Origin of the sequence: Mesorhizobium sp. B2-2-3, assembly GCF_006442405.1 — a bacterium.
Lineage (GTDB): Bacteria > Pseudomonadota > Alphaproteobacteria > Rhizobiales > Rhizobiaceae > Mesorhizobium.
Window position 1 is genome coordinate 280,589 of record NZ_VFWC01000002.1, and the last position, 55,773, is coordinate 336,361.

The window sequence follows — 55,773 nt, forward strand, 5'->3', positions numbered from 1 at the left end:
CAGGAGTTCGAGATTGGCAATCAGCGCCTTCATCGCCGGATCGAGCCTGTCGCGCACGGCAAGTTGCAGCGACAGGCATTCGGCAAGGTCGCGGGCGAACAGGCCGGACGGCTCGAAGGTCTGGCACACCGACAGCACCTTGGCCACGGCGTCGGCGCCGCTACCAAGGCGCGAGGCTATCTCAGCCATATCGGCGCGCATATAGCCGGTCTCGTCGAGGCCGTCCGCGAGTTCGCCGGCGATCAGGCGCGCCGCCGGATCGGCGAAAGCGAGCGCGATCTGCTCGCTGACATGATCGCGCAGCGTGATCGCGGTCGCCGCCATGTCGCCGGCATCGAAGCCTTCGGACGAGGACGTGCCGCCATTGCCGGTCGCCGATTTCCACTGTGCCGTGAGGTCTGGTCCGAGCCGCTCGCTGGTGCCCGGGTCGTCCGGGAACAGGTTCTCCAGCGATGTGTCGAGCTTTTCCGAGATCGCCTCGGCGCTCCATCCCGCTTCGGTCTCGAACCAGTCGCCGTCGTCGGCCGTTTCCGGTGCCGCCTCGGTCCTCGGCGCCTGGTCGCTGGCGGCGTCGTCCTGCGGCTCGGCGCGCTCCAGCAACGGGTTGCGCTCGATCTCCTCGTCGATGAAGTGCTCGAGTTCGGCATGGGTGAACTGCAGCAGCCGGATCGACTGCATCAGCTGTGGCGTCATCACCAGCGACTGCGACTGTCGTAGCTGTAGTTTCGCCGCCAACGCCATGGTTCGGTTTCAAACGCCTCGTCTGCATCCGGACTGCCGGAAGGAATTTTCGCGAACCGATAGAAACTGGCCCGGCTTTTGCTTGTCAAGGCAAACGCTAGCAAAACCCGCTTACCGGAGCGTTATCCCGGAGCAAAATCACGAAAAAGCGGCCCCTGACAGGCAAAAAATCGCGTCAGGAAACAAATTTCACGCTCAAAGCGTGAATCCCTCGCCCAGATAGAGCCGCCGCACGTCGGGATTTGCGACCACTTCATCGGCCCGGCCATGAGTGAGCACCTGGCCGGCATGGATGATGTAGGCGCGGTCGATCAGGCCGAGCGTCTCGCGCACATTGTGATCGGTGATGAGCACGCCGATGCCGCGCGCCGTCAAATGACGCACCAGTTGCTGGATGTCGGCGACGGCAATCGGGTCGATGCCGGCGAAAGGCTCGTCGAGCAGCATGTAGGCCGGGCGCGTGGCCAGCGCACGCGCGATCTCCAGGCGCCGACGTTCGCCGCCGGAAAGCGACATCGATGGCGCCTTGCGCAGATGGCTGATGTGGAACTCCTCGAGCAGTTCGTCGAGGCTGCGCTCGCGCTCCTTGCGGCTCTTTTCGACCACTTCCAGCACGGCGCGAATGTTCTGCTCGACGCTGAGGCCGCGGAAGATCGAGGCCTCCTGCGGCAGATATCCGATGCCCAGACGAGCACGCCGGTACATCGGCATGGAGGTGACATCGAAGCCGTCGATCTCGATCGTGCCCTCGTCCACCGGCACCAGGCCGGTGACCATGTAGAAACAGGTGGTCTTGCCGGCACCGTTCGGACCGAGCAGCCCGACGGCCTCGCCGGCACGCACCCCGAGCGTGACGCCGCTGACCACCTTGCGACCCTTGTAGCTCTTGGTCAGGCCCTTGGCGATCAAGGTTCCCTTGAACTTCGCCTTATCGGCGGTGACCGTGGCCGGAGCCGAAACCTTGCCGGCGGCCCGCCCCGGAAGACGCGCCGTCAGCGACGACAGGCTGGCCATCAGGGGTTCGTCGCTCCCGATTTCGGCGGTGGCGTCATCGACATGATGACACGTCCGCCGCAGCCGTCGACATTGGCGAGGCCAGTCTTCATCTGCACGGTGAGCTTGCAGCCCTTGAGGACATTGGGGCCTTGCGACAGCACCACTTCCTTGCCGGACAGGACCAGCACCTGCGTCCTCATGTCGAAGGTGCCATTGTCACCGGTCGCGATCTGGTCATTCGACTTGATGTAAACTTTTCCGCTGACTTCAAGGTGGTCGATGTTGGCGGAGCCGGTCATCGCCGCTCCCGCTGCTTCCGTCCCCTTTGCGGCCGCGTTCGGGTCCTTGACGTAGTAGACCATCATCTTGCCGGACTTGAGCAGGGTCGGTCCCTGCACGACCGTGACGTTGCCGGTGAACACGGCGACGTTGTCTGCCTGCCGGACCTCCAGCTTGTCGCTCTCGATCTGGATGGGCTTGTCGCCCGACAGTTTGAGCCCGGACGCGCTCTCGGCGGTGGATTGCGCCAGCGCCGGCGCAAGCCCCAGCAAAAGCAGCGCCGAAGCTGCGGCGGCAAGCCGTGTCGAACTAATGAGCCACATTCGCTTCTTCGCCCTTTGCCTCTGCCGCCTTCAGATTGGCGGGATCGATATTGACGCGCACCTTGTTCTCGAACACCAGAACCTTGCCATTATCCTGCACCGACAAGGAATTCGCGGTGATCTGCGACCCGTCACGGCTGACGTCCACGGGGTCATCCGTCTTCATAGTGCCTTTGCCCATGTCGAGGAAGACCGATTTGAACTTGGCCTGAAGGCCGTCGGTCGTGGCGATCGTGACGTCGCTGGTCAGGTGCATCGTATTGCCTTCGCGATCGTAGGTACCATGCGTGGCTTTGATCGCAGCGACATTGTCGGCCGCGATCGGCACCTTGGCGTCGATGCCGTCGAGTTCGATGATGCCTTGCGTGCTGACGTCCTGTATGGCGCGCAATGCCGTCATGGAATAGGGCAATTTCTGCTTGGTGAAGCCGTTGAGCTTAGGGTTGGCCATCACCAGCTTGCCGTTGGAAAAGGCGGTGCCTTCCGCCTGGACCGCGACGGACACCGGTGCGGCGAGGTAGGAATAGACCGGGAAGGCAATGGCGATCAACGCCGCCAGCACCGGCACGGCGAATTTGAGCACGCGCACCCGGCGCGAATGCCGCCGTGCGCGATCGAACGCGTCCCCCCTCGCCGGGCCGTCCGCCGGGGGAGCCAACTCCGTCTCGGTGCTGCTCGCTTCACTCGTTCGCGCTAACATAACTGCTTTCTTCTAAAACCCCTGCCCCGCCGGGCAACACCGCCTATAGGTGGGACGTCGGCGCTTTCAAGCAAGCACAAGCCGACGAAAACCGCGAAAATGTGACAGTTGCGGTCGTGCAGATCAGAACGGATCAACACCGACAGCCCTGCTTCATAGCAGAAATAGACGTCTGGCGTACATTTTTCGTTACCATCGGCTCCCCCCTTACCTGCCGTTCGTTTCACGGACCAATCACGAAACCGACGTCTTGGCGGACGCTGACGCGCACTTGCCTCGCGTGCGCCGCGCGCGGATTGCCGCGTCATGCGCAGACGGAACTGCTTCCAGACCGGGACGTCATGGTCTAAAAGCATCTCTTTCCATCGACCGTGAGGCTGACCATGGCATTGAGAGCCGACGACCTGATCGACCGCCGCCGCTTGCGGCGTAAGCTGACCTTCTGGCGCGCTGCGGCCATCGCCATCGTTGCGCTCGGCGTCATTGCGATCTCGGCCTGGTTCTATCGCGACGATTTCGGCGGCTCGGCCGTCGATCATATCGCCAAGGTCAGGATCGAAGGCACCATAACCGAGGACGACGAACTGATCGAGCGGCTGGAAGCCATCCGCAAGTCGCCGAGGGTGAAAGGCGTGATCCTCGCCATCGATTCCCCCGGCGGCACCACCGTCGGCGGTGAATCGATCTATGAGGAGGTGCGCAAGCTCGCCGCCGACAAGCCTGTCGCGGCCGAGGTCGGCACGCTCGCCGCGTCGGCCGGCTACATGATCGCGAGCGCCACCGATCACATCGTCGCCCGCAAGACCTCGATCGTCGGATCGATCGGCGTGCTGATCCAGTATCCTGATGTCAGCGGCCTGATGGACAAGCTCGGCGTCAAGCTGGAGGAAGTGAAATCCTCGCCGCTCAAGGCCTCGCCCTCGCCTTTCAAGCCGACCAACGACGACGAGCGCGCCATGGTCCGCAAGCTCATCCTCGACAGCTACGACTGGTTCGTCGGCATCGTCGCCGAACGCCGCAAGATGACCCGCGAGCAAGCGCTGGCGCTCGCCGACGGATCGATCTTCACCGGTCGCCAAGGGGTCGCCAACGGCCTGATCGACGCCGTCGGCGGCGAGACCGAGGCGATCGACTGGCTGGCGACCAAGGGCGTCGACTCGAAACTCAAGGTGGTCGAATGGAAGGACACGGAGCGGCGCGGCGGCTTCCTGTTGTCCAAAGCGATGGTGAGAACGATCGCCGGCGCGCTCGGCCTGCCGGACTACAGCGGCGATATCATCCATGAACTTGGCGCCGACCGCTTGTTTCTTGACGGTCTCGTTTCCGTCTGGCACCCTTGAGACGCCGTTTGGGGTGGATGAAAAAGCAAACAAAATCATCCTCATAATTTCGACCGCACCGATTTCAGGGGACCCGTCCGATGATCAAGTCCGAACTTGTGCAGATTATTGCCACGCGCAATCCGCATCTTTTCCTGCGCGACGTTGAAAACATCGTCGGCGCGATTTTCGACGAGATCACCGACGCGCTCGCCGAAGGCAACCGGGTCGAATTGCGTGGCTTCGGCGCCTTTTCGGTGAAAAACCGCCCGGCCCGCACCGGCCGCAACCCGCGCACTGGTGAATCCGTCGAGGTCGAGGAGAAGTGGGTGCCTTTCTTCAAGACCGGCAAGGAACTGCGCGAAAGGCTGAATGGCGGAAAGTAGGCGCGACGCCAGACCGGCCCTTCCCGGGAGGTCGGTTTCCGACGGAAAACATCATGCTCAATCGCTTCATGCTCATCGTGGTCTTCGTGCCCCTGGCGATCATCCTGATCGCGCTGGCCGTCGCCAATCGCGAACTCGTCGCCTTCACGCTGGATCCATTCAATCCCGGCAATCCGGCGCTGACGCTCACTTTGCCGCTGTTCATCTTCCTGTTCCTGGCCCTCGCCGTCGGCATGGTCGTCGGCAGCCTGGCGACCTGGGTCAAGCAGGGACGCTACCGCAAGCTGGCGCGCCAGCGCGGCGTCGAGGCCGAGAACCTGCGCCAGGCGATCGGCCGCACCCCGTCGACACCGCAGGGACCGGTGCTGCCGAAGCCGACCAACTGACCGCCGCACGGGCTGTGGGTTCTCGGGCCCGCGATTTTCTTCACGGAGTTTCCCATGCTGACCATTTCGGCCGCAGAGGTCGACCAGTCGTTGACCTTCCCGGGCCTAGTGGAGACGCTGCGCGTGGCTTTCCGTGACGGCGCGGTGCAACCTGTCCGGCACCATCACACGGTCGAACGGCCGGACGGTGCGGCCTCGACCTTGCTGCTGATGCCGGCCTGGACCGACTTCAACGCAGCCGGCATCTCGGCCGGGGGACACATCGGCGTCAAGATCGTTACCGTCTCGCCCGACAACAATGCCATCGGCAAACCGGCGGTGATGGGGGTCTATCTCCTGCTCAACGGCGCCACCGGCGAACCGGAGGCCCTGATCGACGGCCAGCGGCTGACGCAATGGCGCACGGCCTGCGCCTCGGCGCTCGCCGCATCCTATCTGGCGCGCGAAGACGCTTCCCGGCTGCTGGTGATCGGGGCCGGTGCGCTGTCGCCATTCCTCGCCAAGGCGCATTGCGCCGTGCGGCCGATCAGGACCATCCGCATCTGGAATCGCACCTTGGACAACGCCGAGAAGGTCGCCGCCGGACTGCGCGCCGAGGGCTTCGCGGCGAGCGCAGCGACCGATCTCGACGCCGAGCTCGGCCAGGCCGATATCGTCTCGTCGGCGACGATCGCCACCGATCCGCTGATCAAGGGCGCCCGCCTGAAGCCGGGTAGCCATGTCGACATGGTCGGCGGCTTCACCCCGACAATGCGCGAAAGCGACGACGAGGCGATAAGGCGCGCCCGCGTCTATGTCGACACCCGCGCCGGCGCCACGAAGGAGGCGGGCGACATCGTCATACCGCTCGCTTCGGGCGTGCTGAAACCGGAAGCCATCATAGCCGACCTGTACGAGCTGGCGCGCGGTCAGAAGCAAGGGCGCCGGAGCGCCGACGAGATCACGCTGTTCAAGTCGGTCGGCGCCGCGCTCGAGGACCTTGCCGCCGGCATTGCCGTCTACAAGGCGCTCAGGACCTAGCTTACTGTCCCGGCTGGTTAGCGCCATAGCTTCGGCGATTACGGCGAAATCGGCCGCGCTTATCGAGAACAGGCCGAAGCGCAGTTGATACCCCCAATTCGGCTTGCCGGCCGTGAAGTCCAGCCTGTCGAGCAATGGCTTGATCGGCGCTTCCCCGGCCGCCGCCCAGTCGACGTCGCGGCGAAAGGGCGTGAAGCCGCCGCCCATGTCGCCTTGATAGGGTTCTCCCTCCCGTACCGTGCCGATCGCCGTGAACGCCCGCAGCCCGTCTTTCTCGCCCAAAATCGTTGTCGGCGAATAATAAACAATGCCGTCCCCGGGCTGCATCCGCCGCAGCGGCGCCGCCTTGCCGTGGTTGACCTGCATAAAGCCGCCCTCGCGGCCGCGCCGGACGTGCTGCGCCGACGCCACCGCGATCCAATACGCGCTCATTCCTGCTCCCCGTCGGCCTGCTGCCCGTCCGACAGCCAGTAGACCCGCAGGCGATGGTTGTCGGGATCGAGCGCAACGAAGGTGCGGCCGAAATCCATGTCGGTCGGCGCCTGCAGGATTTTCAGCCCACGTCCGGACCAGTCGGCATGGGCGGCATCGACTGCCTCGGGCGTATCCAGGGCAAAGACGATCTCGGCGCCGCCACCGGTCGCTGCCGCCGCCGGTTCCACCGTATGCCTCGACCAGAGACCGAGTTTGAAACCGTTGTCGAGCACGAACAGCACGAATGTCGGCGCGCTTTCGACCGGCTCGCGGCCGAGCAGCGCGCTGTAGAAGGCGCCGCTACGCTGCGGCTGGTCGACGTAGAGGATGACGAAATTGGGGGTGACCATGTCTGTTCTCCAGGGGTTTCGACCGGGACAGATATAAAGCGCATCACTGTCAGATTCTGGCAGTATCCGTCACGAAAGGCGCCCTGGACAGCTTACACACCGCTAACGCCGTGGGGTGTCGAGCGTTGCCCGCCATTCCTTCAGCAGCGCCTGACGGCGGCGCGGATAGCGCAGATCCGTCGTCTTGAGCTCGGCTATGCGGTCGGTGCGGAAATGCCGGAAATCCTGCCGTATTTCGCACCACGCCACCACGACCCGCACCTTGTCGAAGAAACCAAGCGCGAACGGCCACACGATGCGCCGCGAGCCCGCGCCACCGGCATCACGATAGAAGAAGTCCAGCTTGCGCTCGTTGCGGATCGCCTGCCGCACCAGGCCGAGATCGATGCCTTCGACAGTCCCGCTGGGCGGCCCGACCAGCAGTGCGGTGGCGTCGAGATCCTCGCGCAGATCATCCGGCAGCACCGACGCGATCTTGGCAAGCGCGTTGACGGCCGCTACCGAAAGCCGCGAATCCGGCTGCTTGGCGACCCAGCGCGAACCGAGCACAATTGCCTCGATCTCCTCGTCGCTGAACATCAACGGCGGCAGCATGAATCCGGGCTTCAGCACATAGCCGAGCCCCGCCTCGCCATCGATCGGCGCCCCCTGGCCCTGCAGCGTTGCGATGTCGCGGTAAAGCGTGCGAATTGAAATCCCGAGTTCGTCGGCGAGCGACTGCCCGCTCACCGGCATGCGATGCCGTCGTAATGTCTGGATCAGGTCGAGCAGGCGTTCGGAGCGGGACATATCGAAGATTTGCCTGTTTCTTTGACATTGGTCCATCGCAAGCCGACATGATCAGGCGACGCTTGCGCGGCGGACTTGGTTGCGAAGCCGGTTGCCCTATGTCAAAAGCGGCCACGCCTCGGAGATGCTCCTGCTTGAAATCTTTTCGCGACAAACGCCGCGACAGCCGTCCGCCCGCAAAAAGCGGTGCGCAACGGGTGCGTCCGCATGAAGGTCGTGGAACGGCCCGGCCGCAGGAGCGGCCCGACGCCAGGGCCGACGAGCGCCCCGAACCGAAGTCGGCGCCCCGCATTCTGGCCCGTCGCGACGGCGCTCTTCCGGCCGAACAGCTTCCGCTGATCCTCGAAGTGGCGCCGAATGGCGACTATGCGCTGCTCGACAGCGGCGCCGGCCAGAAGCTCGAACAATACGGTCCTTATCGGATCGTCCGCCCAGAGGGCCAGGCGATCTGGCAGAAGGCGCTGCCGGCAAGGGAATGGGACCGCGCCGACGCTGTCTTCACCGGCGATACCGACGAGGAAGGCATTGGCCGCTGGCGCTTCCCCGGGACGCCGCTCGGCGAGACCTGGCCGATGAAGCACGACGGCATCGATTATCTCGGCCGCTTCACCTCGTTTCGCCATGTCGGCGTGTTTCCCGAGCAGGCCTCGCACTGGGATCACATGGCCGGACTGATCGCGGCGGCCAGGCGGCCGGTCAAGGTGCTCAATCTGTTCGGCTATACCGGCCTTGCCTCGCTGGTGGCGGCGCGTGCCGGCGCCGAGGTCACCCATGTCGATGCCTCGAAAAAGGCGATCGGCTGGGCCCGCGAAAACCAGGAGATGGCCGGGCTTGGCAACAAGCCGATCCGCTGGATCGTCGAAGACGCAGTGAAATTCGCCGAGCGAGAGGAGCGCCGCGGCAGCCGCTATGACATTGTTCTGTTCGACCCGCCCGCCTATGGCCGCGGCCCCAAGGGCGAGGTCTGGCAGTTGTTCGAGGACCTGCCGGCATTGACCGATCTCTGCCGATCGATCCTGACGCCGAAACCGCTTGCCGTGGTGCTGACCGCTTATTCGATCCGCGCCTCCTTCTTCGCCATCCATGCCCTCATGCGCGACACCTTTGCCGGCATGGGCGGCAAGGTTGAATCGGGCGAATTGATCATCCGCGAAAAATCGGCGGGCCGCGCGCTGTCGACCTCGCTGTTCTCGCGCTGGGTGGCCTGATGAGTGGATATGACGGCGCCCGTCCGGTCGGGCAGGTGAAAGAGGTCACCAGCCTCGCCAATCCGCTGGTCAAGGACATCAAGGCGCTGGCCTTGAAAAAATTCCGCGACCAGCAGAACGCCTTCATGGCCGAGGGACTGAAGCTGGTCATCGATGCGCTCGACCTCGGCTGGCAGATCAGGACCCTGGTCTTCGCCAAGGACGGACGCGGCAACGCGGCGGTTGAGAAGGTCGCTGCGCGTACGGTTGCCGCCGGCGGCACCGTGCTCGAAGTCTCGGAAAAAGTGCTTGTCGCCATAACCCGTCGCGACAATCCGCAAATGGTGATCGGCGTTTTCTCGCAGAAATTCCTGGCCCTGAAGGATATCCGCGCCGACAATGGCGATGTCTGGGTGGCGCTCGACCGGGTGCGCGATCCCGGCAACCTCGGCACCGTCATCCGCACGGTGGACGCCGTCGGCGCCAAGGGCGTGATCCTGGTCGGAGACACCACCGATCCCTTTTCGGTGGAGACGGTGCGCGCCACCATGGGCTCGATCTTCGCCGTTCCGGTGGCCAAGGCGACGACCGACGCATTCCTCGCCTGGCGCGGCGGGTTTTCTGGCCTCGTCGCCGGCACGCACCTCAAAGGCGCGGTCGACTACCGCTCGGTCGATTTTTCCCGGGGGCCGGTGCTGCTGATGATGGGCAATGAACAGCAAGGCCTGCCCGAAAGCCTGGCGGCGAGTTGCGACAGGCTGCTCAGGATTCCGCAGGCAGGGCGTGCCGATTCGCTCAATCTTGCCGTCGCCACCGGCGTCATGCTGTTCGAGATCCGCCGCGGCGCGCTGAAACTGGACCCTATGGTGGATTCGCAATGAGGGTTGCCCAATCGTGAAATCATGGTCTCCCTATGCGCTGCTGGTCGTCGCGGCCATCGCGCTCGACCAGTGGATAAAACATTTGGTCGAGATCGGCCTTCCCTTTCAGGAAAAGCTCGATCTCCTGCCCTTCCTGGCGCTGTTTCGCACCTATAATACCGGCATCGCCTTCTCGATGTTCTCATCCTTCGGCGATACCGGGCTGGTGATCATCGCCGTTCTCGTCGTCGCCTTCGTGCTCTATCTGGCCACGCACACGCCAGCGGGCCATGTTATTGCCCGCACCGGCTTTGCCCTGATCATCGGTGGCGCGCTCGGCAATCTGATCGACCGCGCCGTCTACGGCCACGTCATCGACTACATCCTGTTCCACACTCCGGTCTGGTCCTTCGCCGTGTTCAATCTCGCCGATGCCTTCATTTCGGTCGGCGCCGCGCTGGTCGTGCTTGACGAAGTTTTGGGCTGGCGGCGCCAGCCCAAGCCCCAGGGTCCCGACGCCTGACCGATTGACCCGGCGCGGCCGCCGCAGCAGAGTCCAAACGTCGATAGATCGAGGAGAGAAAAATGCCCGAAACCTTCAAAGCCATCCTCGTTTCGCGCGACGCCGAAAAGAAACAGTCGGTGGCGGTGACCGACCTCACCGAAGCCGATCTCATGGACGGTGACGTCACCGTCGCAGTCGAAGCGACGACGGTGAACTACAAGGATGGGCTCGCAATATCAGGCAAGGCGCCGGTCATTCGCCGCTGGCCCTTGGTGCCAGGCATCGATTTCGCCGGAACGGTCTTATCCTCTTCCCATCCCGACTGGCGCAAGGGAGACAAGGTCATCCTGAACGGCTGGGGCGTCGGCGAGACGCATTTTGGCGCCTATGCCGGGCGCGCCCGCGTCAACGGCGACTGGCTGGTGCCGCTCCCCGACGGCATCAGCGCGCATGACGCGATGGCGGTCGGCACCGCCGGCTATACCGCAATGCTGTGCGTCATGGCACTGGAGCGGCACGGCATCGTGCCCGATCGCGGGCCCGTGGTGGTGACGGGCGCGGCCGGCGGCGTCGGTTCGGTCGCGGTCTCCATCCTGTCCAGCCTGGGCTATCACGTCATTGCCTCGACCGGGCGCAATGCCGAAAGCCCGTATCTCATCGATCTTGGCGCCGCGGAGGTGATATCGCGCGACGAACTCAGCCAGCCGACCAAGCCGCTCGCCAAGGAGCGTTGGGCGGGCGGCATCGATTCCGTCGGCAGCCACACACTGGCCAATGTGCTCTCTATGACCTCCTATGGCGGTGCCGTCGCGGCCTGCGGCCTGGCCGGCGGCATGGACCTGCCGTCGAGCGTGGCACCTTTCATCCTGCGCGGCGTTTCGCTGCTCGGCATCGATTCGGTGATGGCGCCGAAACCGGTGCGGCTCGAGGCCTGGCGCCGCATCGGCGCCGACCTGGATCTGCGCAAGCTCGCCAGCCTGTCCACGACCATCGGCTTCGACGACATCATCGACGCCGCGCGCGACATCGTCGACGGCAAGATCCGCGGCCGCGTCGTCGTAGACATGCAGTGAGTTCGCCGGGGTAAAACAACCTATCCGCTAAAATTCGAACGATCCCCCGCAGGCTTCCATAATTTCTGTCCGGTAGGATTTTCGCATGGTCGCGGAATCCGGCATCCAGGAAGCGGAGACTGGCGAAGACGTCGATGCGGTACCCCCGCCGGCGTCGGCGCGGCGGTTCGTCGCCGCACCGCCGCTGGCGCCTGAGCCGCAACAGGCCAGGAATCAGCCGCGATTGGCCGGCCGCGAAGGCTTGCCGCTGCTGACCTTCGTCGCCATCATCATACCGGCGGGGTTGACCCACCTGACCGGCGCGCCGATCTTCATCAGCCTCGCTTTGCTGGCGACCGGCCTTGCCGGCTTCGGCCTGCACCTGCGCGCCAGAAGGAACGAATCCCGCACCGCCGCGCTGCTTGATGAAACCACGGCTCGCAGCCGTGCCGAGATCGAGACGCTGGCCGATCGCATGTGGGAGATGCAGGAGAGCGAAGAGCGCTTTCGCGGCCTGATCGACGCGCTTGGCGATCTCGTCATTCATCGCGACCGCGACGGCTATATCGTCTATGCCAACAAGGTGTTCGCCGATCTCGTCGAGGTCGACCAGCGCGACCTCGCCGGCAAGACCCTGGCGGAACTTGGCATCGAAGTCGGTATCGTTCCCGACGCCGCCTTTTCCGACCATGAATGCCTGAGTTCCACCGACGTCGCCATCCGCACCCCTGGCGGTTCGCGCTGGTTCTCGTGGATCGAACTGTCGGTGCGCGACAAGGACAGCGGTTCTGTCTCGCATCGCGCCATCGCCCGCGACATCACCGCCCGCAAGCGTGCTGAATCCTCGCTGATCACCGCGCGCGAGCGGGCCGAATACGCAAGCCAGGCCAAATCGCGCTTCCTCGCCACCGTCAGCCATGAAATCCGCACGCCGATGAACGGCATCATGGGCATGGCCAGGCTGTTGGCCGATACCAGCCTGTCGCCGGAGCAGCAGACCTATGTCGGCGCCATTTCGACCTCGGCCAGCGCGCTGCTGGCCCTCATCGAGGACCTGCTCGACTATTCCAAGATCGAGGCGGGACGCTTCGATCCCGAACCGCAGCCAATGTCGGTGCGCGAGATCGCCGACAACGTTGTCGAGCTCCTCGCCGCGCGCGCCTTCTCCAAGGATATCGGCCTCGGCTGCCATGTCGAGCCCGACGTGCCGCAATTGATCACCGCAGATCCGGGCCGGGTCAGGCAGGTGCTGCTCAACCTGATCGGCAACGCCATCAAGTTCACCGACAGCGGCGGGGTGCTGGTGAGTATAGCGCGCGCCCGCACTGAAACCACCGACCGCATATGCTTCACCATCGCGGATACCGGGCCAGGCCTGCATGAAGACGACATGGAGCGCATTTTCGAGGAGTTCGAGCAGGCCGACGGCACCTCGACGCGCGCGCATGGCGGAGCCGGTCTCGGTCTTGCCATCTCCAAGCGCCTGGTGACCGCCATGGGCGGCACGATTTCCGTCTCCAGCCGGTTGGGTCAGGGTTCGGAATTCGTCTTCGATATCCCGGCCATCTCCGCGAGCGAGCCACCACCGGGCCGGATGGACGCGCTTCAGGGCAGGCACGCGGTAATCCTGTCGAGAAATATCGTCGAGGCCGACGCCATCGCCCGCAGCATCCGCGCCAACGGCGGCGCGGTCGATATCGCCACCACCGTGGCGCAGGCGGCATCGTTCTCCGGCGATTGCGACGTGCTGCTGGTCGACGCGGCCATGGAAGAGGGCGACGGAAGACTGCTCAAGCGGCTGCGCCAAAGCGGTTTTTCCGATTGCGAAGCCATCACGCTGATCGCCCCGACCGATCGCGGCATGCTCGGCGAGTTCCGCGCCAGCGGCTACGCGACCTTCCTCGCCAGACCGGTGCGAGGCGGAACACTTTTGCGTGTGCTTCTGAGCAGTCATGCGCCGGCGCTTGCCCCGACACGGCCGGAAAAGCCCCACCCGCCGGCGCTTCGCGCCGCCAGTGATCGCCAGCGTGGCCTGTCGGTGCTGATCGCCGAGGACAATGACATCAACGCCATGCTCGCTCGCGCCACGCTGCTGAAGGCCGGTCATCGCGTCAAGGTTGTCGGCAACGGCAAGGCGGCGGTCGAGGCCGTTACCGGTGCCGGACACAAACACCGCTTCGACGTGGTGCTGATGGACCTGCACATGCCGGTGATGGATGGGATGGACGCCATCGCCGCCATCCGCCGCCATGAGGAGGAGACGGCCGTGCCGCCAGTGCCCATCATGGTGCTGTCGGCCGACAGCCAGGAAAAGACCCGCCATGCGGTGCTCGCCCACGGCGCCAGCGGCTTTGTCACCAAGCCGCTCGACCCCGATGCACTGGTCGACGCCATCGAGGGGCAGGTCGCCGCCTGAGACTTTTTTTCTTCAATCTCCTGCCGAGCGGCGCCACCTTGCTTTTGCATAACGTAGCCGGTTGACCGTATTCGCCAGCCGACGAAGTATTGCCCGCGACGCCGTATCACGGTACTGTCACAATCCTGTTGCACCTACACCGTATCCCCGTGCCAAGAGGGATGGCTCGAAGGAGAATCACTCGTGCATACAGTTATGCCGGAATGTGACACTCGGCCGAACGCCGGCGGCGCCTTGCTTGCCGGGCGCAATGTCGATTCCGTCACAAAGGGCGCAGCGCTCGGCCGTATCGGCAACCTCGAAGTGCGGCTGGCCCGCAACGAGGCCGAGATCGCGGCCGCGCAGGAAGTGCGCTACCGGGTATTCTACGACGAGCTTGGCGCCAGGAAGAACCTGTTTCAGGTGCAGGACCGCCGTGATGCCGACCGCTTCGATCCGCACTGCGATCACCTGCTCGTCTTCGATACCTCGCTTTCCGGCCCCGAACATCGCCGCATCGTCGGGACCTACCGGCTGCTGCGGCAAGAAATCGCTGCGGCCGCCGGCGGCTTCTATTCCGAAGGCGAGTTCGAGCTGACCAAGCTCATCGCCCGTCACCCCGGCCAGCGCTTTCTCGAGCTCGGCCGCTCCTGCGTCCTGCCGGAATACCGTTCGAAGCGCACCATCGAGGCGTTGTGGCAAGGCATCTGGGCCTACATCAACCACTACGGCATTGGCGTGATGACCGGCTGTGCGTCTTTCCAGGGCACGGTGCCGGCGGCCCATGCCGAGGCGCTCACCTATCTGGCGCATCACTGCCGCACGAATTCGGCTTGGGACGTGCGCGCCGTCGCCGGGCGCTATTGTTCCATGGACCTGATGCCGATCGAGGCGGTCAATGCCAAGGCAGCGATCGCTGCGATGCCGCCCTTGGTCAAGGGCTATCTCAGGGTCGGCGCCCGCATCGGCGACGGCTGCGTCATCGATCGTGAATTCTCGACGGTCGATGTGTTCGTGGTGATGCCGGTCAAGGAGATCGGCGCCCGCTACGTCAATTATTACGGCGGGGAAGCGCAGCGTTTTGCGGCGTGAGCAGTAGGCAGTAGGCAGTAGGCAGTAGGCAGTAGTGAAGACATCATGATTCATCCACTGACTAATCCCTAATCCCTTCTCTCACGAAATATCCTCCGGCCGCCTGCCGGGCCGGCTCTTGTAGGACGCAAACGACCAGCCGAATTTGAGCGCGCCGCCGCGCACGGCGAATGCCGCGGCGAAACCGGCCAAGCCTGACACGATCTGCGGCAGTCCGGCGACATCGCCCAATGTGAAGATCGACGCGCCAACCAGGGCGGCCGTAACATAGATTTCCGGCCTCAGCAGCACCGAAGGCTCCCCTGCCAGCACGTCGCGCAGGATGCCGCCGAATGTGGCGGTCAGCACGCCGGTGATGACGGAAACGACCGGCGAACCGGTGATGGCCAACCCTTTGGCCGCACCCATCACCGAAAAAGCGGCTAGCCCGACGGCGTCGAGCCAGAGCAGCCACTTCCAGCGGGATTCGACACGGTGTGCGCTGAAAAACACCAGCACCGCAACCGCCGCGCAGATCAGAGCATAGCTGGAATTGGCGATCCAGAAAACCGGCAGGTTAAGGATGACGTCGCGAAGAGTGCCGCCGCCGATGCCGGTGACGCACGCCAGGAAAAGGAAGCCGATAACGTCGAGCTGCTTGCGCGACGCGGCAAGCGCACCTGTCGCCGCGAAGACCGCAACGCCGGCATAGTCGAGAAGCGCGATGGGGTTCAAGGGCGGGACCAGGGAGTAAGGCAGCAGGGGAGTAGGGGAGTATGTTTAGCACGAAGCCGTACTCTTGATACGCCCCTTAGTGCCTTAGTGCCTTATTCCCTATTCCCCTAACTACGCATCCTTCTCCGCCTGCTCGTTGACGGGCCCCGGCTCGACCGGCGCTTCGCCGGCGGCGATTTTCGGGCCGCCCTTGGCAACGCCGACCATGGCCGGGCGCAGCACCCGCTCCCCGATCGAATAGCCCGGCTGCACGACCTGCACCACCGTGTTGGCCGGCACATCGGGATTGGGCACTTCGAACATGGCCTGGTGGAAATTGGGATCGAACTTCTCGCCTTCCGGCGCGAGCTTCTTGACGCCGTGCCGCTCCAGTGCGGACAGCATGGCACGCTCGGTGAGATCGACGCCGTCGATCAGCGCCTTGAAACCCGCATCGCCGGACGCCTTGGCCTCGGCGGGAATCGCGTCCAGCGCGCGGCGCAGATTGTCCGAAACCGACAGCATGTCGCGGGCGAAGTTCGCGACCGCATAGGTACGCGCGTCATGCACGTCGCGCGCGGTGCGGCGACGCAGGTTCTCCATCTCGGCCGCAACGCGAAGCGCCCTGTCCTTCAGCTCTTCATTCTCCTTCAGGAGCCGCACAACCGCTTCATAATCGCCATCGACGCCACCTTCCGTGCGCTCGGCATTGGCTTCGGTCGCCTCAATTTCGTCGGGCGCGCGTTCGTCTTTTGCCTGGTCGCTCATCGCCGTTTCCCATCATCTCGAATAGTGTGGATTTTGAGCCCGATATCGAGGTTTGGTGGGCAAAAATCAAGGGGTAAGCGAAGGCACAGGCCCAGCCGTTCAAACCGAATGGCGATCAGTGCGACGCTTCGATTTTAATTCAAACTTTACCATAGCTTCCACCTTTGCTTGCCCCGGCGGCGCGATCGGGGAACCATTTGCTGGCTGGAGGATTTTCGAACCGACACAGGATTTTTGAAATGACACCCCGCGACAAGGGCGAAAAGAAAGATCGGATCGCCGCCGAAATCCGGCGCCAGCTAGGCACGGCGGCGGTGAGACGCTTTCTGCATGCGCTGCCGGCCTTTCGCGCCGAGAAAGACATTCCCGACCGCTTCCGGGACCAGCTCGAACGTCTCGACGGCCTGGAAAACAGCATGGCTGGCGGCGCGCGCCATTGATGCATGTGACCGGATGCGATCCGGGTTGGCAGAGTTGCAAGGGTTAGAACAGAACCTGAAGTCGCGGCCTGGATCGAGGATCCCGCGCCCCATCGCGACAATTACGCGCGGTAATTTCTCGTGATTAGCCTTGCGGGAGCCGGGCCCCTCCGCCTATGCTTCATGATGAACATGATTTCCCCTGAGACTGCCGCCAACAGTAAGCGCGCCTGGTTGAAGATCCTGGCGCGCTACAAGAAGCCGGACAGGCGGCGCAGCGCCGTCGAACTGGCGATCACCCTGATCCCTTTCGCAGCACTCTGGGCGCTGTCCTCGATCGCCTTTGCCTATGGCCATTGGTGGGGGCTGGTGCTGATCTTGCCGGCGGCGGGCTTCCTGGTGCGGATTTTCATGATCCAGCACGATTGCGGGCACGGATCTTTCTTCGCCAACCGCACCGCCGATGACTGGATAGGCCGCGTCCTGGGCGTGCTTACGCTGACGCCTTATGATTGCTGGCGGAGTGCTCATGCCACCCATCATGCCAGCGCGGGTAATCTCGACGAGCGCGGCGTTGGCGATATCAAGACGTTGACGGTCGCGGAGTACCGGCGGATGTCCTGGAGAGGTCGCCTCGCCTATCGTCTCTATCGCCATCCCCTGGTCATGTTCGGACTGGGACCGATATGGCTCTTCATCTTCGAGCAAAGGCTGCCGGTCGGGATGATGCGCGGTGGCCTGAAGCCCTGGGTATCCTCGATGGCCACCAACCTCGCCATCGTTCTGGCAGCGTCGATCCTGATATGGTTCGTCGGTATTGGCGCTTTTCTGGTCGTCCACCTGCCGATCGTCATCCTTGCCGGATCCGCCGGCATCTGGCTGTTCTATGTCCAGCACCAGTTCGAGGAGACCGAATGGGCGAAGGACGATGAGTGGGAGTTCCAGCGTGCCGCCTTGCACGGATCCTCCTATTATGACCTGCCGCCGGTGCTGAACTGGTTCACCGGCAACATCGGTGTCCATCATGTCCATCACCTCTCCGCGAAGGTGCCAGGCTACCGCCTGCAGGAAGTGCTGCGCGATTATCCGGAACTGCGCGGCATAGGCCGCATCACCCTTCTTGAGAGCCTGCGCTGCGTCAAGCTGGCGCTGTGGGATGAAAACAGCGGCAAGCTGGTGTCGTTTCGCCAGGCACGGATGGCGGCGTAGCCATCTTCTGCCTGGCTCTGCTGTCCCCGATCCGCCGGCGGCACCTCCTGTCGTCGTGACGGGAGAGGACAGGCGGCCGCAAACCTGTCGCTGGAAGTGTCGTGACGTCAGCCGGCACGCAGCCGACGCCAGGAGTATTTTGGTCCCTTGGGCTTCGGCACGGCGGCAGGCTGGTAGTAGAGTCCCAATCCGCCGGTGCGGCCTTCGTCCAGCCGCTTCAAGAGCACGGGATTGGAGATTTCGAATTCATCGAAACCGAGCCGCAGCATATGCGGCAGTTGGTCGACCAGCACCTGGCCGGTGGCGCGCACGGCACCTTCGAAATGATGTCGGCTGCGCAGCAATTCGCCCTTTGAGAAGGAGCGGCCATCGCTGAACGACGGAAAAGCCAGCGCCACCAGCGACAGTTGGTCGAGCAGGCCAGCAATCCTTTCGAGCTGATCGCCGGGTTGCAGCACGACACCGATCCTTTCCTTGGCCGACCGGCGCACCTCCGGATCGAGATCGAGAAACGCCTGCAGCGGCAGGATGAAGCGGCCATTGCCGGACAGCGCTTCCGCGCCTTCGGCATGAGCCCACTCATCCTCCCGAAAACCCGTCGGGGTCCAGAGGCGGGTCTCCGGTATCGTCGGTTCAGTCATCGAAATTTCCTAAAATTCAAAGAGCTCAAGGGGGTGTGGAGATTCAAGCAGGCCCGAGTCGAAAACGGTAGCTTCCGAGAGCCGGAGCGGAGCGTACTTGTAGTACGTGAGCCCCCGAAGCCGCCGTTTGCAGGCCGGCCTCACCTGAATATCAGCATACCCTATAACGATGCGTCGGTCAGCGACTTCTCCAGTCCCGACAGGTGAATGCCGCACTCGGTCTTGGCATGGCCGGCCCAGCGGCCGCTGCGCGCGTCCTCGCCCGGCTGCACCGGCTGGGTGCACGGGAAGCAGCCGATCGACAGATAGCCATAGGCGACCAGCGGATTTTCCCGCAGTGCATGCGCGCGCATGTAGTCCGCCTGGTCCGACGTCGTCCAGTGCGCCAGCGGATTGATGCGGATACGTGGGCCGACCGCCTCGAACACCGGAAGTGCTGCGCGCGTCGAGGCCTGGAAGCGTTTGCGGCCGGTGAACCAGGCGCGGAAAGGCGCCACGCCCCGTGCCAGCGGCTCGACCTTGCGCACGTCGCAGCAGGCGTCGGTGTTGGTCTGGTGCAGATTGCCGGTCGGATCGATCCGCTCGAGTGCTGCCTCGTCGGGCTTGATCACCTGGATGTTGGTCAACCCGAAATCGGCGACCAGGGCGTCGCGATAGCCGAGCGTCTCCTCGAAATGCTTGCCAGTATCGAGAAAGATGACCGGCAGCGAGCGATCGACTTCGGAAATCATGTGCAGTAGCACGGCCGAATCGGCACCGAAGGAAGACACCGCGGCAATCTCATCGTGAAACAGGTCGCCTGCCGCGCGTTCGATGATGTCGAGCGGATTCAGGTGGCCGTAAAGCGCGTCAAACCCCGCCGCTTTGGCGGCGATGCCGTCATCGGCGTCGACGATAGGGTCAAGCGGCCTTGGCTTCGCCAGCATAGAGCGCCTCCTTGAACGGCGCGGGACCGACACGGCGGTAGGCGTCGATGAATTTCTCTTGTGAGTTGAGCCGAAGGCCGAGATAGGTCTCGACGATCTGCTCGATGGCGTCGGTGATCTCTTCCGACGAGAAGCCGCGGCCGATGATCTCGCCCACCGAAGTGTTCTCGTCGGCCGAACCGCCAAGCGTCACCTGGTACAGCTCGGTGCCTTTCTTTTCGACTCCGAGAATGCCGATGTGTCCGACATGGTGATGGCCGCAGGCATTGATGCAGCCGGAGATCTTCAGCTTCAACTCGCCGATCTCGCGCTGCCGCTCCAGCGAGGCGAAGCGACGCGAGATCTCCTGCGCGATCGGGATCGAACGCGCTGTGGCCAGCGCGCAATAGTCGAGGCCCGGGCACGAGATGATGTCCGATATCAGGTTCGAATTGGCGGTCGCCAGGCCGATATCGACCAGCGCGTCATAGACCGCCTTCAGGTCGGCGCGCGCCACATGCGGCAGGATCAGGTTCTGCTCGTGGCTGACGCGCAACTCGTTGTATCCATACTTCTCGGCGATATCGGCAATCGCTTCCATCTGGCTGTCGGTCGCATCGCCCGGCACTTCGCCGATACCCTTCAGCGAGATGGTCACCGCCGCATAGTCGGGGTGGCGATGCGTCACCACGTTCTGGTCGAGCCAATCCGAGAAGCCCTTGGAATCGAGGCGTGCCAGCTTTACAGCCTCGTCGCCGTCCGGCCGCGCGGTCAGCGCTGGTGGCGCGAAATAGGCGTCGATGGCGCGGATGTCTGCTTCCGGCAGCTTCAACTCGGCGTCCTTCAATTGCTGCCATTCCGCCTCGACCTGGCGCGTGATCTCCTCGACGCCGGTCTCGTGGACCAGGATTTTGATGCGCGCCTTGAACTTATTGTCGCGGCGGCCATGCAGGTTGTAAACGCGCAGGATCGCCGTGCAGTAGGACAAAAGGTCGGCTTCCGGCAGGAAATCGCGGATCTTCCTGGCGACCATCGGCGTGCGCCCCTGGCCGCCGCCGACATAGACGGCGAAGCCGAGCTCGCCGGCCGCGTTCTTCTTCAGGTGCAGGCCGATGTCGTGGGTCTGGATGGCGGCGCGGTCGCGCTCCGCGCCGGTTACCGCGATCTTGAACTTGCGCGGCAGGTAGGAAAACTCCGGATGAACAGATGACCACTGGCGCAGGATTTCCGCATAGGGACGCGGATCGGCGACCTCGTCGGCCGCCGCACCCGCGAAATGGTCCGCGGTGACGTTGCGGATACAATTGCCGCTGGTCTGGATGGCGTGCATCTCGACACTCGCCAGATCGGCCAGGATCGCAGGAATGTCGGACAGCGCCGGCCAGTGGAACTGGATGTTCTGGCGCGTGGTGAAATGGCCGTAGCCCTTGTCGTATTTGCGCGCGATGTGGCCGAGCATGCGCAACTGCTTGCCGTTCAGCGTGCCATAGGGCACCGCGATGCGCAGCATATAGGCGTGCAATTGCAGGTAGACGCCGTTCATCAGCCTGAGCGGCCGGAACTGGTCCTCGGTGATCTCGCCGGCGAGCCGGCGCTGGACCTGGTCGCTGAACTCGGCGACGCGGGCCTGGACAAAATCGTGATCGAACTCATCGTAGCGGTACATGCTTCGTCTTTCAGGGCGCGTCCGCCCGTGTTCACTTCCGGTCTGGGCTTACGCCGCCCGGGAGGCCTGCTTGCCAAGATCGTTGCGGATGGTCGGGCCCGCGGCGCGGATCTTCTCGCGCAACCGCACCGGCTCGACAACGCCGTTCACGATTTCGGCATCGATGAGGTTGACGTCGAGGACTTCGTTGTCGGCGTGGGCCTTGGCACCGATCGCTTCCAGGCGATCCTCGGCCGCCTTGTCATGGGCGAGGTCGGCATGGTCCGCCCTCTCGGCCCAGCCGCCGTCTGCGTACCAGACGGCGATGCCGTCGGCGAGCCGGTTGGCGGTCAGTATCTTCATTGCTGAACTCCCTCGGTGGCAGCTATGGGCGCACCTTCATGCCTGTGTGCCGCGAGCGGTTCGGACCGTTCGAAATTGGCGCCGGCGACCGCATCGCCGATGATGGTCATGACCGGACCTGAGAGATCGGCGCGCGCTTCCAACGACGGCAGGTCGGCAAGCGTGCCGTGGAAACGGCGGCGATTGCCGAGGCTGGCATTCTCGACCACGGCTACCGCCGTATCGGGCGAAAGCCCGGCCTCGATCAGCCGGCCGGCAACCTCTGCGGCCACCGAGCGGCCCATATAGACAGCAACGGTGGCACCCGAAATGGCAAGCTTGGCCCAGTCGGGCAGCGAATTGCCTTTGAGATCATGACCGGTGGTGAACACCATCGAGGAGGAAACCCCGCGCAGCGTCAGCGGCAATTCGAAATCGGCGGCGGCGGCGAAAGCAGCGGTGACGCCCGGAACCACCTCATAGGCCACGCCCGCATCACGCAGCGCCGCCATCTCCTCGCCGGCCCGGCCGAACACCAGGGGATCGCCCGACTTCAGCCGCACCACACGCTTGCCTTCGCGGCCAAGCTCGACCAGCAGCGCGTTGATCTCGGCCTGGCTCTTGGTGTGACAGCCCTTGCGTTTGCCGACCGCCAGCCGCTCGGCGTCGCGTCGGCCCATGGCGACGACAGCCTCCGGCACCAGCGCGTCGTGGACGATGACATCGGCCTCCATCAGCAGGCGATGCGCACGCAGCGTCAAAAGGTCCTCGGCACCGGGGCCCGCGCCAACCAGGGCGATATGGCCTGAAGCGGATGCAGCCGAACGCAGAAGATCGGCGGCTGCGTCATGCGCCTGCGAAAGCTTGCCAGCTTCGACGGCGCGCGCCGGCGCACCGCCGAAGAACTCGCTCCAGAACCGGCGGCGCGAATTGCCCCTGGGCAGGCTTTCAGCGGCGGCCCGGAACGACGCGGCGAGAGCCGCCAGCCTGCCCAACGAAGGCGACAGCATGCGGTCGATGCGGGCACGCAGCATCTGCGCCAGCACCGGCCCAGCGCCTTCCGTGCCGATGGCGATCGCGACCGGTGCGCGATTGACCAGCGCCGGGGTGAAAAAATCGCAAAGCTCCGGCCGGTCCACCGCATTGACGGGGATGCCGAGCCGGCGCGCATCCTGGACAACGCGCCGGTCGAGCGCCTCATCGCCGCTGGCAGCGAACACCATCACCGAGCCTTCCAGCCGGCTCGCCTCATAGGCCGCGATGTGGGTGGCGCCACTCTGCGCGATGAAGCCGAGCATGTCCGGTGAGGCGCTCTCCGCGACGATGCGCAGCGTAGCGCTGGACTGCCCAAGCAATCGTGCCTTGGCCAACGCTTCGTCGCCGCCGCCGACGATCGTTACGGCTTCGTCCTCGACCCGTACGAAGACGGGGAAGGCATTGAGCTTGGGGGCGGGCTGCGGCATGGATACGAACGGAATCCTGATCTGGTCTTCACTTCTACGCGTGGGCGCGAAAAAGCTGAAGAAACCCACTCGCGCATCACCTTCCGGGATGCAATCGCTTTTTCTAAAGGGCCGCAGCCAAGAGAAAAATATTCCACCTTGTTGCGGAGACCGGCATCAAGCCGCTGTCGCGGGCCTTGATTTCTCCTCTTTTTTGGGCCGAACGCGCTTTATGACAAAACCGTTTTTTCTAAATTCTACTAATTTAGTAGATTAAAGCTGCCTGGCGGTCGTGCGCGCGCCTCCACCTCGACGGAGCGCCCGTATGACCTGGCTTTTTGGCTGGAACATTACCGGATCGAGGCGCGTTCCTTCCGCATGCGCAATTCAAAATCATACCTGGCCGCGGCGTGAAGCCAAGCGTGGCGGCAGCGAAGGAAGGAGCCCGGCGTCATGAGCGCGATCAAGTTGAAGCACGGCATCTGGATCATGGTGGCCGACGGAGAAAAAGCGCTCTTCCTCAGAAATGCAGGTGACACCAAATTTCCGAACCTCGAAGTGGTGCAGGAAATGAGGCAGGACAACCCGCCAACGCGCGAGCAAGGCAGCGACAGTCCCGGTCGCTACAATGACGGCCCCTCGGTTCATCGCAGCGCGGTTGAGGAGACGGATTGGCATCGGATCGGCAAGGAGCGCTTTGCCGACGAACTCGCCGAACGGCTCTACAAGCTGGCTCATCGAGGCTCTTTTGACGAAATCATCCTCATCGCGCCGCCGCTCGTGCTCGGCGCGATGCGCAAGATCCTGCACAAGGAAGTCAGCGACAAGGTCAGCGCGGAAATTCCCAAGACGCTGACCAACCACGCGGTATTCGAGATCGAGGCCCTGTTGCGGGCAGCTTGATCGTTGGCGATCGAGCGCCGCCGTTGCGGCGCATGATTTCGGCTGACCTCGAATTCCGGCTTGCTTGCCCACCGGCGAGGTATTTGTCGCTTCACCGGCAATTCCCGGTTTTGCGGGGTTGCGTGGCCGACACCCAATCCACCATATTGCAAACAGGCGGCGGCTTCGGGCGGCGCATATCCTGCATCGCTGGCTTGAAAGGCGCTCCATAGACAATGCCGCATGACACTCCCCTTATCGCCACCATCGTAGCCGGTCTGGGGCTCGCTTTCGTCTTCGGCGCTCTCGCCAACCGCTTCCGCATTCCGCCGTTGGTCGGCTATCTCGTGGCCGGCGTGCTGGTTGGGCCGAACACGCCCGGTTTCGTCGCTGACGCCGGCCTTGCCAATGAGCTCGCCGAAATCGGCGTCATCCTGTTGATGTTCGGCGTCGGCCTGCATTTTTCGCTGAAGGATCTCCTGTCGGTCCGCGCCATTGCCGTGCCCGGCGCCATCGTCCAGATCGGCTTTGCCACGGCACTCGGCGCGGGGCTTTCCTGGATGCTCGGCTGGTCGGCGGGAGCAGGACTGGTCTTTGGCCTGGCGCTGTCGGTGGCCTCGACCGTGGTGCTGCTGCGCGCCCTGCAGGAGCGTCGACTGATCGAGACCGAGCGCGGCCGCATTGCCGTCGGCTGGCTGATCGTCGAGGACCTGGCCATGGTGCTGGCCCTGGTGCTTTTGCCAGCGCTTGCCGGCGTGCTTGGCGGCCAGGAGCAGGCGGATGCCCATGCGAGCGGCCTGCTGTCGCTGCCCGCGAGCTACGGCATCTGGGGCGTCGTCGGCATCACGCTGGCCAAGGTCGCCGCCTTCGTCATCGTCATGCTGGTGGTAGGCCGCCGCGTCATTCCCTGGATCCTGCACTATGTCGCCCATACCGGCTCGCGCGAGCTGTTTCGGCTTTCGGTGCTGGCGATAGCGCTTGGCGTCGCCTTCGGCGCGGCCAAGCTGTTCGGCGTCTCGCTGGCACTGGGCGCTTTCTTCGCCGGCATGATCATGAGCGAGTCCGAACTCAGCCACCGCGCCGCGGAGGAATCGCTGCCGTTGCGCGATGCCTTCTCGGTGCTGTTCTTCGTCTCGGTCGGTATGCTGTTCGACCCGTTCAGCCTGTTCAGCAACGGCTTGCCGATTCTGGCAACGCTCGCCATCGTCGTCGTCGGCAAGTCGCTGGCGGCCTTCCTCATCGTCGTCGCCTTCGGTTATCCCCTGGCGACGGCGCTGATGATTTCGGCGAGCCTTGCCCAGATCGGCGAGTTCTCCTTCATCCTGGCCGAACTCGGCGTCGGGCTGAAACTGCTGCCCGAACAGGGGCGCGATCTCATCCTGGCGGGCGCCATCCTTTCGATCGTGCTCAACCCGGTGATGTTCCTGCTCATCGACTGGATGAAGCCATGGCTCGAGGCCCGCGCCGCCAGGACGGCGCCGCCTGTGGAGCCCAAACCGGTCGGCCCGGCGACGGAGCCCGGCCAGGTGGCTTCCGTCGCCTCGGCGGCGAAGCAGGAAGATGGGCCGCCGCCAAGAACAGCCCTTAGCGGCCACGCGATCCTGATCGGCTACGGCCGTGTCGGCAGTCTCGTCGGCGCTGCGTTGAAGGAAGCCGCCCTGCCCTTCCTGGTGGTCGAGGATGCCGACAAGACACTGGTGAAGCTCAAGGCCGAGGGCACCGAGACAGTGGCGGGCAACGCCGCCAATGCCGAAGTGTTTGCAGCCGCCAACCCCGAAGGCGCGAAACGGCTGATCCTGGCCATCCCCAATGCCTTCGAGGCCGGTCAGATCGTGCTGCGTGCGCGCGCCGCCAATCCCGCCATCAACGTCGTCGCCCGCGCCCATTCCGATGCCGAGGTCGAGCATCTCAAGGGGCTCGGCGCCGATACGGTGATCATGGGCGAACGCGAGATCGCGCGCGGTATCGTGGAAGAGGTGCTTGGTCACAAGCCGCGGGCGGCTGAACCGTCCGCCGCCTGAGCCGATCCTGCACGGACCTAATCCGTGCTTAGCGAGAACGCGGCCGACCGTGGAGGGCTGGACCTCGAACAGGTGGGGCGGCCTTGGACGCGCCCGCTGACATCGGCCACTCCTGCCATTTCTTCGTATTGCGCTTAACCGAGTTCTTGGGCGAGTCCGATGAGCAACCCCTCAGGCCCACGGATGTAGCAGAGCCGATACACGTCTTTATACTGGACTACTTCGCCTACGAGCTGCGCGCCGCGCGTGCGGAGCCTTTCAAGCGTCTCGTCGATGTCATCCACGGTGAACATGACGCGCAGGTACCCTAGGGCGTTGACCGGGGCGTTCCGGTGATCTGCGACGACAGGCGGCCTGAGGAAGCGGGAGAGCTCGAGCCGGCTATGGCCGTCCGGTGTGCGCATCATGGCAATCTCGACATGCTGATCGCCCAGTCCAGTGACACGTCCGGCCCATTCTCCTTCGATCGTGGCCCGTCCTTCAAGCTCGAGGCCGAGTTCGCGAAAGAAATCAACCGCCTCTCCGAGGTCTTCGACGACGATTCCTACGTTGTCCATCCGCTTGAGCGCCATGTTTCCATCTCCAAGGTGTCGTTCGAATCTACAAGGCGTCGCCTGGTCCAACAATGGATGCTCGAGGTGCTCCGCCTGCAGCCAGGTTGATCACGCCACGAAGGCAGAGCCGCCTTTTTGCGCGACGCTGCCGAGGTATTTTGCCGGCGGCTTGCCAAGCGCCTTCTTGAACATGGTGATGAAGGCGGTGACGGAATCATAGCCGAGATCGCCGGAGACCTGCTGCACGCTCGCACCGGAGGCCAGTTCTCGAATTGCGACGATCAGATGCAACTGCTGGCGCCAGCGTCCGAAGCTTAAGCCAGTCTCCTTCACGACGAGACGGGCGAGACTGCTCTCGCTGAGCGCAACCCGGCTGGCCCATTGCGACAATGTGCTGCGGTCGGCGGGATCCTGCGCCAACGCTTCGGCGATCCGCCTCAATCGTGGCTCGGATGAGATCGGCAGATGCAGCCGCTGGACAGGCATGCGCGGCAGCTCGGCAAGCAGCATCCTGATCAAAAGCGCATCCCTCGCCTCATCATCCCCCACGCCATCGGACAGTTCGATGATCAGTTCGCGCAGCAGCGGCGAGACCGAAAGGGTGCAGCACCGGTCCGGCAATTCGGCGGCTCCCGGCTCGATGTAGACGAAGAAGATCCGGGCGTTGGCGGTCGCGATATTGCTGTGCTCCATGTCGCCGGGAATCCACACCCCGCAATGCGGCGGCACCATCCACAGGCCGCTCGGGACGCGGCATGTGACGCCACCGCCGAGCGCGAAGACGAGTTGGCCTTTGCGATGCCGATGGGAGGGGACTTCGGCCCTGGTTTCGGTAACGTCGACGCGCACGGCGATTGCCGGTGCGAGGACGTCATCCACATTGAAATCGAGCCACGGGTAGCGAAGAGGTTGTCTCATGATTGACGGCTTTTAGCGATTAAACGCCAGGGTAGCTAAATTCCTCAAGTTGGGAAGTCGATAGGTTCCAGCTTGCCTATGCACCCGGTTGATCAGGATGCCACCGCGCTTTGCGTCCACAAACCAGCAGGAAGGTACGTCCTATGCGCGCCCTAGTCATGTCTTCCGACAGCCCCACCGGACTGACGCTTGCCGAGGTCGAGGACCCTCGGCCTCTCGCAAACGAGGCGCTTGTCTCGGTCCACGCAACCTCGTTGAATCGCGGCGAATTGCGCCTGCTCACCATACGCCCGGACGGCTGGATACCCGGCCAGGACATCGTCGGGATCGTCGAACGGCCAGCGGCCGACGGCTCCGGGCCAGCCGTGGGCGCCCGCGTCGCGGCCTTGGTCGACCAGGCCGGCTGGGCCGAACGCGTCGCGGTTTCGACCGACCGCCTCGCCGTCCTGCCGAATGAGGTCAGCTTCGTTTCCGCGGCCACGCTTCCGGTCGCGGGCACCACCGCGCTCAGGACTTTGCGCCATGGCGGCGACCTTGCCGGCCAACGGGTCCTGATCACCGGCGCAAGTGGAGCGGTCGGCCGTTTCCAGATCCAGATCGCGCGCGAACAGGGCGCGAGCGTGACCGCGGTCGCGGCCTCCCGGCATGGCGAGGATCTCCGCCGCCTGGGTGCCGGGCAAGTCGTCGAGTCGATCGAACTGGCCGTGGGGCCGTTTTCGCTGATTACCGAATCGGTCGGTGGCCAAAGCCTCGCCCACGCGATCGAACGCGTCGCTCCTGGCGGGACGATCGTCATGTTCGGCTCGAGCAGTGGCGAACTCACGCCAATTGGGTTCCGCCAGTTCGTTCCGGGTCACGAGGGGGCGAGGCTTCAGACTTTCGCCTACTACACGTCTGGCGCGGGCATTGGCTCGGACATCGCCTCGCTGCTCGCTCTCGTTGCGGCCGGCCGGCTGGAAACCCGCGTCGCCCTGACCATGCCATGGACCGACATCGCCCAAGCCCTGGACGCTCTGCGACAGCGCAGCTTCAGCGGCAAGGCCGTTCTCACCATGACCGGATGAACGATCCCTAGGCTGAGACCTGCCCCATCACACGTGCTGGCCGCCATTAATGTGGATTTCCGAGCCGGTCACATAAGACGCCTGCCCGGAGCACAGGAAGAAGATGATGTCGGCGACCTCGGCCGTGGTGCCCAGCCGCCTGAGCGGAATGGTCTCGACGATCTTGTCCGTGCCCGGCGACAGGATCGCGGTGTCGATTTCGCCCGGCGCAATGGCGTTGACGCGGATCCCGTGCGGGCCGAAATCATGCGCCATCTCGCGCGTCAGCGAGCCGAGCGCCGCCTTCGATGTCGCATAGGCGGTGCCGGCGAAGGGGTGCACCCGGGTGCCGGCGATCGAGGTGACGTTGACGATCGACCCTTTCGCCGATGCCAGTTCCTTGAACAGCCCGCGCGCCAGCATGATCGGCGCGAAGAAATTGACCTGGAACACGTCGCGCCAGACATGCATCGGCGTGTCGATGGAGTTCATGCGGCTGTTGCCGTCCTTGAGCTTTGGCGAAATGCCGGCGTTGTTGACCAGCGCGTGCAGCTGCCCGCCATGCGCCTCGAGCCGGTGGCGGATTTCGGAGACGGCGATGCCGACATCCTCCTGGTCGGCGAGATCGACCTTGATGTGGTCCTCGGGCCCGGCCGGCCACGGGCAATCCTCGGCAAACGCCTGGCGCGAGCAGGTGATGACGCGCCAGCCCTCGCGCGAGAAACGCTTGACCGTGGCATGGCCGATGCCACGGCTGGCGCCGGTCAGCACAATGGTCTTCCTGGTGTCGATCTCTGCCATGTCGGGAGGTGTAGCCGAACGGTGTGGCGCTGGCGAGAGGCGAGTTGCCGCTAGCCTCCGCCGAGAATGTCGAGGATCGAGGTCTGCCGCTTCTTGAGCGGACCGCCGACACTGCCCGGCGGCACCGGATGTCCGACCGACGCGGTGGTTCCGGAATCGCCCGGCATATCGAAACCATCGGCGTCGACCGTCTGGGCCGGGCGGGGCGCGCGAACCGGCGCTGGCTGCGCCGCGACGGCGGCGGGCGCCGACTGGCCGACAGGCGCTTGCGGCTTCGGAGCCGACTGCGTCGCATCGGCCGACGGGATTTCGTCCGGCACGATCCTATCGGCCGGCGTCGACTTCCAGGTGCCGGGCAGCGGCCGCACGGGCACGCCCTCATGCGCGGCGACCATGAACTCGTGCCAGGCCTGCGCCGGCAGCGCGCCGCCGGTGACCTTCTTCATCGGGCTGCCGTCGTCATTGCCGAACCATACGCCGGTGGTGAGATTGGCGGTATAGCCGACGAACCAGGCGTCGCGCGAATTCTGGCTGGTGCCGGTCTTGCCGGCCGACGGCCAGGTGAAGGCCGCCTTCCTGGCCGTGCCGATCTCCACCGTCCCGGTCATCATCGAGTTCATCATGCCGACGATCTCGGGCTTCACCACGCGCGGCGCGCTGCCGCTGCCGGCGTCGTACAGCACCTTGCCCTCGGCTGATGTCACGCGGCGGATGAAATGGATGTCCGGCTTGTAGCCGCCATTGGCGAAAGGCACATAGGCCGAGGTCAGCTCCAGCGGCGTCACTTCCGACGTGCCTAGCGCGATCGAGGTGTTGGCCTGCAAATCGGACTGGATGCCCATGCGATGCGCCGCCTCGACCACTGCGTCCGGCCCCACTTCCATGGTCAGCTGGGCCGCCACCGAGTTCAGCGACTTCGCCAAGGCGGTTGCCAGCGTCACCTTCCCGAAATACTTGCCGCCGTAATTGTCGGGTGTCCATTTGCCGATCTTGATCGGCGCATCGTTGCGCACGCTGTCGGGCGTGCGGCCGGCCTCGAGGGCGGCCATGTAGACGAACGGCTTGAACGCCGAACCGGGCTGCCGGCGCGCTTCCGAGGCGCGGTCGAACTGGCTGGTCGAATAATCATAGCCGCCGACCATGGCACGCACCGCGCCCGAATCGTCGATCGACACCAGCGCGCCCTGGGTGACGTTGAGCTTCTTGCCGCTTTCGTCGATCAGCCGGCGGATCGATTGTTCCGCGAGCTTCTGCAGGTTCAGGTCGACGGTGGAATCGATGACGATGTCGCCGCGCACGTCGCCGATCAGATCGGGCAGCTCTTCCATGATGGTGTCGGCGACGTAGTTTTCCGAGCCTGTCCAGTAGGACGGCGCGCGCGTCGCCGGCGCGCTCATCGCCGTGGTCAGTTCCTTGGCGCTGATCTTGCCTTCGTCGCGCATAGCGGCGAGCACCAGCTGCGCGCGGTCCTCGGCGGCCTTGGGATCGCGCGCCGGCGACAGTCGCGACGGCGCCTTCAGGAGACCGGCAAGCAGCGCCGCCTCCGACAAGGTGACATCGCGCGCGCTCTTGCCGAAATAACGGCGCGAGGCCGCTTCGACGCCATAGGCGCCCGAGCCGAAATAGACCCGGTTGAGGTACATTTCCAGGATCTGGTCCTTGGTGTGCTTGTGCTCCAGCCACAGCGCCAGCAGCACCTCCTGCACCTTGCGCTCCAGCGTGCGGTCCGGCGTCAGGAACAGGTTCTTGGCCAGTTGCTGCGTCAGCGTCGAACCGCCTTGCGAGAAATGCCCGCCGGCGAGGTTGGCGACCATGGCGCGCGACAGGCCGATCGGATCGACGCCGAAATGCGAATAGAAGCGGCGGTCCTCGATGGCGATGACCGCCTCGGGGATGTAGGGCGACATTTCGTGCAGGCCGACCGCCTCGCCGCCGCTCATGCCGCGATTGGCGAGCAGCTGGCCGTCGGCGGAGACGATCTTGATGTTGGGCGCGCGATCGGGGATCGACCAGGTCGTGGCCGCCGGCATCTTGGCGCCGTAGTAGACGACGACTCCGGCCACCGCGATGCCGCCCCAGATGGCCAGCACGAAGCACCAGTAGACCAGCCGGCCGAGCACGCCGAACAGGCCGCGCCGGCTTCGGTCGCGCCTGGCACGCGACGATTTTGCCTTCGGCGGTTTGCGCTTGGCGGAGGCTTTGCGGTTGCTGGGCACGACGCGGTCCTCCTCGCTCACCGAAAGACCTGTCTGGGATCTCGCTTGTGGCGGTCCCTCGAAACTGGGTTCGATGCGGCTGTCTCTGCGGTTCGCCATGCGCTGCGCTTGATATCCCGATGCCTATGGCGTTCGGGTTGCAGAGTAGATGCGGCGGTTTAAAGGCGGGTTAAATCCGGCAGGCAGCGATAGTCAGGCGTGGGGAGCAATGCGGAGCCGGCAAGCCCGGGCTCCGTTCAGTTCTGCTGGATCGAGATGCCCTTGTCGTCGATCTTGAGTTCAACGCCTTTCGGCTTGGTCTGTTCGCGGTAGACGTAGACGCCGAGCGCGATGACCACGGCGACGAGCGCGCCAATGACGAGATAGAGCGTATTCTGTTTCATGGCGCGCTCCTCGGTGCCCGGCCTCAGGCTCGCTTCAGGACCCTGACCAGGATCAGCAGGATGATGGCGCCGATGGTGGCGTGAATAATGGAGGCGAGGATGCCGCCGCCGATGGACAAGCCGATCCGCGGGAACAGCCAGCCCGCGATGAACGCGCCGATGATGCCGACGATGATGTTGCCGATCAGGCCGAAGCCGAAACCGGAGACGATGAGACCGGCGAGCCAGCCGGCGATGGCACCGATGATGATGAAGACGAGCAGGCTTTCGACGCCCATGGCGATTTCCCTCCGAGCAAGAGGCGAGCGCGGAGCGGAAAGCCCCGAATCGGCCTCGATATCAACGGCTTCAGGCTATGCGAAAGCCGCCGCCCTCGCCAGCGGCCTGCTCATTGGTCGCCGTCGTCGCTCCCGGCGGGCCGCCAGCTCGTCGGCTCGACCTTCTTCTGCGTATCGCTGTCGATGTAGATCCACCAGCCGCCGTCCCGGTATTGCGCGATGGATTCGTTGAGCACGCCGTCGCCGTCGTTCCAGGTCACGGTGACCTTGGAGCCGTCGGTGGGCGCGGTCGATATGGGCTTCCTATCCGCCATGTCATCCCTTTTTTCGAGCCGACGGAACACGACGGCCGGCATCTGGTCCCGGACGGAACATCGGCGGCAGCGCCGCGACGCCGTCAGCTATGAGCGAAAATATCCTCTTCGTCCCAGCCCATGAGGTCAAGCTTGGCGCGTGTCGGCAGGAAGCGGAAACAGGCGTCGGCCTCTTTCGTGCGATCCTCGCGCGCCAGCCGCGCCGCCAGCACGTCGCGCAGCCGGTGCAGATAGAGCACGTCGGATGCGGCGTATTCGAGTTGTTCGGGCGACAGCGTTTCGGCCGCCCAGTCCGACGATTGCTGCGCCTTGGACAGGCCGACGCCCAGAAGCTCGAAGCAGATGTCTTTGAGACCATGCCGGTCGGTGTAGGTGCGGGTCAGCCGCGAGGCGATCTTGGTGCAGAATACCGGCTCGGGCATCACACCGAATGCATGGTAGAGCACGGCAAGGTCGAAGCGCCCATAGTGGAACAGCTTGGTCACGCTGTGGTTTCCCAAAAGCTTGACGAGGTTCGGCGCTTCCTTTTGGCCCGGCGCGATCTGGATGACGTCGGCGCTGCCGTCGCCGGGTGAAATCTGCACCACGCACAACCGGTCGCGATGCGGGTTCAGTCCCAGCGTTTCCGTATCGATGGCAACCGCCCCGACATTGTAGCGGGACAGGTCGGGCAGATCGTTTTTGTGGAAACGGATATCGCTCATCGTCTTCTCCGGGGTCGCGCTTTCGGCATCGCGCATCCATCGAGCGGACGCGCGCGCTCCAGCACGTTGCGCTGGCAACCCGTCCTTGCCGTGATCGGCGGAAAAATCAACATAAACTTGATTTTCCCGCCTTTCGTGAGTTCCCGGCTCAGCGCGTCAGCGCGTCCAGAATGCGCGCCCAGGAGCGCTGGCCCTTGTGGAACGAACTCAACTCATACTTTTCGTTGGGCGAGTGGATGCGGTCGTCGTCGAGGCCGAAACCGACCAGCAGCGATTCCATGCCGAGATAGGTCTGGAAATCGCCGACCACGGGGATCGAGCCGCCGCTGCCGATCGTCACCGCCGGCTTCGGCCATTCGTCCGACAGCGCCGTCTTGGCCTTGGCCAGGAACGGCGAGTCGTAGGAAAGCTGGATCGCCGGCGAGCCACCATGCGGGTGGAACTCCACCGAACAGTCGGCCGGAATGCGCTCCCTGACGAATTGCTGGAAGGCGGCGCGGATCTTCCTGGGATCCTGCTTGTGGACGAGGCGGAAAGATACTTTCGCCGAGGCCTGCGCCGCAATCACTGTTTTGAAGCCCTTGCCGGTATAGCCGCCGGTGATGCCGTTGAACTCGGCCGTCGGCCGTGCCCAGGTGAGTTCCAGCAGCGAGCGGCCCTTTTCGCCCGACGGAATCGACAGGCCGACGGGGCCAAGGAACGTCTCGGCCGTTTCGCCCAGCGTTTCCCATGATTTCAGGATCTGCGACGGCGTTTCCTCGACGCCGTCATAGAAGCCCGGGATGGTGATATGGCCGTCCTTGTCGTGAATGTCGGCCAGCACCTTTGCCAGGATGCGGATCGGGTTGGCAGCGGCGCCGCCATAGAGACCCGAATGCAGGTCGCGGTCGGCGGCCTTCACGATGATCTCCTCGCCAACCAGCCCGCGCAGCCCCACGCAGATCGACGGCGTGTCGCGGTCCCACATGCTGGTATCGCAGACCAGCGCGAAATCGGCCTTGAGTTCATCGGCATTGGCTTCGAGGAAGGGTTTCAGCGACGGCGAGCCCGACTCCTCCTCCCCCTCGAACAGGATGGTGATGCGGCACGGCAGATTGCCATGCACCTGCTTCCAGGCCCGGCAAGCCTCGACGAAGGTCATCAACTGACCCTTATCGTCGGCCGAGCCGCGCCCGGTGATCACCTTGTGGCCGGGCTCGATCTCCTTGACCGCCGGCGCGAACGGGTCGTTTTCCCAAAGCTCGATCGGATCGACCGGCTGTACGTCATAGTGGCCATAGAACAGCACATGCGGTGAACCGGCCGGCCCATCATGATGCGCAACCACCATCGGGTGGCCGGGCGTGTCGCGGACGCTGGCGTCGAAGCCGATCACCTTGAGTTCTTCCACCAGCCATTCGGCCGCCTTGCGGCAATCGGCGGCATAGGCCGGATCGGTGGAGATCGACCTGATCCGGAGCAGGCCGAACAGGCGCTCCAGGCTCTGGTCGAGATTCTTGTCGAGACGGTCGAGAACGGGGGAGATTGACATTGGCGAGCCTTTCGATTCAGTGCCGGAACCGTAAAGGCAGAGCGGGCAAACGAAAAGCCCGGGAGCATTGGACCACGGGCTCAAGCGTTATTCGAAACAAAAAAGACCGCCGTGGTGGAGGGGGAACCACGGCGGCCCTTCTACTCGAAACGATGCGGCAGCCCGGAGAGGGGGGATAGGCTGCCGCAGGTGTCCGGGATAGGCGGGGGACGGGCCTTGCTCCGGACGTCGGCGAAAATTGCCGATGACATTTATCTGTGTCCTCGAACGTGGCGATTCAAGGGCACGAATATTACACTTTTGTAACATGGCCGTGAGCTGCCGTTCGACAGGCGGGACCAAGCCCTCCCGCGGGCGAAAATAATGCCGATTTCAGCTCTTTCCAACCAACCCGTCGCCTGCCTGTCAGGGTGTTGCTGGAAGCGGTGCCTTTGGCATGGACCAAGCCGCCGCGCCGCGCTATCCCTGCCGGCATGAAAAAAGGCGATCATCTCTTTCTTGTCGACGGCTCCGGCTACATCTTCCGTGCCTATCATGCGCTGCCGCCGCTGACCCGCAAGTCCGACGGCCTGCCGGTCGGCGCCGTGTCCGGCTTCTGCAACATGTTGTGGAAGCTGATGCAGGATGCCCGCAACACCGATGTCGGCATCGTGCCGACGCATTTCGCCGTCATTTTCGACTATTCGTCGAAAACCTTCCGCAACGATCTCTATCCCGAATACAAGGCCAACCGTTCGGCGCCGCCGGAAGACCTGATCCCGCAATTCGGCCTCATCCGCCAGGCGACCAGGGCGTTCAACCTGCCCTGTCTCGAGATGGAAGGGTTCGAGGCCGACGACCTCATCGCGACCTATTGCCGGCTGGCCTGCGAGGCCGGCGGCGACACCACCATTATCTCCTCCGACAAGGACCTGATGCAGTTGGTCGGCCCGACGGTGAGCATGTACGATCCGATGAAGGATCGCCAGATCGGCATTCCCGAGGTCATCGAGAAATGGGGCGTGCCGCCGGAGAAGATGATCGACCTGCAGGCATTGACCGGCGATTCCATCGACAATGTTCCCGGCGTGCCGGGTATCGGGCCGAAGACCGCGGCGCAACTGCTCGAACAGTTCGGCGACCTCGACGGACTGCTTGAGCGCGCCGGCGAGATCAAGCAGGAGAAACGACGCGAATCCATCATCGCCAATGCCGACAAGGCGCGCATCTCGCGCCAGCTGGTGACGTTGAAGAACGATGTGCCGGTGGCCGAGGGGCTGGACGAGTTCGTCCTGCACGCGCCGGACGGGCCGAAGCTGATCGGCTTCCTCAAGACCATGGAATTCTCTTCGCTGACCCGCCGCGTGGCGGAAACGACGGGAACCGAGGCAAGCGACGTGCAGGCGGTCGCGGTGACGGTCGAACGCGCTGATTTCGCGCATGGACCCGATGTCGACGCCGGCGCGCCGGTCGCGCCCAGCGCCGAGGCGAAGCAGGACGGCGAGACGGCCCTGGAAGCAGGCGGCGGCACGAAGGAGGGCAACACCCCTTCGCTTCTGTCGGCGCTTCGCCTGGAGGCCGCCACCGCCCGCAAGATCGACATTTCGGCCTATCAATGCATCCGCGATGTCGCCAGCCTGAAGGCCTGGGTCGCCGAGGCGCTGGAGACCGGCATCGTCGCCTTCGATGCCCGCGCGACGTCGCCCGATCCGATGCAGGCCGAACTGATCGGCTTGTCGCTGGCGACGGCGCCAGGTCGCGCCGCCTATGTGCCGTTCGCCCACAGGAGCGGAAATGGCGACCTGCTCGGCGGTGGTCCGATCGACAACCAGATCCCGCTGCGCGAGGCGCTGGCCGTGCTGAAACCGCTGCTCGAGGACAAGTCTGTCCTCAAGATCGCGCAGAACCTGAAATACGATCTCGTCATCATGAGCCGCTACGGTATCGACGTAGGCCCCTTCGACGATACCATGCTGATCTCCTACGTGCTCGATGCCGGCACCTCGCATGGCCACGGCATGGACGCGCTTGCCGAGAAATGGCTGGGCCATAGTCCGCTTCAGCTCAAGGACGTGACCGGCTCCGGGAAAAATTCCGTCGGCTTCGACCAGGTCGACGTCGACAAGGCGACCGCCCACGCGGCCGAGGACGCCGATGTGACGCTCAGGCTCTGGCTGGTGCTGAAGCCGCGGCTCGCCGCCAAGGGCCTGGTGTCGGTCTATGAACGGCTGGAACGGCCGCTGGTGCCGGTGCTGGCGCGCATGGAACAGCGCGGCATCTCGGTCGACCGGCAGATCCTGTCGCGGCTGTCGGGCGAACTGGCGCAGGGCGCAGCCCGGCTCGAGGAAGAAATCTACCAGCTCGTCGGCGAGCGCATCAACATCGGCTCGCCCAAGCAGCTCGGCGACATCCTGTTCGGCCGCATGGGTCTGCCCGGCGGCTCCAAGACCAAGACCGGCCAATGGTCGACCTCGGCGCAGCTTCTGGAAGACCTCGCCGCCGAAGGCCACGAACTGCCGCGCAAGATCGTCGACTGGCGCCAGCTGACCAAGCTGAAATCGACCTACACCGATGCGCTGCCCGGCTTCGTCAACCCGGACACCAAGCGCGTCCACACCTCTTACGCGCTCGCCGCGACGACGACGGGGCGGCTGTCATCCTCCGACCCGAACCTGCAGAATATCCCGGTGCGCACCGCCGAGGGGCGCAGGATCAGAACGGCCTTCATCGCCGACAAGGGCAACCGCCTGGTTTCGGCCGACTACAGCCAGATCGAATTGCGCGTGCTCGCCCATGTCGCCGAGATCCCGCAATTGCGGCAGGCCTTCGCCGACGGCGCCGACATCCACGCCATCACGGCCTCGGAAATGTTCAACGTGCCCGTGGAGGGCATGCCTTCGGAAGTGCGCCGCCGCGCCAAGGCGATCAATTTCGGCATCATCTACGGCATCTCGGCTTTCGGCCTTGCCAACCAGCTGTCGATCCCGCGCGAGGAGGCCAGCAACTACATCAAAAAATATTTCGAGCGCTTCCCCGGCATCCGCGACTATATCGAAGAGACCAAGGCCTATGCCCGCGAGCACGGTTTCGTCGAAACCATCTTCGGCCGCCGCATCCACTACCCCGAGATCCGGTCTTCCAATCCCTCGATCCGCGCCTTCAACGAGCGCGCCTCGATCAACGCGCGCCTGCAAGGCACCGCCGCCGACATCATCCGCCGCGCCATGGTGCGCATGGACGAGGCGCTGGAGAAGGCCAGGCTTTCGGCCCGCATGCTCTTGCAGGTGCATGACGAGCTGATCTTCGAGACGATCGAGGCGGAAGTGGAGGCGACGATCCCCGTCGTGCGCCATGTCATGGAGAACGCGGCCATGCCGGCGGTGTCGATGTCGGTGCCGCTGCATGTGGACGCTCGAGCGGCGAACAATTGGGACGAGGCGCACTAGCGCCAGGCCGGCATCACCTGAATATCGATACACCTTAGACTAGGCAGCTTGCGCCCGGCACTTGGCACATGTCCCGCGGAACTCGATCACCGCCTTCTTGGCGGCAAAGCCGGTGGAGCGCACCCATTCGTCCAGCCGGTGGCCGACATCATGGTCGGACATTTCGCTCACCTGGCCACATGTGTCGCAGATGGCGAAAGCGGTCATGGAATGGCTGTGATCGTGCGGTTCGACGCAGGCGACGAAGGAATTGAGGCTTTCCAGCCGATGCACGAAGCCGGACTTCACCAGCGTGTCGAGCGCGCGGTAGACCTGCAGCGGCGCGCGGAAACCCCGCTCGCGCAGCTGGTCAAGCAAGGTGTAAGCGCTGAGCGGCCCGCTGGCGGCCTCGAGTTTCTCGAGCACGCACAGCTGGTTCTTCGTCAGCACATCCCTTGCCGCCATGATCCTGTTTCCGACCTGCCTTGTGTCACATACAGGCCGTTTCCATATGCAAACGGCCCGTCCCATTCAGATAGCGACGAACCGCTGTCTTTGCTACTCCTCTGTTGAAACGCGCTGGCGCGGCATTCCGCGAACGACAACGGCGGGAGGGCTCCCACCGTTGTCGTTTGCCGGCTCCGATGCCTACTTCCTCGGCGGGCCGTTGCGCTCGGCCGAGGCTGCCCACAGATTGATGTCGGACTCGCGCGCATAATTGTCGATCTCGGCAAGCTCGGCGTCGCTGAAGTCGGGCGCCTCCAGCGCGCCGACACAGTCCTCCACCTGCTCCGGCCGGCTGGCGCCGATCAGCGCCGATGTCACCTTGCCCTTGCGCAGCACCCACGCCAGCGCCATCTGCGCCAACGTCTGGCCACGGCGGCCCGCGATCGCGTTCAATGCCTGTATGTTGGCGATGGTCTTGTCGTTGATGAAGGCCGGCCGCAGCGACTTGCCCTGGGAGGCACGGCTGCCCTCGGGGATGCCGCCGAGATATTTGTCGGTCAGCATGCCCTGTGCCAGCGGCGAGAACACGATGGAGCCGACGCCCAGCCCATCGAGCGTATCGAGCAGGCCATCGTCCTCGACCCAGCGGTTCAGCATCGAATAACTCGGCTGATGGATTACGCAAGGCGTGCCGAGCCGCTTCAGTATATCGGCCGCCTCGCGCGTGCGCTGCGAATTGTAGGATGAGATGCCGACATAGAGTGCCTTGCCCGCGCGCACCGCATGGTCGAGCGCGCCCATCGTTTCCTCCAGCGGCGTATCCGGATCGAAGCGGTGCGAATAGAAGATGTCGACATAGTCGAGCCCCATCCGCTTCAGGCTCTGGTCGAGGCTGGCCAGCAAATATTTGCGTCCGCCCCATTGGCCGTAGGGCCCCGCCCACATCTCGTAGCCGGCCTTGGTCGAGATGATGAGTTCGTCGCGGTAGGCGGCAAAGTCGGTGCGCAATATCTCGCCGAAAGCAATCTCGGCCGAGCCGGGCGGCGGCCCGTAATTGTTGGCGAGGTCGAAATGCGTGATGCCGAAGTCGAAGGCCTTGCGCACGATCGCCTGCTTGGTCCTGTGCGGCGTGTCGTTGCCGAAATTGTGCCACAGCCCCAGCGAGATCGCCGGCAGTTTCAGGCCGGACCGCCCGCAGCGGTTATAGACCATTTTTTCGTAGCGGTTTTCGGCGGCGACATAGGGCATGGGGAAATCCTCGAAGCTGGATGGACTGGGCACTGTCATCGCGAACGCGACGCGCAGGCCCTGCGCCCCAACCCTTACCCTCTCCCCGCGAAAACGGGGAGAGGGCTCATCAAAATTATCGATAATCCGCGATCTAGCTCTTCTTCGCCATCAGCGCCTTGGCTTCCTTGATGCCGAGCGCGGCTGGACGTTCGCAGGTGGTCTGCATGGCGACGAACTTGCCGGTTTCGCCCGAGCGCAGGATTCCCGTCATGACGTCGACGGCGTGCAGCGCCAGCTCCATCGAGCAGCGGTGCGGCCTGCCCTCGGAGATCGCAATCGCCATGTCGGCGAGGCCGGCGGTGCGATAATTGGCCATCATGCCCTGCGAATGCATCTCGTTGGGTACGCCGAACGGATGCTGCCATTTCGGCAGCTTCTTGACCGGCTTGGCCGCTTCGGTGAAGCGCACGTCGCCGCCGAAGAAGTTCGGATCCGGCACGAACACGCTCCCCATCTCGCCATAGAGCTCCATCGGCGCATGGCCGTGGCTCCAGACGTCCCAGCTGGTGTTGAGCGTGATCACGGCTCCGTTCTCGAACTCCAGCAGGCCGTGGATGGTGGTCGGCGTGTTGACCGGGATCCTTTCGCCCGCGCGCGGCTTCGAACTGATCGTGCGTTCCTTGGCCGGGGTTGTGGCGAAGGCCGCCACCTGCTTCACCGGTCCGATCAGCTGGATCAGATTGGTGATGTAATACGGCCCGATGTCGAGCACGGGGCCGGCGCCCGGCTGGAAGAAGAAGTCCGGATTGGGGTGCCAGTGCTCCATGCCGTGCCCCATGACATGGCAAGTGCCGCTGGTGATCCTGCCGAGCTTGCCGGTATCGATCAGGTTGCGCACCAACTGATGCGCGCCGCCGAAGAAGGTGTCGGGTGCCGAGCCGATGCGAAGTCCCTTCTTCTCCGCCCGCTTCTTCAAGTCGAGCCCCTCCTTGACCGAAAGCACGAAGGGCTTTTCCGAATAGACATGCTTGCCCGCGTCGAGCACCTGTTTCGACACTTCGTAGTGCACGGCCGGAATGGTCAGGTTGACGATGATGTCGATGTCGTCGGCCTTGAGCAGGTCCTCGACCGTCTCGGCGCGCAGCTTGAACTCCTTCGCCCGCGCTTTCGCGGCGTCCATGTTGATATCGGCGCAAGCCCGCATCTTGATGCCGCGAAACAGCGGCGCCAGCGAGAAATATGCCTTCGAGATGTTGCCGCAGCCGATGACGCCGACGCCAAGTTTGTTTGCCATGATGCTTGTTCCTAATAGGCCTTTACGGTTGCGATCGAACGGCGGGCGAAGCGCTCGATGTCATTGGGATTGTCCTGTTCCATGACGAAGTATTTGGCCGCGCTCTTGGCCCGCAGCGCTTCGATCAGGCCGGCCCAGTCGATCGTGCCGTGGCCGACATCCGACCAGCCGTCCTCGTCCAGCCCCTCGCCCGGCCTTGCCATGTCCTTGACGTGGACGGCAACGATGCGCTTGCCGTGCTGTTCGATCCAGGGCAGCGGATCGGCGCCGCCGCGCACCACCCAGGCGACATCCATCTCCCAGCCGATGTCGGGCGCGGAAGCCAGGATGTGAGCCTGTGGCAGCGAGCCGTCGGCGAGCTTCTTGAACTCGAAATCATGATTGTGCCAGGCAAAGCCGTAGCCGGCCTTCTTCGCCGTCTCGCCGACCTTGGCCAGGCGCTCGCCGAAGCCGCGCCAGCCGGCAGCGTCCGAAGGCCTGGACTCAGGCATGAGGTAGGGGCAGATCAAAAGCTTGATGCCGAGCGCTTCAGCTATCCTGCGCACGCCGTCGAAATCCTTCTCCAGTGCGTCGATCGAAAAATGCCCGGTCGGCATGGCAAGGCCGTTTTTATCGAGTTCGGCCCGGAAGGCCTTGGGATCGTCATAGACGCCGCCGAAGCCTTCGACCTCTGTGTAGCCGAGCTTGCCGAGCATCTCGAGCACGCCTTCCCAGGGCTGAAAATTGCGTGCGCTGTAAAGTTGGAATGACCAGTTCATCGTCTTTGTCCGTTCTGCTTGGGGGATGGTTATCGGGCTTTAGATGCGGCTGCCGGTTTGGGCATCGAAGAGCGAGGCGCGCATCGGGTCGAAGCCCACCGTCACCGCTTCATCGTTTTTGGGGGTCCGTTCCGAGGTGACCCGGACGCTGAAATTCTGCTTTGCAAGCTTCAGCCACACCAGCGTGTCGGACCCCATCGGTTCGACCACCTCGACATTGGCCGCCGTCGAGAATGGCCAGCCCGTGCCGCTGTTCAGGCTGACATGCTCGGGCCTGATGCCGAACACGGCAGGGCCGGCTTCCGGTTGCTTGTCGAAATGATAGGTGCCGAGTGGAACCTTGAGATTGTCGGCCACGAAAAACCAGTTGCCAGCGTCTTTCTCGAGCCTGCCGTCAATGAAGTTCATCGCCGGCGAACCGAGGAAGCCGGCGACGAAGCGGTTGACCGGTTTGTTATAGATGGTCTGCGGCGCGTCGAGTTGTTGGATGATGCCGCCGCGCATGACCGCGATACGGTCGGCCAGCGTCATCGCCTCGATCTGGTCATGCGTGACGTAGATCATGGTATTCTGCAATTTGCGGTGCAAAAGCTTGATCTCGACGCGCAGTTCGGAGCGCAGCTTGGCGTCCAGGTTCGACAGTGGCTCGTCGAATAGGAACACGTCGACGTCGCGCACCAGCGCGCGCCCGATCGCCACGCGTTGACGCTGGCCGCCGGAGAGCGCCGCGGGCTTGCGCTGCAACAACGGCTCGATCTGCAGGATCTCGGCGGCGCGCGCTATGCGCTTCGCGATCTCGTCCTTGGGCACGCCCGCGACGCGCAGCCCGAAGGACAAGTTCTTCTCCACCGTCATCTGCGGATAGAGTGCGTAGGACTGGAACACCATGCCGATGCCGCGGTCCTTGGGCTCTTCCCAGGTGACGTTCTTGCCCTTGATAAAGATCCGGCCGTCCGAAATGTCGAGCAGTCCGGCGATGCAGTTGAGCAAGGTCGACTTGCCGCAACCCGAGGGTCCGAGCAGCACTATGAACTCGCCCTCGGCGACGTCGAGGTTGAGCGTCTGCAGCACCGAGACCAAGCCGAAGTTCAGCGACAGGTCCTGGATCGAAACGCTGGTGCCGTTTGCCGCCATCGACATCACCCTTTCACCGCGCCGGCGGCAATGCCGCGCACGAACAATTTGCCGGAAATGAAGTAGACGACCAGCGGCACCAGCCCGGTCAGGATGGTGGCGGCCATGTTGACATTGTATTCCTTCACCCCCTGCACCGAGTTGACGATGTTGTTGAGCTGCACCGTCATCGGATAGGTGTCGGGGCGCGTATAGACGACGCCGAACAGGAAGTCGTTCCAGATGCCGGTCACCTGCAGGATGACGGCGACGACGAAGATCGGCAGCGACATCGGCAACATGATGCGCAGATAAATGCCCCAGAAGCCGGCGCCATCGACGCGCGCAGCCCTGAACAGTTCCTCCGGCATGGAGGTGAAATAGTTGCGGAACAAGAGCGTCAGGATTGGCATGCCGAAAATGGAATGCACGATCACCAAGCCGCTCAGGCTGCCATAGAGGCCGATCTCGCGCAGGATGATGACGATCGGATAGATCATCACCTGATAGGGGATGAAAGCCCCGACGATCAGGATGACGAAGAACGTGTCGGCGCCCTTGAAGCGCCAGTTGGCGAGCGCGTAGCCGTTCACCGAGGCGATTGCGATCGACAGGATCACCGAGGGGACGGTGATGCGCACCGAGTTCCAGAAACCGCGAGAGAGACCGTCGCAGTTGAGACCGGTGCAGGCCTGCGACCATGCCTTGACCCACGGCTCGAACGTGATCTCGACCGGCGGCGAGAAGATGTTGCCGAGACGAATTTCCGGCATGCCCTTGAGCGAGGTGACAACCATCACGTAGAGCGGCAGCAGGTAGTAGAGCGCCACCACGATGAGCGTGCCGTACAGGAAGATGTTGCGGCGCGACAACATGTGCCGCGGCTTCGGTCCGCTCGGTCCCGAGGCATCGGCGCGGATGGCGGCTTGGGATGCGGCCAGGGAGACGGCATGATCAGACACGCTTGCGGCCTCCGAATTCGAGATAGGCCCACGGCACGATGACGATCATTACCGACAGGAGCATCATGGTCGAGGCGGCAAAACCCTGGCCGAGGTTCTGGGCGAAGAACATGTAGTCGTAGACATATTTGGCTGGCACTTCAGAGGAAATGCCGGGACCGCCGCTGGTCTGCGCGACGACGAGGTCGTAGACCTTGACGATGCCCGACGCGATGATGACCAGCGTGGTTATGAAGACCGGCCGCATCATCGGGATGATGATGAAGAGATAGGTCTTCCAGGTGGGGATGCCGTCCACCCGCGCGGCCTTCCAGATGTCCTCGTCGATGCCGCGCAGGCCGGCCAGCATCAGGCACATGATCAGCCCGGTGCCTTGCCACAGCGCGGCGATCAATATGCCGTAGATGACGATGCTCGAATTGTAGAGCGGATCGAAATTGAAGCTTGTCCAGCCGAGGTCGCGAACCACTCCCTGAATGCCGAAATCGGGATTGAGCAGCCATTGCCAGACGAGGCCGGTGACGATGAAGGAAAGCGCGAAGGGATAGAGAAAGATGGTGCGGAACGTGTCCTCGAAACGGATCTTCTGGTCGAGCAGGGCGGCGAGCAGGAAGCCGATTACCAGCGAGAAGACGAGCGACAGCACGCCGTAGATCAAGAGATTCTCGATCGAGACGAGCCAGCGCGGCGTCGCCCACAGCCGGTAGTACTGGTCGAGCCCGACGAAATGCAGCCGCGGCAGAAGCTTCGAATTCGTGAAGGAATAAAGCACCGTCCAGGCCGTGCCGCCGACAAACACCACCAGCGCGGTGAGGATCATCGGGATCGAGGCGACCTTCGCGTTGAGATTGCGGAAGAGTTGGCTCGGGCGTTCGCTCTTGCTCATCGGTGCAGCCATGCTGGATCGGGTAAGGGCGGCAAGGTCAGCACGTCTCGCTCCCGGCCCTGCGGTGGCCGGGTCGGGAGCGAGACGGCTCGTCGGCGGTCAATCGGCCGAGGCGATGATGTCGGCGAAGCGCTTCTGCGCCTCTTCAAGCGTCATGTCGGGCTTGGCGAAGAACTCCGAGAACAGGTCCTCCTTCTGCTTCTGGCTGTCCTGCGAGAGCAGTTGGTCCGTCCAGGGCATGACAGCGCCCTTGGCCAGGATGTCGAGCCCCTTCTTCATGCAATCATTGGCAGCGTTGAGGTCGACGTCGCCGCGCACCGGCAGCGAGCCTTTCTTGAGATTGAAGGCGACCTGGGTCTTGGGATCGAGCAAGGTCTCGGCCAACACTTCCTGCGCCTTGGACTTGTCGGCGTCCTTGAGCAGCGGGAAGTAGAAGGCGTCGCCGCCGGTGGCGATGACCTCGTTCAGGCCAAGCCCGGGAAGGCAGGTATAGTCCTTGCCGGCGGTCTTGCCGGCGACCTGGAATTCGCCCTGCGCCCAGTCGCCCATGATCTGGCCGCCGGCCTTGCCGGTGATGACCATGTTGGTCGCCTGGTTCCAGTCCTGCACATTGGTGTTCTTGGCCATCTTGCGCGCATCGTCGGCCGCCTTGAAGACCTTGGCGACTTCGGGACCGGCGGCGAACGTCGCATCCTTGTCCTTGTAGACCTTGAGGAAGGTGTCCGTGCCGCCCACTGCGGCGAGCAGCACGTCGAATGCGCCCGATGCCTGCCAGGCCTGCCCGCCGACCGCGAGCGGGACGATGCCGGCCTTTTCCAGCGCCGGGGCGGCGGCGACATATTCGTTCCAGTTCTTCGGCACCGGCACGCCCGCCTTCTCGAAGGCCGCGTTCGACAGCCACAGCCACTGCCAGGAGTGAATATTGACCGGCACGCAATAGATCTTGCCGTCGATGGTACAACCGTCGAGCAGGCTCTTCGGCCGCACGACCTCGGTCCACTTGCCCTTGGTGGCGACATCGGTGAGGTCGCGCATCAGGCCTGCCTGCACCAGCTCTTCCGCCTGCCGGCCGTGATTGAACTGGGTGGCGCCCATCGGGTCGCCGCCGGTGATGCGGCTGATCATGATCGGCCGCGCCGTGCCGCCGGACCCGGCGATGGCGCCGTCGACCCAGTGGTTGCCGGTTGCGTCGAAGGCCTTGGCGAGTTCGGCGACCGCCGCGGCCTCGCCGCCGGATGTCCACCAATGGGTGACTTCCAGATCGGTTGCGGCCGCCGGCCCGGCAAAATTCAACGCCACCGTCGCCGCAAGCGCGGCGGTCAGGAATTTGTATCGCATTTCGGTTTCCTCCCAGAATCTGAAACGTTACAGATTTTCGATACGGCAATTGCAAGATATGCGCAACCCTTCCCTTGAAAGTCAGTTCGATATTTTTCGAGCCGCGAACAAAATCCTTTCGGGATGGAGCCCGTTGTGCAGCGCAATACGCAAAATCCCACATGGCAAGACAGAAAGCTCGCAAGAAGCTTGCTCCCAATGCCTTTCCTGCTGATTCCCAACGCTTTTCGGCGGCGAGCCCATGCGGACTTTCGACCTCGGCCACAGCCTGGTCGAACACCGGTCGTGACAATCTGTAACGTTTCAGTATAGGCTTGTTCAGCTAAGGAGACGCGCCATGGGAGCGACGGCGGCGATTGCCGGCCTGGCCGGCGGCTGCTAAGCGCCTGACGGGGCGGGACGAATGGACAGACGGCGCACGGACAGCGATGACGAGACGTCGGCCAGGGAGCGGCCGACGCTGAAGACGCTTGCCTTCATGACCGGGCTCGGCGTCACCACCGTGTCGCGGGCGCTGAAGGACGCGCCGGAGATCGGCGCCGAGACCAAGCGCCGCGTCCAACTCGTGGCCAAGCAGATCGGTTACCGGCCGAACCGCGCCGGCGTGCGCCTGCGAACCGGCAAGACCAACGTCATCAGCCTCGTGCTCAACACCGAGCACGAGATCATGAGCTTTGTCTCAGACATCATCTACGGCGTCACCGAAGTCATCGCCGATACGCCCTACCATCTGATCGTCACGCCCTACTCGCGCTCGCAGGATCCGCTGGATCCGGTGCGTTATCTGGTGGAGACCGGCTCCGCCGATGGCGTCATCATTTCGCGCACCCAGCCCAACGATCCAAGGGCCCGCTACATGCTGGAGCGCGGCATACCCTTTGCAACGCACGGCCGCACCGATATGGGGCTCGTGCACCCCTATCATGATTTCGACAATTACGCCTTCGCGGCCGAGGCGGTGCGCCATCTGGCCGGCCTGGGCCGGCGTCGGCTGGCTCTGGTGACGCCGCCGGTCGGCCTGACCTATCACGGCCACACCGTGAACGGCTTTGCCGACGCGCTGAGCGAAGTCGGCGCCTCGGAGGTGCCGTTCAACACCGTTTCGATCGACCACTCGATCGAGCAGATCAGGATGAGGACCGCGCAGCTGATGCGGCGCGACATCAGGCCGGACGGCATCGTCAGCAGCGCCGCGGCCGCCACGCTTGCCATTGTTGCCGGCATCGAGGACGCCGGGTTGAAACTCGGCCGCGACATCGACGTGGTGTCGAAGCAGTCGTCGGAACTGCTGCATCTGTTCCGCCGGGAACTGCTGATCGTCAACGAGAACTTCCGGCTGGCCGGCTCCGAGCTAGCCCGCGCCGTGCTCGGCTGGATCGGCGGCGCGGCGCCCGGCTCGCTGCAGTCACTCAGCGCGCCGGGCGAAGTTGTGGCCTATCGCGGCTGATTGAAGCCCCGCCGCCAGAGCAATTCCCGCGTAGCTTTCCTAAGGCATTGCCCAAAAAAACAAAGAGATAGAGCGGTACGCCGTTCCGCGAAACGCTGAACCGCTAGCCGGCGGCGCCGCTCCCCCAGGGTCCATGGAAGGCGCCCTTGTCATCGATACGCTCGAAGCCATGCGCACCGAAGAAATCACGCTGTGCCTGGATCAGGTTCGAGGTCCCGCGGCCCTGGCGATAGCTGTCGAAATAGGCAAGGGCCGAAGACAGCGCCGGCACCGGCGATCCGGCTTCGGAAGCCCTGGCCACGACGCGCCGCAGTGACGGATGCGCCTCCTGCATCATGGTGATGAAGGCCGGCGCCATCAGGAGATTGGTCGAAGCGCCGCCGCGGCCGAAGGCTTCGGCCATGGTGTCGAGCATCTGCGATCGGATGATGCAGCCGGCACGCCAGATCTTGGCGATGGTCGGCATCGGCAGGTTCCAGTTGAACGCCTTCGAAGCGCCGCTCATCACGGCGAAGCCTTGCGCGTAGGCTGATATCTTGCCGGCGAACAGCGCCAGTTCCAGATCCTTGAGCAGGTCTGCCTTGTCGCCCGAAATCCTGGTGACGCCGATGTTGCCATAGGCTTTTTCCGCCGCAAGCCGCTCGTCCTTGATCGATGACAGGACGCGTGCCGCCACCGCCGCCTCGATGGCGGTCGCCGGAATGCCGAGTTGCTGTGCCTCGATAACGGACCATTTGCCGGTACCCTTCTGGCCGGCGCGGTCGAGGATGATGTCGACCACCGGCTTGCCGGTCTTGGGATCATCTGACGCCAGCACCTTGGCGGTGATCTCGATCAGGTAGGAGTTGAGCCGGCCCTTGTTCCAGCCGGCGAATACGGCGCCGATCTCCTTCGGCCCCATGCCCAGGCCGTCGCGCAGGATGCCGTAGATCTCGCCGATCATCTGCATGTCGGCATATTCGATGCCGTTGTGAATGGTCTTGACGAAATGGCCGGCGCCGTCGGTGCCGAGCCAGGCCGCGCATGGCTCGTCCTTGAACTTGGCGGAGATTGCCGTCAGCACCTTCTCGACGCGTTTCCAGGACTCTTCGGTGCCGCCGACCATGATCGACGGCCCGTGGCGCGCACCCTCCTCGCCGCCGGACACGCCCATGCCGATGAAGGTGAGGCCGGAGCCCGCCAGCTCGGAAAAGCGCCGCATCGTGTCGCGGAAATTGGCGTTGCCGGCATCGATGACGATGTCGTCATGGGACAGCACGCCGCGCAATGCGGCGATCTGTTCATCGACCGGCTTGCCGGCCAGCACCATGATGATGATCGGACGCGGCGGCCGGATCGCGGCGGCAAGTTCTTCCAGGCTGTAGCAGGGGACAACCATATCCCTGAGCGCGCCGGCATTCTCGACAAAGGCATCGGTGCGCGCCTTGGTGCGATTGAACACAGCGATGCGGTGCCCGTGCTCGGCGATGTTGAGCGCCAGGTTGGAGCCCATCGTGCCAAGGCCGATCAGGCCGATTTCGGCTTGTTCCATGTTTCTTCCCTGCTTTCGGATCTTGTTTGTTCGAGCCCGCGATTGCCGGGGTTTCGCCAAGATGCATCCTGCCAGGGATGATTGACGGGCCTTCAGGCTCGCGTCAACCGCCTCGCCGAATTGTGTTGGACAGCCATCACGGCCTGATGTCCACAGGCGCCTCGATCTTCACCATCTCGAAGTCGGAGACCAGTATGTCGATGCGCGCCATCCACCGGCCAGGAACCGGGATGACGAGATCGTCGACACGCCAGCTGCCGTCATCGGACTTTGTCGCCGCCCGCTTCAGCGGCTCGATGCCGGAGTCCGGCTTCGACAGCACCAGCATCACCTCCTTGGCGTCGAGCGGCCCGAAATCACCGGTCATGATGATCATCGAGGCGGCGACCGGCCCGGCATGGCCGGGCGTGATGCTGAGGTCGGCCATCGCCTTCAGCGCGTGGATATGAACCGACACCGGCTGCGCCGCGGCAATCGCCAGCGCCCGTGGCGGCGGCGTGAAGCGCCAGCCGGCGGCAACACCGAAGATGGCGAGCACGATCAGTATTTCGACGCCGATCGAACGGGTGAGCCTGCGCCGCACTTCCGTCGCCCCCGCCTCGGCCATTGCCGTCAATCTCCAGCGGTTGACGGCGGCGAGCGTGAACAGGAAGACCAGCAGCGCAAGCTTGACCAGCAGCAGCCGGCCATAGGCGGTGTTGACCAGCGCTGCGGGTGTTTGCACCTGGATAACAGCCAGCACCACGCCGGCGGCGGCGAGCAAGGCCACCACCGGCATGATAGCGGCGGAGAACCGGCGAAGGAAAGTGACGGCTTCGGCATCCTGCCGTTTCAGCGCGAGTCCGAGCGGCGCCAGCGCACCGGCCCAGAAGGCAATGCCGGCGCCGTGCAGGAACACCATCGGCCGCGTCAGCCATTGTGGCTCGGCGGCACTTGCGTGGCCGCTGGCGGCGAGCGCGAGGCCCGTTCCGGCCAGGCCGGCGAGCGCGAGGGGCCTGGCGGCCGCGCGCGGTCCGGCCAGCGACAAAAGGCCGAGCCCGAGCGCGATCAACGCGATCAACACCGTCCAGCCGAAGCTGGTGCCGAGACCGGCGGTCCAGATGGCCGGCTGCGCCATATGCGAGAGCGGCGCGCCGAGCGCATCCAGCCCTTGAAAGCCAAGCGACATGGGTGCCGCGACCAGCCCACACAGGATTGCGGCGGCAACGAAGCGCTGTCCGGCACGGCTACCCCGCGCCAGCCAAGCGAGGGCGAAGGCGCCGCCGACGCCGAGGAACAGGCCGATATAGAGGCAGACCTTGCCGATCCAGATCGCCGAGCGCAATTGCCAGTCGACGGCTTCGGAAACAGTCGGCGGCTGGCTCGCCGCGCCGATGGAAAACAGCAGAGAGCCGCCGACCGGATGACCGTCGGCGGAGATGACCCGCCAGCTCAGCACATGCGTGCCCGATCCAAGTGCCTGCGGATCGTCGATGACGACGGTCTGGTCGCTGAGGCGGAAGGACGTCAGCGGAACGGGCGTGCCGTCGGGCTTCACCAGCGTCAGCACCAGCGGCGAGACCGGTTCGCTGAAAGTCAGCGCGAATTGCGCGGGGGCCTGCGACAGCACGGCGCCGTCGGCCGGATCGGTCTTGATCAGCGCGGCGTGGGCGAAAGCCTGATTTGTCGCCGCCATGGCAATCAGCAGCACGGCCACGACCAGCAGCCCAGCAGAAACCCGGCCGATGAGCTTGCCGGCCGCGCGAACCGTCCTGGAAGGGAATATCACCGTCATGTCATTGCCATGAAATGCAGCGCGCTCCTGACATGGAGCGCGCCGCGAGAGTTCACTTTTTCGGCGTGAGCTTGATGCCGGGCGCGGGGTTCTCCAGGGCGTCTTCGTCCTGCCCGGCCGCCGGGATTTCGATCCAGCGGTCGGCGGCGCCATCGCACTCCTGCACCACCGGGAAATAGAGTTTCTGACCCGCCGGGAGGTCTGCCGTCAGCATCGCACGGAAGACGAACTCGTCGTAGAATTCGTCTGGCAGATTGCCGCCGCTCCAATCGACCTCCTTGACGCCGTCGGCCACCGCCTGGCCGTAGAGCTGGTAGGATTTCTCGTACTTGCCCTTCTTGGTCTGCAGCGTCCAGCCGGGCTTCGGCATCGGCTTCACCGCGATCACCCCTTCCGGGATCTGCACGCGCACGGCGGTCGTCGCCTTGCCGTCACAGCCATGCGGCACCCGCAGGATGGCCTTGTAGGTCGAACCGACCGCCGCTTCCTGTGTTTCGAGCGTGACATGCGCGAAGGCGGCATTGGTCCCCAGCGCCAGAAGCGCGCCGGCCAACAAAAGATACTTGTTCATGATGGTCCCTCTGAATTCAATAGTTGTGGATGGCGCGGTCAATTAGCGTGGTCGTCCATGCCACCGCCCATGCCTTCGACAGCGAACTCGACGTTGACGGCGCCAGCCTTTTCGAAGGTCAGCGTGGCCGCGAATTCTTCGCCCTGCTTGGGTTGCCGCTTCAGGCCGATGAACATCAGGTGATAGCCGCCGGGTGCTAGCGCCACCTTGCCGCCGGCCGGGATTTCCAGGCCGCCCGTCACCGGCCGCATGGTCATGACGCCGTCCTTGACGCCCATTTCATGCAGCTCTGCTTTTTCGGAGACGTCGGAGGAAATCGACAGCAGCCGGTCGGGTGCATTGCCCTTGTTGGTGATGGTGAAATAGCCGCCGGCCACCTTGGCGCCTATAGGTGTCGCGCGCGACCAGGGATGCTCGATTTCGAGATCGCCGGCCTTGAATTCATGCGCGCAGACGGCCTGGGCACCGAAGAACAAGAGGACAAACGCCAGCACGGCAAGGCCGACACGTTCATTGAAACGGCGCAGGAATTTGGTGCGGCCGCCCGAAGGAGGCGCCGCGAGATGAAAAGCTTGGGACATGGTTTGCTCCATGAATAGGGAATCGCGCCGATGGCCGGTCGCGAAAGATCCGTTCTTTGGATGAAAGCACCGGCGGAAGGTTCCGCCGAGCGTAGAGCAGGCTCAGGCCGACAGCGGCGGCGCGCGCGGGTTCGACGGCGAGCGCTGGCGCGCGAAATCGAGATGCGTGGCCGCCGGAAAGATGAAAACGACGGCTTCGAACGAAAGCGAGGCCAGCGCAAGCCCGGCATCGGCTGGCGGCGCAAAGGCCGCTGAAACCATGCTGCAGCCCAGCATGCAGCATGCCGGCAGATGCGACGGATGCGGGCCGCCATCGGGAAGCTGGGCAGTGCCCTCGTGGGTGCAGATGACGTTGCCGAAGGCGTCGATTTGCGAGGCGGCCGGTCCGGTGGCGAAGGCGAATGCGCTCAGCGTCGACTGAAGCAGCAGCAGGTAGGCCGCGACAAGCGCGACCGGAATGCTCCACCGTCTCCCCTTTTTGGTCAAATGACTTGCCTGTTCAAACCATCTGCATCTTCAAGCGATCACCGGAAGATGTCTACCACGGCAGCAAGAGACGGAAAATCGGCAAATCGGTGCTGCGGCAACGCGGCGCGATCAGGGCCTCTGTGGGTGCCGGCTCTCGGGAATCGAGGTCAGCAGCGTCTGGCGCGCCGACTTCAAATGTTTGCGGCAGGCGGCATCGACCTTGCCCAGGTCGCGTGATTTGAGCGCCGCGATATAGGCCAGATGCTCGCCGATCGCGATTTCGTTGCGCTCGCGCTCCTGCGCCTTGTTCCACTGGTAGTGGTAGTGGAAGATCATGGCGATGACATCATAGAAATCGACGATGAAGCGGTTGTGCGAGGCGCGGTGGATCAGCCGATGGAAGCGCTCGTCGAGCTCCGAGAACTCGTTGAAACGCGTGGCGATGTCACGGGCCAGGCCGCGGTGTTCCTCTTCGAGATTGTCGAGATCGACCCACACCGCGCTGTCCTGCGGCAGTGCGGTGAACGCCGATGCCGAGCGCAGCTCGAACATCTCGCGGATTTCCGTCAACTCCAGCGCGAAGGCGCGGGTGAAACCCTTCAGCACCCAATGGCTGTTACGGCGCTTCTCGATCAGGCCGAAGCGGGAGAAGCGGATCAGGAACTCGCGCACGCTGGTGGTGCCGACGCCGATCTCGCGCGCCAGTTCGAGCTCGTTGATCTGCATGCCGGCCTCGGCGCCGCCGGCGAGCAGCCTGCGCATGAACGACCGCTCGATGATCTCGGCCAGCGTGTCGGTCTCTTCCTCGGGAAAGAAATCATCGGGGCGCGTTTCACGCAGCACCGTCTTGGCGCGCTTGTTCCAGGCGATCAGTCCGGTTTCTTCCATGCGCCCAAGGATGCTGCGCACCGTGGTGCGGCTGACGCCGAGCAGCGTACCCAGTTCCGGTTCCGAAGGCAGGCTGCGCGTCTCGTCGAGCAGCCTGAGGCACCTGTTATAGGCATCCTTGTAAACGTTGTTGCTCTTCGACATGCCCTGACCCATCGCTGGCCGGCGCTTGCGGCGGCCGGCTTGAAGCGCAAATATGACGTTCCTATCGCCCTCGAAAGCGGAATCGCTTTGCCGAGGGGCTCGCTTACCGGTTGCAGCGCCGCTACTCATCCAGGCGCACAGGAACTGCCGGAAAAAACAATTGACGTAAAACTGTTTTTTCACGATAAAAGACATTAACTCTTAACAAGCGCGTGTCAATCCGCGCCTCCCAGGATCACCCCAGGAAACGCCCGTGAACGCCTCCAACTCAATTCTTCTGTCCCCAGCCGACAATGTCGCGGTCGCCAATGGCCGCATCGAGACCGGCACCGCGCTGCCCGGCGGAGCGCTTGCCGCCGCTATCATCGAGCCCGGCCACAAGGTGGCGATCAAGCCGATTCCCGCCGGGTCCGCCGTGGTCAAATATGCCCAGGCAATCGGCCGCGCCACGCAGGACATCGCGCCCGGCGAACATGTCCATTCGCACAATCTGGTGTTTGAGGCCGGCCGCCTGCCGGTGGTGCCGCCAAGCGAGGCCGAACATGCGACCGAGGCTGACCGCGCCCGCACCTTCATGGGTTATCGCCGCGCCGACGGCCGCGCCGGCACGCGCAACTTCATCGGCATCATCGCAAGCGTCAACTGTTCGGCGACCGTCTGCCACGCCATCGCCGACGCGGCCAACCGCACGCTGCTGCCAAAATATCCCGGCATCGACGGCTTCGTCCCGATCGTCCACGGCCAGGGCTGCGGCATGAGCGCCACCGGCGACGGGATGATGGTGCTGCACCGCACATTGGCCGGCTATGCCCGCCACCCCAATTTCGGCGGCGTGCTGATGGTCGGGCTCGGCTGCGAGGTCAACCAGCTCACGCTGTACGGCCAGAAGGGTGCGGCCGCCGGTAAACGCCATTTCAACATCCAGGACGCCGGCGGGTCGCGCAAATCGGTCGAAAAGGCCATGGGCGTACTGGCCGAGATCGCCGAGGAAGTCGGCGAACTCAAGCGCGAACCCATCCCGGTAAGCGAAATCGTCGTCGGCCTGCAATGCGGCGGCTCCGACGGCATGTCGGGCATCACGGCCAATCCTGCTCTAGGTGCCGCGGTCGATATCCTCGCCGGCGTCGGCGGCATCGGTATTCTCTCCGAGACGACGGAAATCTACGGCGCCGAACATCTGCTCGCCTATCGCGCCGCGACGCCCGAGATCGCCAAGAAGCTCGATGGCTACGTCAAGTGGTGGGAAGACCACGTCGCCAAGCACGGCGCCTCGATCGACAACAACCCCTCGCCCGGCAACAAGCGCGGCGGCCTCACCACCATCCTGGAGAAGTCGTTGGGCGCGGTCGCCAAGGGCGGCCAGACGCCGCTCAACGGCGTCTTCGGCTATGCCGAAAAGGTCACCGGCAGCGGGCTGGTGTTCATGGACACGCCCGGCTACGACCCGGTGTCCGCCACCGGCCAGGTGGCGGGCGGCGCCAACATCATCGTCTTCACCACCGGCCGCGGCTCCTGCTTCGGCTGCCGGCCGACGCCGTCGATCAAGGTCGCCACCAACTCGACCATGTATCATCAGATGGAAGAGGACATGGACGTCAATTGCGGCGTCATCGCCTCCGGCGAGAAGACCATCGCCGGCATGGGCCGCGAGATCTTCGAACTGATCGTCGAGACGGCCTCCGGCCGCAAGACCAAGAGCGAGGATTTCGGCTACGGCGACAACGAGTTCGTGCCCTGGCATCTCGGCGCGACGCTCTAGCTCTTTGAAGTCGCGCAGTCCGGAAAGTGGCCACGAACTTTCCTGGAATGCTGCGGCTTGAGGTCTTGGAATCTGCCGCGCCGGATAATGGCGGGCAACGGGGAGGTTGTGCATGGAAAAACGCCGCATCGGCCAGACGGCGCTCGAGGTCACCGAAGTAAGCTTCGGCGGTGCCGCGATCGGCGGGCTCTACCGCGCCTGTTCGCGCGAGGCGGCGATGGAAACGTTGCAAGGCGCGTGGGAGGCGGGCCTGCGCTATTTCGACACCGCGCCCTTCTATGGTTTCGGCCTGTCGGAGCGGCGTTTCGGCGACTTCCTGCGCTATAAGCCGCGCGATTCCTATGTGCTGTCGACCAAGGTCGGGCGCCTGTTCCGGCCCGTTCCGGAGGATCAGGTTCCCGATCACTCCTATGTCGATCCGCTGCCCTTCGCGGTCGACTACGACTATTCCTATGACGGCATCATGCGCTCGGTCGACTTCAGCTATGCGCGGCTTGGTCTAAACAGGATAGACATCCTGTTTGTGCACGACATCGGCGTGTACACGCACGGCGTCGAGAAGACCAAAATGCACTTTCGCCAGTTGATGGACGGTGGGCTCAAGGCGCTCGAAGA

The 55,773-nt window shown here is 64.0% G+C and carries 55 protein-coding genes and 1 pseudogene (2 of these 56 only partly in view); 19 read left to right on the forward strand and 37 right to left on the reverse strand.

Annotated elements, in window-relative coordinates; translation table 11 throughout:
- The 4 genes from rpoN to lptC form a co-directional block, all read right to left on the reverse strand.
- Positions 1–741, reverse strand: partial view of an RNA polymerase factor sigma-54 gene (gene rpoN, locus FJ951_RS04495; RefSeq protein WP_140513753.1) — the 5' end (the start) only. The gene continues 786 nt to the left of window position 1, outside the view; the window shows 741 of its 1,527 coding nt (coding positions 1–741); its start codon is at positions 739–741; its stop codon lies off the left edge, out of view.
- 195 nt (positions 742–936) lie between these two features.
- Entirely contained in the window at positions 937–1,755 is an 819-nt protein-coding gene (gene lptB / locus FJ951_RS04500) for an LPS export ABC transporter ATP-binding protein (protein ID WP_140500202.1), read from the reverse strand.
- The gene (locus FJ951_RS04505) at positions 1,755–2,339 is read right to left on the reverse strand and encodes an LptA/OstA family protein (RefSeq protein WP_140513754.1); all 585 of its coding nucleotides are present in this window, start codon (positions 2,337–2,339) and stop codon (positions 1,755–1,757) included. The genes lptB and FJ951_RS04505 overlap by 1 nt, the downstream gene beginning before the upstream one ends.
- Positions 2,326–3,039 (reverse strand): LPS export ABC transporter periplasmic protein LptC, encoded by a 714-nt coding sequence (gene lptC / locus FJ951_RS04510; RefSeq protein ID WP_140513755.1) that lies wholly within the window; start codon positions 3,037–3,039, stop codon positions 2,326–2,328. The genes FJ951_RS04505 and lptC overlap by 14 nt, the downstream gene beginning before the upstream one ends.
- Positions 3,040–3,422: 383 nt before the next feature.
- Between lptC and sppA the strand changes: the two genes are divergently transcribed.
- From sppA to FJ951_RS04530, 4 genes are all read left to right on the forward strand, one after another.
- Entirely contained in the window at positions 3,423–4,379 is a 957-nt protein-coding gene (gene sppA, locus FJ951_RS04515; RefSeq protein WP_140513756.1) for a signal peptide peptidase SppA, read from the forward strand.
- Between the two features lie 80 nt (positions 4,380–4,459).
- A complete protein-coding gene (locus FJ951_RS04520; RefSeq protein ID WP_006200394.1) occupies positions 4,460–4,744 on the forward strand; it encodes an integration host factor subunit beta in 285 nt (94 codons plus the stop codon).
- A 53-nt stretch (positions 4,745–4,797) separates the two neighbouring features.
- The gene (locus FJ951_RS04525; RefSeq protein ID WP_140500210.1) at positions 4,798–5,130 is read left to right on the forward strand and encodes a DUF1049 domain-containing protein; all 333 of its coding nucleotides are present in this window, start codon (positions 4,798–4,800) and stop codon (positions 5,128–5,130) included.
- 54 nt (positions 5,131–5,184) lie between these two features.
- Positions 5,185–6,150 (forward strand): ornithine cyclodeaminase family protein, encoded by a 966-nt coding sequence (locus tag FJ951_RS04530; protein ID WP_140513757.1) that lies wholly within the window; start codon positions 5,185–5,187, stop codon positions 6,148–6,150.
- Between the two features lie 24 nt (positions 6,151–6,174).
- Here FJ951_RS04530 and FJ951_RS04535 read toward each other — a convergent pair.
- The 3 genes and pseudogenes from FJ951_RS04535 to FJ951_RS04545 form a co-directional block, all read right to left on the reverse strand.
- A pseudogene (locus FJ951_RS04535) lies at positions 6,175–6,582 on the reverse strand (EVE domain-containing protein); the annotation flags it as partial.
- Positions 6,579–6,974, reverse strand: coding sequence for a VOC family protein (locus FJ951_RS04540; RefSeq protein ID WP_140513758.1), 396 nt, complete (start codon positions 6,972–6,974; stop codon positions 6,579–6,581). The gene FJ951_RS04540 and the pseudogene FJ951_RS04535, both read right to left, overlap by 4 nt.
- A 102-nt stretch (positions 6,975–7,076) precedes the next feature.
- Complete coding sequence (locus tag FJ951_RS04545; RefSeq protein ID WP_140500217.1) at positions 7,077–7,763, reverse strand: YafY family protein; 687 nt, start codon at positions 7,761–7,763, stop codon at positions 7,077–7,079.
- Positions 7,764–7,897: 134 nt separating this feature from the next.
- On the opposite strand from FJ951_RS04545, the gene FJ951_RS04550 reads away from it, so the two are divergent.
- The 6 genes from FJ951_RS04550 (at position 7,898) to FJ951_RS04575 (ending at position 14,854) form a co-directional block, all read left to right on the forward strand.
- Positions 7,898–8,971, forward strand: coding sequence for a class I SAM-dependent rRNA methyltransferase (locus FJ951_RS04550; RefSeq protein ID WP_140500219.1), 1,074 nt, complete (start codon positions 7,898–7,900; stop codon positions 8,969–8,971).
- Positions 8,971–9,831, forward strand: coding sequence for an RNA methyltransferase (locus FJ951_RS04555; RefSeq protein WP_140513759.1), 861 nt, complete (start codon positions 8,971–8,973; stop codon positions 9,829–9,831). The genes FJ951_RS04550 and FJ951_RS04555 overlap by 1 nt, the downstream gene beginning before the upstream one ends.
- Positions 9,832–9,844: 13 nt before the next feature.
- Positions 9,845–10,333, forward strand: a complete 489-nt coding sequence (gene lspA, locus FJ951_RS04560) for a signal peptidase II (RefSeq protein WP_140500223.1) — start codon at positions 9,845–9,847, stop codon at positions 10,331–10,333.
- Between the two features lie 62 nt (positions 10,334–10,395).
- Positions 10,396–11,388, forward strand: coding sequence for an MDR family oxidoreductase (locus FJ951_RS04565; RefSeq protein ID WP_140513760.1), 993 nt, complete (start codon positions 10,396–10,398; stop codon positions 11,386–11,388).
- A gap of 85 nt (positions 11,389–11,473) precedes the next feature.
- A complete protein-coding gene (locus FJ951_RS04570; RefSeq protein ID WP_140513761.1) occupies positions 11,474–13,783 on the forward strand; it encodes a PAS domain-containing hybrid sensor histidine kinase/response regulator in 2,310 nt (769 codons plus the stop codon).
- A gap of 183 nt (positions 13,784–13,966) precedes the next feature.
- Positions 13,967–14,854: a GNAT family N-acetyltransferase gene (locus FJ951_RS04575; protein WP_140500229.1), complete on the forward strand. Its 888-nt coding sequence runs from the start codon at positions 13,967–13,969 to the stop codon at positions 14,852–14,854.
- Between the two features lie 81 nt (positions 14,855–14,935).
- On the opposite strand, the gene FJ951_RS04580 is transcribed toward FJ951_RS04575, so the two are convergent.
- Both FJ951_RS04580 and grpE read right to left on the reverse strand, forming a co-directional pair.
- Positions 14,936–15,568 (reverse strand): trimeric intracellular cation channel family protein, encoded by a 633-nt coding sequence (locus tag FJ951_RS04580; RefSeq protein WP_140513762.1) that lies wholly within the window; start codon positions 15,566–15,568, stop codon positions 14,936–14,938.
- Positions 15,569–15,679: 111 nt separating this feature from the next.
- Positions 15,680–16,315 (reverse strand): nucleotide exchange factor GrpE, encoded by a 636-nt coding sequence (gene grpE / locus FJ951_RS04585; RefSeq protein WP_140500232.1) that lies wholly within the window; start codon positions 16,313–16,315, stop codon positions 15,680–15,682.
- A 239-nt stretch (positions 16,316–16,554) separates the two neighbouring features.
- On the opposite strand from grpE, the gene FJ951_RS04590 reads away from it, so the two are divergent.
- Together FJ951_RS04590 and FJ951_RS04595 are read left to right on the forward strand one after the other, a co-directional pair.
- Positions 16,555–16,755 carry a hypothetical protein gene (locus FJ951_RS04590; protein WP_140500234.1) on the forward strand — a complete coding sequence of 67 codons (201 nt, stop codon included), beginning with the start codon at positions 16,555–16,557 and terminating at the stop codon, positions 16,753–16,755.
- Positions 16,756–16,920: 165 nt separating this feature from the next.
- Entirely contained in the window at positions 16,921–17,943 is a 1,023-nt protein-coding gene (locus FJ951_RS04595) for a fatty acid desaturase (protein WP_140500460.1), read from the forward strand.
- A gap of 107 nt (positions 17,944–18,050) precedes the next feature.
- Here FJ951_RS04595 and FJ951_RS04600 read toward each other — a convergent pair whose 3' ends face one another.
- The 5 genes from FJ951_RS04600 to cysG form a co-directional block, all read right to left on the reverse strand.
- On the reverse strand, positions 18,051–18,584 hold the full coding sequence (locus FJ951_RS04600; RefSeq protein WP_140500236.1) for a DUF934 domain-containing protein: 534 nt from the start codon (positions 18,582–18,584) through the stop codon (positions 18,051–18,053).
- Positions 18,585–18,745: 161 nt separating this feature from the next.
- Positions 18,746–19,510 (reverse strand): phosphoadenylyl-sulfate reductase, encoded by a 765-nt coding sequence (locus FJ951_RS04605; RefSeq protein ID WP_140500238.1) that lies wholly within the window; start codon positions 19,508–19,510, stop codon positions 18,746–18,748.
- Positions 19,485–21,155, reverse strand: a complete 1,671-nt coding sequence (locus FJ951_RS04610) for a nitrite/sulfite reductase (protein ID WP_140513763.1) — start codon at positions 21,153–21,155, stop codon at positions 19,485–19,487. Before FJ951_RS04610 ends, FJ951_RS04605 begins: the two co-directional genes overlap by 26 nt.
- A gap of 48 nt (positions 21,156–21,203) precedes the next feature.
- Positions 21,204–21,497, reverse strand: a complete 294-nt coding sequence (locus tag FJ951_RS04615; RefSeq protein ID WP_140500242.1) for a DUF2849 domain-containing protein — start codon at positions 21,495–21,497, stop codon at positions 21,204–21,206.
- Complete coding sequence (gene cysG / locus FJ951_RS04620; protein ID WP_140513764.1) at positions 21,494–22,939, reverse strand: siroheme synthase CysG; 1,446 nt, start codon at positions 22,937–22,939, stop codon at positions 21,494–21,496. The genes FJ951_RS04615 and cysG overlap by 4 nt, the downstream gene beginning before the upstream one ends.
- A gap of 432 nt (positions 22,940–23,371) precedes the next feature.
- Between cysG and FJ951_RS04625 the strand changes: the two genes are divergently transcribed.
- On the forward strand, positions 23,372–23,821 hold the full coding sequence (locus tag FJ951_RS04625) for a host attachment family protein (RefSeq protein ID WP_140513765.1): 450 nt from the start codon (positions 23,372–23,374) through the stop codon (positions 23,819–23,821).
- A 215-nt stretch (positions 23,822–24,036) separates the two neighbouring features.
- Positions 24,037–25,821 carry a cation:proton antiporter gene (locus tag FJ951_RS04630; RefSeq protein WP_140513766.1) on the forward strand — a complete coding sequence of 595 codons (1,785 nt, stop codon included), beginning with the start codon at positions 24,037–24,039 and terminating at the stop codon, positions 25,819–25,821.
- A 134-nt stretch (positions 25,822–25,955) separates the two neighbouring features.
- On the opposite strand, the gene FJ951_RS04635 is transcribed toward FJ951_RS04630, so the two are convergent.
- Both FJ951_RS04635 and FJ951_RS04640 read right to left on the reverse strand, forming a co-directional pair.
- Positions 25,956–26,393, reverse strand: a complete 438-nt coding sequence (locus tag FJ951_RS04635) for a VOC family protein (protein WP_140500250.1) — start codon at positions 26,391–26,393, stop codon at positions 25,956–25,958.
- Between the two features lie 90 nt (positions 26,394–26,483).
- On the reverse strand, positions 26,484–27,293 hold the full coding sequence (locus FJ951_RS04640; protein ID WP_140513767.1) for a helix-turn-helix transcriptional regulator: 810 nt from the start codon (positions 27,291–27,293) through the stop codon (positions 26,484–26,486).
- A 143-nt stretch (positions 27,294–27,436) separates the two neighbouring features.
- Between FJ951_RS04640 and FJ951_RS04645 the strand changes: the two genes are divergently transcribed.
- Positions 27,437–28,357: a zinc-binding dehydrogenase gene (locus tag FJ951_RS04645; protein ID WP_140513768.1), complete on the forward strand. Its 921-nt coding sequence runs from the start codon at positions 27,437–27,439 to the stop codon at positions 28,355–28,357.
- Positions 28,358–28,384: 27 nt separating this feature from the next.
- Here the strand turns inward: FJ951_RS04645 and FJ951_RS04650 are convergent, their stop codons facing one another.
- From FJ951_RS04650 to FJ951_RS04680, 7 genes are all read right to left on the reverse strand, one after another.
- The gene (locus FJ951_RS04650; protein WP_140500256.1) at positions 28,385–29,137 is read right to left on the reverse strand and encodes an SDR family oxidoreductase; all 753 of its coding nucleotides are present in this window, start codon (positions 29,135–29,137) and stop codon (positions 28,385–28,387) included.
- Positions 29,138–29,187: 50 nt separating this feature from the next.
- Positions 29,188–31,452: a transglycosylase domain-containing protein gene (locus tag FJ951_RS04655; RefSeq protein WP_140513769.1), complete on the reverse strand. Its 2,265-nt coding sequence runs from the start codon at positions 31,450–31,452 to the stop codon at positions 29,188–29,190.
- Between the two features lie 137 nt (positions 31,453–31,589).
- Positions 31,590–31,736, reverse strand: a complete 147-nt coding sequence (locus FJ951_RS04660; RefSeq protein WP_140513770.1) for a hypothetical protein — start codon at positions 31,734–31,736, stop codon at positions 31,590–31,592.
- A gap of 23 nt (positions 31,737–31,759) precedes the next feature.
- Positions 31,760–32,014, reverse strand: a complete 255-nt coding sequence (locus tag FJ951_RS04665; protein WP_140500262.1) for a GlsB/YeaQ/YmgE family stress response membrane protein — start codon at positions 32,012–32,014, stop codon at positions 31,760–31,762.
- A gap of 110 nt (positions 32,015–32,124) precedes the next feature.
- Positions 32,125–32,328 carry a hypothetical protein gene (locus tag FJ951_RS04670; RefSeq protein ID WP_140513771.1) on the reverse strand — a complete coding sequence of 68 codons (204 nt, stop codon included), beginning with the start codon at positions 32,326–32,328 and terminating at the stop codon, positions 32,125–32,127.
- 83 nt (positions 32,329–32,411) lie between these two features.
- Positions 32,412–33,032 carry a ribonuclease D gene (locus FJ951_RS04675; RefSeq protein ID WP_140500266.1) on the reverse strand — a complete coding sequence of 207 codons (621 nt, stop codon included), beginning with the start codon at positions 33,030–33,032 and terminating at the stop codon, positions 32,412–32,414.
- A gap of 148 nt (positions 33,033–33,180) precedes the next feature.
- On the reverse strand, positions 33,181–34,563 hold the full coding sequence (locus FJ951_RS04680; protein WP_140513772.1) for a M20/M25/M40 family metallo-hydrolase: 1,383 nt from the start codon (positions 34,561–34,563) through the stop codon (positions 33,181–33,183).
- Positions 34,564–35,036: 473 nt separating this feature from the next.
- On the opposite strand from FJ951_RS04680, the gene polA reads away from it, so the two are divergent.
- Positions 35,037–37,988 carry a DNA polymerase I gene (polA, locus tag FJ951_RS04685; RefSeq protein ID WP_181172202.1) on the forward strand — a complete coding sequence of 984 codons (2,952 nt, stop codon included), beginning with the start codon at positions 35,037–35,039 and terminating at the stop codon, positions 37,986–37,988.
- 39 nt (positions 37,989–38,027) lie between these two features.
- Here the strand turns inward: polA and FJ951_RS04690 are convergent, their stop codons facing one another.
- From FJ951_RS04690 to FJ951_RS04725, 8 genes are all read right to left on the reverse strand, one after another.
- Positions 38,028–38,432 (reverse strand): Fur family transcriptional regulator, encoded by a 405-nt coding sequence (locus tag FJ951_RS04690; protein WP_140500273.1) that lies wholly within the window; start codon positions 38,430–38,432, stop codon positions 38,028–38,030.
- 183 nt (positions 38,433–38,615) lie between these two features.
- Complete coding sequence (mgrA, locus tag FJ951_RS04695) at positions 38,616–39,662, reverse strand: L-glyceraldehyde 3-phosphate reductase (protein WP_140513774.1); 1,047 nt, start codon at positions 39,660–39,662, stop codon at positions 38,616–38,618.
- Positions 39,663–39,795: 133 nt separating this feature from the next.
- Positions 39,796–40,938, reverse strand: coding sequence for a Gfo/Idh/MocA family oxidoreductase (locus FJ951_RS04700; protein ID WP_140500277.1), 1,143 nt, complete (start codon positions 40,936–40,938; stop codon positions 39,796–39,798).
- Between the two features lie 11 nt (positions 40,939–40,949).
- Positions 40,950–41,696 carry a sugar phosphate isomerase/epimerase gene (locus FJ951_RS04705; protein WP_140513775.1) on the reverse strand — a complete coding sequence of 249 codons (747 nt, stop codon included), beginning with the start codon at positions 41,694–41,696 and terminating at the stop codon, positions 40,950–40,952.
- Between the two features lie 39 nt (positions 41,697–41,735).
- Positions 41,736–42,836: a sn-glycerol-3-phosphate ABC transporter ATP-binding protein UgpC gene (gene ugpC, locus FJ951_RS04710; RefSeq protein WP_181168588.1), complete on the reverse strand. Its 1,101-nt coding sequence runs from the start codon at positions 42,834–42,836 to the stop codon at positions 41,736–41,738.
- Entirely contained in the window at positions 42,836–43,771 is a 936-nt protein-coding gene (locus tag FJ951_RS04715) for a carbohydrate ABC transporter permease (RefSeq protein ID WP_140513776.1), read from the reverse strand. Before FJ951_RS04715 ends, ugpC begins: the two co-directional genes overlap by 1 nt.
- Positions 43,764–44,657, reverse strand: coding sequence for a sugar ABC transporter permease (locus FJ951_RS04720; RefSeq protein WP_140500283.1), 894 nt, complete (start codon positions 44,655–44,657; stop codon positions 43,764–43,766). The genes FJ951_RS04715 and FJ951_RS04720 overlap by 8 nt, the downstream gene beginning before the upstream one ends.
- A 99-nt stretch (positions 44,658–44,756) precedes the next feature.
- Positions 44,757–45,995, reverse strand: coding sequence for an ABC transporter substrate-binding protein (locus FJ951_RS04725; RefSeq protein ID WP_140513777.1), 1,239 nt, complete (start codon positions 45,993–45,995; stop codon positions 44,757–44,759).
- A gap of 403 nt (positions 45,996–46,398) precedes the next feature.
- On the opposite strand from FJ951_RS04725, the gene FJ951_RS04730 reads away from it, so the two are divergent.
- On the forward strand, positions 46,399–47,442 hold the full coding sequence (locus FJ951_RS04730) for a LacI family transcriptional regulator (RefSeq protein WP_140513778.1): 1,044 nt from the start codon (positions 46,399–46,401) through the stop codon (positions 47,440–47,442).
- A 103-nt stretch (positions 47,443–47,545) separates the two neighbouring features.
- Here the strand turns inward: FJ951_RS04730 and gndA are convergent, their stop codons facing one another.
- The 6 genes from gndA to FJ951_RS04760 all read right to left on the reverse strand — a co-directional run bounded on the left by gndA (position 47,546) and on the right by FJ951_RS04760 (position 53,399).
- Positions 47,546–48,994, reverse strand: coding sequence for an NADP-dependent phosphogluconate dehydrogenase (gndA, locus tag FJ951_RS04735; RefSeq protein WP_281405587.1), 1,449 nt, complete (start codon positions 48,992–48,994; stop codon positions 47,546–47,548).
- Positions 48,995–49,109: 115 nt separating this feature from the next.
- Entirely contained in the window at positions 49,110–50,747 is a 1,638-nt protein-coding gene (locus FJ951_RS04740; RefSeq protein ID WP_140513780.1) for a copper resistance CopC/CopD family protein, read from the reverse strand.
- Positions 50,748–50,799: 52 nt separating this feature from the next.
- Entirely contained in the window at positions 50,800–51,318 is a 519-nt protein-coding gene (locus tag FJ951_RS04745) for a YcnI family protein (protein WP_140513781.1), read from the reverse strand.
- A gap of 38 nt (positions 51,319–51,356) precedes the next feature.
- Positions 51,357–51,899 (reverse strand): copper chaperone PCu(A)C, encoded by a 543-nt coding sequence (locus FJ951_RS04750; protein ID WP_140513782.1) that lies wholly within the window; start codon positions 51,897–51,899, stop codon positions 51,357–51,359.
- A gap of 102 nt (positions 51,900–52,001) precedes the next feature.
- The gene (locus FJ951_RS04755) at positions 52,002–52,358 is read right to left on the reverse strand and encodes a DUF2946 family protein (RefSeq protein WP_140513936.1); all 357 of its coding nucleotides are present in this window, start codon (positions 52,356–52,358) and stop codon (positions 52,002–52,004) included.
- Positions 52,359–52,496: 138 nt separating this feature from the next.
- A complete protein-coding gene (locus tag FJ951_RS04760; protein WP_140513783.1) occupies positions 52,497–53,399 on the reverse strand; it encodes a GntR family transcriptional regulator in 903 nt (300 codons plus the stop codon).
- A gap of 253 nt (positions 53,400–53,652) precedes the next feature.
- On the opposite strand from FJ951_RS04760, the gene FJ951_RS04765 reads away from it, so the two are divergent.
- Both FJ951_RS04765 and FJ951_RS04770 read left to right on the forward strand, forming a co-directional pair.
- Entirely contained in the window at positions 53,653–55,158 is a 1,506-nt protein-coding gene (locus FJ951_RS04765) for an altronate dehydratase family protein (protein ID WP_140513784.1), read from the forward strand.
- Between the two features lie 112 nt (positions 55,159–55,270).
- Positions 55,271–55,773 carry the 5' portion of an aldo/keto reductase gene (locus tag FJ951_RS04770; protein ID WP_140513785.1) on the forward strand. It continues 496 nt past the right edge of the window, so 503 of the gene's 999 nt are visible here — the first part of the coding sequence; its start codon is at positions 55,271–55,273; its stop codon lies off the right edge, out of view.

Excerpts from the sequence above, each read along its gene's own strand:
- lptB (WP_140500202.1), bottom strand. The coding sequence starts at position 1,755 with ATGGCCAGCCTGTCGTCGCTGACGGCGCGTCTTCCGGGGCGGGCCGCC.
- FJ951_RS04505 (WP_140513754.1), bottom strand. The coding sequence starts at position 2,339 with ATGTGGCTCATTAGTTCGACACGGCTTGCCGCCGCAGCTTCGGCGCTG.
- lptC (WP_140513755.1), bottom strand. The coding sequence starts at position 3,039 with ATGTTAGCGCGAACGAGTGAAGCGAGCAGCACCGAGACGGAGTTGGCT.
- sppA (WP_140513756.1), top strand. The coding sequence starts at position 3,423 with ATGGCATTGAGAGCCGACGACCTGATCGACCGCCGCCGCTTGCGGCGT.
- FJ951_RS04520 (WP_006200394.1), top strand. The coding sequence starts at position 4,460 with ATGATCAAGTCCGAACTTGTGCAGATTATTGCCACGCGCAATCCGCAT.
- FJ951_RS04525 (WP_140500210.1), top strand. The coding sequence starts at position 4,798 with ATGCTCAATCGCTTCATGCTCATCGTGGTCTTCGTGCCCCTGGCGATC.
- FJ951_RS04530 (WP_140513757.1), top strand. The coding sequence starts at position 5,185 with ATGCTGACCATTTCGGCCGCAGAGGTCGACCAGTCGTTGACCTTCCCG.
- FJ951_RS04540 (WP_140513758.1), bottom strand. The coding sequence starts at position 6,974 with ATGGTCACCCCCAATTTCGTCATCCTCTACGTCGACCAGCCGCAGCGT.
- FJ951_RS04545 (WP_140500217.1), bottom strand. The coding sequence starts at position 7,763 with ATGTCCCGCTCCGAACGCCTGCTCGACCTGATCCAGACATTACGACGG.
- FJ951_RS04555 (WP_140513759.1), top strand. The coding sequence starts at position 8,971 with ATGAGTGGATATGACGGCGCCCGTCCGGTCGGGCAGGTGAAAGAGGTC.
- FJ951_RS04565 (WP_140513760.1), top strand. The coding sequence starts at position 10,396 with ATGCCCGAAACCTTCAAAGCCATCCTCGTTTCGCGCGACGCCGAAAAG.
- FJ951_RS04570 (WP_140513761.1), top strand. The coding sequence starts at position 11,474 with ATGGTCGCGGAATCCGGCATCCAGGAAGCGGAGACTGGCGAAGACGTC.
- grpE (WP_140500232.1), bottom strand. The coding sequence starts at position 16,315 with ATGAGCGACCAGGCAAAAGACGAACGCGCGCCCGACGAAATTGAGGCG.
- FJ951_RS04590 (WP_140500234.1), top strand. The coding sequence starts at position 16,555 with ATGACACCCCGCGACAAGGGCGAAAAGAAAGATCGGATCGCCGCCGAA.
- FJ951_RS04595 (WP_140500460.1), top strand. The coding sequence starts at position 16,921 with ATGAACATGATTTCCCCTGAGACTGCCGCCAACAGTAAGCGCGCCTGG.
- FJ951_RS04600 (WP_140500236.1), bottom strand. The coding sequence starts at position 18,584 with ATGACTGAACCGACGATACCGGAGACCCGCCTCTGGACCCCGACGGGT.
- FJ951_RS04605 (WP_140500238.1), bottom strand. The coding sequence starts at position 19,510 with ATGCTGGCGAAGCCAAGGCCGCTTGACCCTATCGTCGACGCCGATGAC.
- FJ951_RS04610 (WP_140513763.1), bottom strand. The coding sequence starts at position 21,155 with ATGTACCGCTACGATGAGTTCGATCACGATTTTGTCCAGGCCCGCGTC.
- FJ951_RS04615 (WP_140500242.1), bottom strand. The coding sequence starts at position 21,497 with ATGAAGATACTGACCGCCAACCGGCTCGCCGACGGCATCGCCGTCTGG.
- cysG (WP_140513764.1), bottom strand. The coding sequence starts at position 22,939 with ATGCCGCAGCCCGCCCCCAAGCTCAATGCCTTCCCCGTCTTCGTACGG.
- FJ951_RS04625 (WP_140513765.1), top strand. The coding sequence starts at position 23,372 with ATGAGCGCGATCAAGTTGAAGCACGGCATCTGGATCATGGTGGCCGAC.
- FJ951_RS04630 (WP_140513766.1), top strand. The coding sequence starts at position 24,037 with ATGCCGCATGACACTCCCCTTATCGCCACCATCGTAGCCGGTCTGGGG.
- FJ951_RS04635 (WP_140500250.1), bottom strand. The coding sequence starts at position 26,393 with ATGGCGCTCAAGCGGATGGACAACGTAGGAATCGTCGTCGAAGACCTC.
- FJ951_RS04640 (WP_140513767.1), bottom strand. The coding sequence starts at position 27,293 with ATGAGACAACCTCTTCGCTACCCGTGGCTCGATTTCAATGTGGATGAC.
- FJ951_RS04645 (WP_140513768.1), top strand. The coding sequence starts at position 27,437 with ATGCGCGCCCTAGTCATGTCTTCCGACAGCCCCACCGGACTGACGCTT.
- FJ951_RS04650 (WP_140500256.1), bottom strand. The coding sequence starts at position 29,137 with ATGGCAGAGATCGACACCAGGAAGACCATTGTGCTGACCGGCGCCAGC.
- FJ951_RS04655 (WP_140513769.1), bottom strand. The coding sequence starts at position 31,452 with ATGGCGAACCGCAGAGACAGCCGCATCGAACCCAGTTTCGAGGGACCG.
- FJ951_RS04660 (WP_140513770.1), bottom strand. The coding sequence starts at position 31,736 with ATGAAACAGAATACGCTCTATCTCGTCATTGGCGCGCTCGTCGCCGTG.
- FJ951_RS04665 (WP_140500262.1), bottom strand. The coding sequence starts at position 32,014 with ATGGGCGTCGAAAGCCTGCTCGTCTTCATCATCATCGGTGCCATCGCC.
- FJ951_RS04670 (WP_140513771.1), bottom strand. The coding sequence starts at position 32,328 with ATGGCGGATAGGAAGCCCATATCGACCGCGCCCACCGACGGCTCCAAG.
- FJ951_RS04675 (WP_140500266.1), bottom strand. The coding sequence starts at position 33,032 with ATGAGCGATATCCGTTTCCACAAAAACGATCTGCCCGACCTGTCCCGC.
- FJ951_RS04680 (WP_140513772.1), bottom strand. The coding sequence starts at position 34,563 with ATGTCAATCTCCCCCGTTCTCGACCGTCTCGACAAGAATCTCGACCAG.
- polA (WP_181172202.1), top strand. The coding sequence starts at position 35,037 with ATGAAAAAAGGCGATCATCTCTTTCTTGTCGACGGCTCCGGCTACATC.
- FJ951_RS04690 (WP_140500273.1), bottom strand. The coding sequence starts at position 38,432 with ATGGCGGCAAGGGATGTGCTGACGAAGAACCAGCTGTGCGTGCTCGAG.
- mgrA (WP_140513774.1), bottom strand. The coding sequence starts at position 39,662 with ATGCCCTATGTCGCCGCCGAAAACCGCTACGAAAAAATGGTCTATAAC.
- FJ951_RS04700 (WP_140500277.1), bottom strand. The coding sequence starts at position 40,938 with ATGGCAAACAAACTTGGCGTCGGCGTCATCGGCTGCGGCAACATCTCG.
- FJ951_RS04705 (WP_140513775.1), bottom strand. The coding sequence starts at position 41,696 with ATGAACTGGTCATTCCAACTTTACAGCGCACGCAATTTTCAGCCCTGG.
- ugpC (WP_181168588.1), bottom strand. The coding sequence starts at position 42,836 with ATGTCGATGGCGGCAAACGGCACCAGCGTTTCGATCCAGGACCTGTCG.
- FJ951_RS04720 (WP_140500283.1), bottom strand. The coding sequence starts at position 44,657 with ATGAGCAAGAGCGAACGCCCGAGCCAACTCTTCCGCAATCTCAACGCG.
- FJ951_RS04725 (WP_140513777.1), bottom strand. The coding sequence starts at position 45,995 with ATGCGATACAAATTCCTGACCGCCGCGCTTGCGGCGACGGTGGCGTTG.
- FJ951_RS04730 (WP_140513778.1), top strand. The coding sequence starts at position 46,399 with ATGGACAGACGGCGCACGGACAGCGATGACGAGACGTCGGCCAGGGAG.
- FJ951_RS04740 (WP_140513780.1), bottom strand. The coding sequence starts at position 50,747 with ATGACGGTGATATTCCCTTCCAGGACGGTTCGCGCGGCCGGCAAGCTC.
- FJ951_RS04745 (WP_140513781.1), bottom strand. The coding sequence starts at position 51,318 with ATGAACAAGTATCTTTTGTTGGCCGGCGCGCTTCTGGCGCTGGGGACC.
- FJ951_RS04750 (WP_140513782.1), bottom strand. The coding sequence starts at position 51,899 with ATGTCCCAAGCTTTTCATCTCGCGGCGCCTCCTTCGGGCGGCCGCACC.
- FJ951_RS04760 (WP_140513783.1), bottom strand. The coding sequence starts at position 53,399 with ATGTCGAAGAGCAACAACGTTTACAAGGATGCCTATAACAGGTGCCTC.